Source organism: Arenibacter latericius DSM 15913 (assembly GCF_000424985.1).
In the GTDB taxonomy this organism is placed as follows: Bacteria; Bacteroidota; Bacteroidia; order Flavobacteriales; family Flavobacteriaceae; genus Arenibacter; species Arenibacter latericius.
Map to the genome: position 1 here is coordinate 1 of NZ_AUKX01000013.1, position 57,671 is coordinate 57,671.

At 36.8% G+C, this 57,671-nt stretch carries 52 protein-coding genes, 1 tRNA gene and 1 pseudogene (1 of these 54 running past the window's edge); 19 read left to right on the plus strand and 35 right to left on the minus strand.

The genetic code is table 11. The annotated features are described in order from the left end of the window. The 9 genes and pseudogenes from H344_RS0107765 to H344_RS0107800 form a co-directional block, all read right to left on the minus strand. Positions 1-232 (minus strand): annotated as a pseudogene (locus tag H344_RS0107765) (IS982 family transposase); the annotation flags it as partial. A 97-nt stretch (positions 233-329) separates the two neighbouring features. Further along, entirely contained in the window at positions 330-1,049 is a 720-nt protein-coding gene (locus H344_RS0107770) for a TIGR04283 family arsenosugar biosynthesis glycosyltransferase (protein ID WP_026809808.1), read from the minus strand. Continuing rightward, positions 1,036-1,485, minus strand: coding sequence for a DUF547 domain-containing protein (locus tag H344_RS22080; protein WP_240484958.1), 450 nt, complete (start codon positions 1,483-1,485; stop codon positions 1,036-1,038). The genes H344_RS0107770 and H344_RS22080 overlap by 14 nt, the downstream gene beginning before the upstream one ends. An 86-nt stretch (positions 1,486-1,571) precedes the next feature. Then, positions 1,572-1,790, minus strand: a complete 219-nt coding sequence (locus H344_RS22085; RefSeq protein WP_240484959.1) for a hypothetical protein — start codon at positions 1,788-1,790, stop codon at positions 1,572-1,574. A 60-nt stretch (positions 1,791-1,850) separates the two neighbouring features. Continuing rightward, complete coding sequence (arsM, locus tag H344_RS0107780) at positions 1,851-2,816, minus strand: arsenosugar biosynthesis arsenite methyltransferase ArsM (protein WP_026809809.1); 966 nt, start codon at positions 2,814-2,816, stop codon at positions 1,851-1,853. Between the two features lie 164 nt (positions 2,817-2,980). After that, on the minus strand, positions 2,981-3,796 hold the full coding sequence (locus tag H344_RS0107785; protein WP_026809810.1) for a purine-nucleoside phosphorylase: 816 nt from the start codon (positions 3,794-3,796) through the stop codon (positions 2,981-2,983). An 8-nt stretch (positions 3,797-3,804) separates the two neighbouring features. Then, complete coding sequence (locus H344_RS0107790; RefSeq protein ID WP_034256325.1) at positions 3,805-4,416, minus strand: TIGR04282 family arsenosugar biosynthesis glycosyltransferase; 612 nt, start codon at positions 4,414-4,416, stop codon at positions 3,805-3,807. A gap of 63 nt (positions 4,417-4,479) precedes the next feature. Further along, positions 4,480-4,986, minus strand: coding sequence for a rhodanese-like domain-containing protein (locus H344_RS0107795; RefSeq protein WP_026809812.1), 507 nt, complete (start codon positions 4,984-4,986; stop codon positions 4,480-4,482). Between the two features lie 536 nt (positions 4,987-5,522). Continuing rightward, a tRNA-Phe gene (locus H344_RS0107800) sits at positions 5,523-5,595 on the minus strand. A gap of 102 nt (positions 5,596-5,697) precedes the next feature. Between H344_RS0107800 and H344_RS0107805 the strand changes: the two genes are divergently transcribed. From H344_RS0107805 to H344_RS0107835, 7 genes are all read left to right on the plus strand, one after another. Further along, positions 5,698-6,426, plus strand: coding sequence for a type III pantothenate kinase (locus tag H344_RS0107805; protein ID WP_026809813.1), 729 nt, complete (start codon positions 5,698-5,700; stop codon positions 6,424-6,426). Next, positions 6,427-7,701, plus strand: a complete 1,275-nt coding sequence (locus H344_RS0107810; RefSeq protein ID WP_026809814.1) for a hypothetical protein — start codon at positions 6,427-6,429, stop codon at positions 7,699-7,701. It abuts the gene before it with no gap. A 46-nt stretch (positions 7,702-7,747) separates the two neighbouring features. Further along, on the plus strand, positions 7,748-9,118 hold the full coding sequence (locus tag H344_RS0107815) for a tetratricopeptide repeat protein (protein WP_026809815.1): 1,371 nt from the start codon (positions 7,748-7,750) through the stop codon (positions 9,116-9,118). 52 nt (positions 9,119-9,170) lie between these two features. Further along, on the plus strand, positions 9,171-9,728 hold the full coding sequence (lptC, locus tag H344_RS0107820; protein ID WP_240484960.1) for an LPS export ABC transporter periplasmic protein LptC: 558 nt from the start codon (positions 9,171-9,173) through the stop codon (positions 9,726-9,728). Next, positions 9,721-9,924, plus strand: a complete 204-nt coding sequence (locus H344_RS0107825) for a hypothetical protein (RefSeq protein WP_026809817.1) — start codon at positions 9,721-9,723, stop codon at positions 9,922-9,924. The genes lptC and H344_RS0107825 overlap by 8 nt, the downstream gene beginning before the upstream one ends. A gap of 62 nt (positions 9,925-9,986) precedes the next feature. Continuing rightward, a complete protein-coding gene (locus H344_RS0107830) occupies positions 9,987-11,216 on the plus strand; it encodes a hemolysin family protein (RefSeq protein WP_051254201.1) in 1,230 nt (409 codons plus the stop codon). A 104-nt stretch (positions 11,217-11,320) separates the two neighbouring features. After that, positions 11,321-13,438: a peptidylprolyl isomerase gene (locus H344_RS0107835; RefSeq protein WP_026809819.1), complete on the plus strand. Its 2,118-nt coding sequence runs from the start codon at positions 11,321-11,323 to the stop codon at positions 13,436-13,438. Between the two features lie 130 nt (positions 13,439-13,568). Here H344_RS0107835 and H344_RS0107840 read toward each other — a convergent pair whose 3' ends face one another. Together H344_RS0107840 and H344_RS0107845 are read right to left on the minus strand one after the other, a co-directional pair. Next, positions 13,569-14,516, minus strand: coding sequence for a GYDIA family GHMP kinase (locus H344_RS0107840; protein ID WP_026809820.1), 948 nt, complete (start codon positions 14,514-14,516; stop codon positions 13,569-13,571). Further along, positions 14,513-15,835: a hydroxymethylglutaryl-CoA reductase, degradative gene (locus H344_RS0107845; protein WP_026809821.1), complete on the minus strand. Its 1,323-nt coding sequence runs from the start codon at positions 15,833-15,835 to the stop codon at positions 14,513-14,515. The genes H344_RS0107840 and H344_RS0107845 overlap by 4 nt, the downstream gene beginning before the upstream one ends. Positions 15,836-16,037: 202 nt before the next feature. On the opposite strand from H344_RS0107845, the gene H344_RS0107850 reads away from it, so the two are divergent. The 3 genes from H344_RS0107850 to H344_RS0107860 are packed head-to-tail and all read left to right on the plus strand — an operon-like array spanning position 16,038 to position 21,896. Then, positions 16,038-18,224 carry a S9 family peptidase gene (locus H344_RS0107850; protein WP_026809822.1) on the plus strand — a complete coding sequence of 729 codons (2,187 nt, stop codon included), beginning with the start codon at positions 16,038-16,040 and terminating at the stop codon, positions 18,222-18,224. Between the two features lie 15 nt (positions 18,225-18,239). Continuing rightward, entirely contained in the window at positions 18,240-20,075 is a 1,836-nt protein-coding gene (locus H344_RS0107855) for a peptide MFS transporter (RefSeq protein WP_026809823.1), read from the plus strand. Between the two features lie 36 nt (positions 20,076-20,111). Continuing rightward, positions 20,112-21,896 (plus strand): peptide MFS transporter, encoded by a 1,785-nt coding sequence (locus H344_RS0107860; protein WP_026809824.1) that lies wholly within the window; start codon positions 20,112-20,114, stop codon positions 21,894-21,896. Between the two features lie 3 nt (positions 21,897-21,899). On the opposite strand, the gene H344_RS0107865 is transcribed toward H344_RS0107860, so the two are convergent. From H344_RS0107865 to surE, 5 genes are all read right to left on the minus strand, one after another. Beyond that, a complete protein-coding gene (locus tag H344_RS0107865; protein WP_026809825.1) occupies positions 21,900-23,921 on the minus strand; it encodes a ComEC/Rec2 family competence protein in 2,022 nt (673 codons plus the stop codon). After that, complete coding sequence (locus H344_RS0107870) at positions 23,921-24,481, minus strand: C40 family peptidase (RefSeq protein WP_026809826.1); 561 nt, start codon at positions 24,479-24,481, stop codon at positions 23,921-23,923. Before H344_RS0107870 ends, H344_RS0107865 begins: the two co-directional genes overlap by 1 nt. A 65-nt stretch (positions 24,482-24,546) precedes the next feature. After that, on the minus strand, positions 24,547-25,674 hold the full coding sequence (gene lpxB / locus H344_RS0107875; protein WP_026809827.1) for a lipid-A-disaccharide synthase: 1,128 nt from the start codon (positions 25,672-25,674) through the stop codon (positions 24,547-24,549). 61 nt (positions 25,675-25,735) lie between these two features. After that, a complete protein-coding gene (locus H344_RS0107880) occupies positions 25,736-26,017 on the minus strand; it encodes a hypothetical protein (RefSeq protein WP_026809828.1) in 282 nt (93 codons plus the stop codon). Beyond that, on the minus strand, positions 26,010-26,789 hold the full coding sequence (gene surE / locus H344_RS0107885) for a 5'/3'-nucleotidase SurE (protein ID WP_026809829.1): 780 nt from the start codon (positions 26,787-26,789) through the stop codon (positions 26,010-26,012). Before surE ends, H344_RS0107880 begins: the two co-directional genes overlap by 8 nt. A gap of 339 nt (positions 26,790-27,128) precedes the next feature. Between surE and H344_RS0107895 the strand changes: the two genes are divergently transcribed. Further along, a complete protein-coding gene (locus H344_RS0107895) occupies positions 27,129-29,330 on the plus strand; it encodes a carboxy terminal-processing peptidase (protein WP_026809830.1) in 2,202 nt (733 codons plus the stop codon). A 64-nt stretch (positions 29,331-29,394) separates the two neighbouring features. On the opposite strand, the gene H344_RS0107900 is transcribed toward H344_RS0107895, so the two are convergent. The 5 genes from H344_RS0107900 to msrB form a co-directional block, all read right to left on the minus strand. Beyond that, positions 29,395-30,966, minus strand: coding sequence for a protein adenylyltransferase SelO (locus H344_RS0107900; protein WP_026809831.1), 1,572 nt, complete (start codon positions 30,964-30,966; stop codon positions 29,395-29,397). Positions 30,967-31,001: 35 nt separating this feature from the next. Beyond that, positions 31,002-31,271, minus strand: coding sequence for a GNAT family N-acetyltransferase (locus tag H344_RS0107905; protein ID WP_026809832.1), 270 nt, complete (start codon positions 31,269-31,271; stop codon positions 31,002-31,004). 33 nt (positions 31,272-31,304) lie between these two features. Then, a complete protein-coding gene (locus H344_RS19860; RefSeq protein ID WP_051254190.1) occupies positions 31,305-31,760 on the minus strand; it encodes a peroxiredoxin family protein in 456 nt (151 codons plus the stop codon). Positions 31,761-31,931: 171 nt separating this feature from the next. After that, positions 31,932-32,483, minus strand: a complete 552-nt coding sequence (gene msrA, locus H344_RS0107915; protein ID WP_026809833.1) for a peptide-methionine (S)-S-oxide reductase MsrA — start codon at positions 32,481-32,483, stop codon at positions 31,932-31,934. Next, the gene (gene msrB, locus H344_RS0107920) at positions 32,476-32,937 is read right to left on the minus strand and encodes a peptide-methionine (R)-S-oxide reductase MsrB (protein ID WP_026809834.1); all 462 of its coding nucleotides are present in this window, start codon (positions 32,935-32,937) and stop codon (positions 32,476-32,478) included. Before msrB ends, msrA begins: the two co-directional genes overlap by 8 nt. Before the next feature lie 176 nt (positions 32,938-33,113). Between msrB and H344_RS0107925 the strand changes: the two genes are divergently transcribed. Further along, positions 33,114-33,926 (plus strand): DNA/RNA non-specific endonuclease, encoded by an 813-nt coding sequence (locus H344_RS0107925; protein ID WP_026809835.1) that lies wholly within the window; start codon positions 33,114-33,116, stop codon positions 33,924-33,926. On the opposite strand, the gene rodA is transcribed toward H344_RS0107925, so the two are convergent. The 7 genes from rodA to H344_RS0107960 all read right to left on the minus strand — a co-directional run bounded on the left by rodA (position 33,923) and on the right by H344_RS0107960 (position 41,660). Then, positions 33,923-35,206, minus strand: coding sequence for a rod shape-determining protein RodA (gene rodA / locus H344_RS0107930; RefSeq protein ID WP_026809836.1), 1,284 nt, complete (start codon positions 35,204-35,206; stop codon positions 33,923-33,925). The genes H344_RS0107925 and rodA overlap by 4 nt on opposite strands. Continuing rightward, positions 35,196-37,064: a peptidoglycan D,D-transpeptidase FtsI family protein gene (locus H344_RS0107935; protein ID WP_026809837.1), complete on the minus strand. Its 1,869-nt coding sequence runs from the start codon at positions 37,062-37,064 to the stop codon at positions 35,196-35,198. The genes rodA and H344_RS0107935 overlap by 11 nt, the downstream gene beginning before the upstream one ends. Beyond that, the gene (locus tag H344_RS0107940; RefSeq protein ID WP_316929558.1) at positions 37,061-37,465 is read right to left on the minus strand and encodes a rod shape-determining protein MreD; all 405 of its coding nucleotides are present in this window, start codon (positions 37,463-37,465) and stop codon (positions 37,061-37,063) included. The genes H344_RS0107935 and H344_RS0107940 overlap by 4 nt, the downstream gene beginning before the upstream one ends. Before the next feature lie 97 nt (positions 37,466-37,562). After that, entirely contained in the window at positions 37,563-38,384 is an 822-nt protein-coding gene (gene mreC / locus H344_RS0107945) for a rod shape-determining protein MreC (protein WP_026809839.1), read from the minus strand. Positions 38,385-38,498: 114 nt separating this feature from the next. Then, positions 38,499-39,527 carry a rod shape-determining protein gene (locus H344_RS0107950; protein WP_026809840.1) on the minus strand — a complete coding sequence of 343 codons (1,029 nt, stop codon included), beginning with the start codon at positions 39,525-39,527 and terminating at the stop codon, positions 38,499-38,501. 56 nt (positions 39,528-39,583) lie between these two features. Then, positions 39,584-41,116 (minus strand): bifunctional phosphoribosylaminoimidazolecarboxamide formyltransferase/IMP cyclohydrolase, encoded by a 1,533-nt coding sequence (gene purH, locus H344_RS0107955; RefSeq protein ID WP_026809841.1) that lies wholly within the window; start codon positions 41,114-41,116, stop codon positions 39,584-39,586. 91 nt (positions 41,117-41,207) lie between these two features. Then, positions 41,208-41,660, minus strand: a complete 453-nt coding sequence (locus H344_RS0107960; protein ID WP_026809842.1) for a GAF domain-containing protein — start codon at positions 41,658-41,660, stop codon at positions 41,208-41,210. A gap of 183 nt (positions 41,661-41,843) precedes the next feature. Here H344_RS0107960 and H344_RS0107970 point away from each other — a divergent pair, with 183 nt between their 5' ends. The 3 genes from H344_RS0107970 to H344_RS0107980 all read left to right on the plus strand — a co-directional run bounded on the left by H344_RS0107970 (position 41,844) and on the right by H344_RS0107980 (position 44,991). Continuing rightward, on the plus strand, positions 41,844-42,263 hold the full coding sequence (locus H344_RS0107970) for an HYC_CC_PP family protein (protein ID WP_026809843.1): 420 nt from the start codon (positions 41,844-41,846) through the stop codon (positions 42,261-42,263). 95 nt (positions 42,264-42,358) lie between these two features. Continuing rightward, entirely contained in the window at positions 42,359-44,593 is a 2,235-nt protein-coding gene (locus H344_RS0107975) for a TonB-dependent receptor (protein ID WP_026809844.1), read from the plus strand. Positions 44,594-44,628: 35 nt separating this feature from the next. After that, on the plus strand, positions 44,629-44,991 hold the full coding sequence (locus H344_RS0107980; RefSeq protein ID WP_026809845.1) for a heavy-metal-associated domain-containing protein: 363 nt from the start codon (positions 44,629-44,631) through the stop codon (positions 44,989-44,991). Between the two features lie 118 nt (positions 44,992-45,109). Here the strand turns inward: H344_RS0107980 and groL are convergent, their stop codons facing one another. The 7 genes from groL to miaB form a co-directional block, all read right to left on the minus strand. Next, positions 45,110-46,741 carry a chaperonin GroEL gene (groL, locus tag H344_RS0107985; RefSeq protein ID WP_026809846.1) on the minus strand — a complete coding sequence of 544 codons (1,632 nt, stop codon included), beginning with the start codon at positions 46,739-46,741 and terminating at the stop codon, positions 45,110-45,112. Between the two features lie 109 nt (positions 46,742-46,850). Next, complete coding sequence (locus H344_RS0107990) at positions 46,851-47,129, minus strand: co-chaperone GroES (RefSeq protein WP_026809847.1); 279 nt, start codon at positions 47,127-47,129, stop codon at positions 46,851-46,853. 146 nt (positions 47,130-47,275) lie between these two features. After that, entirely contained in the window at positions 47,276-47,641 is a 366-nt protein-coding gene (gene secG, locus H344_RS0107995) for a preprotein translocase subunit SecG (protein WP_034256329.1), read from the minus strand. Positions 47,642-47,645: 4 nt separating this feature from the next. Then, positions 47,646-48,566, minus strand: a complete 921-nt coding sequence (locus H344_RS0108000) for a hypothetical protein (RefSeq protein ID WP_026809849.1) — start codon at positions 48,564-48,566, stop codon at positions 47,646-47,648. Positions 48,567-48,569: 3 nt separating this feature from the next. Continuing rightward, a complete protein-coding gene (locus tag H344_RS0108005) occupies positions 48,570-49,088 on the minus strand; it encodes an LptE family protein (RefSeq protein ID WP_026809850.1) in 519 nt (172 codons plus the stop codon). A 26-nt stretch (positions 49,089-49,114) separates the two neighbouring features. Then, a complete protein-coding gene (locus H344_RS0108010; protein WP_026809851.1) occupies positions 49,115-50,389 on the minus strand; it encodes a sigma-54 interaction domain-containing protein in 1,275 nt (424 codons plus the stop codon). Positions 50,390-50,394: 5 nt separating this feature from the next. Continuing rightward, positions 50,395-51,840, minus strand: a complete 1,446-nt coding sequence (gene miaB, locus H344_RS0108015; protein ID WP_026809852.1) for a tRNA (N6-isopentenyl adenosine(37)-C2)-methylthiotransferase MiaB — start codon at positions 51,838-51,840, stop codon at positions 50,395-50,397. A 358-nt stretch (positions 51,841-52,198) separates the two neighbouring features. On the opposite strand from miaB, the gene H344_RS20990 reads away from it, so the two are divergent. The 4 genes from H344_RS20990 to porK all read left to right on the plus strand — a co-directional run. Beyond that, entirely contained in the window at positions 52,199-52,609 is a 411-nt protein-coding gene (locus tag H344_RS20990; RefSeq protein WP_157378184.1) for a hypothetical protein, read from the plus strand. A gap of 127 nt (positions 52,610-52,736) precedes the next feature. Further along, complete coding sequence (gene topA, locus H344_RS0108025) at positions 52,737-55,238, plus strand: type I DNA topoisomerase (RefSeq protein WP_026809853.1); 2,502 nt, start codon at positions 52,737-52,739, stop codon at positions 55,236-55,238. Between the two features lies 1 nt (position 55,239). Beyond that, complete coding sequence (locus H344_RS0108030) at positions 55,240-56,397, plus strand: formimidoylglutamase (RefSeq protein WP_026809854.1); 1,158 nt, start codon at positions 55,240-55,242, stop codon at positions 56,395-56,397. Positions 56,398-56,512: 115 nt separating this feature from the next. Then, positions 56,513-57,671: the 5' portion of a T9SS ring complex lipoprotein PorK/GldK gene (gene porK, locus H344_RS0108035; protein ID WP_026809855.1), read on the plus strand. 230 nt of this gene lie beyond the right edge of the window; the window shows 1,159 of its 1,389 coding nt (coding positions 1-1,159); its start codon is at positions 56,513-56,515; its stop codon lies off the right edge, out of view.

Here is a 57,671-nt window from a genome sequence, read left to right on the forward strand (position 1 = left end):
TATCTTCCATGTGTTTCTGTACATAAAAAATATAAAAATGCTTAAAGTTTTTAAAGCCGCTCACGTGATAGATAACTGAAATGGTCATCACCTCGCTACTGGACATCCTACCGGGTCTATTTCTAGTCTTTTTGCCCTGTGTTAGAAGGTTTTGTCTTAGAGCAGGCTCAAAAACCTTAGAAAACTCATCAATATTGAAGAAAATTTCAGTAATTTTATCATTGGAAATCATGGCGGATAATTTAGTTAAATATTTGATTTTTAGACACTTAAATATACTAAATTTCCGCTTTTTCTATGGTGTAAAAACCCAATAATATTCGAAATTCTTACGTCGAACTCAGGTTTACAATATGTTTTTTGTAGTAGTTGTTTAGCTTTTTGGGGCCGAAACCGAGAAGGTTCTGTAGGTGAATCATTCCAAAGTGGTATAGTAGTCTTACCATTCCGAATTGCTCATATTTTCTTGCCGAAGTGATTACATATTGTGGTAATACCGTAAATGTTGTGTTTTGATATAAGCGACCAATAAATTCGGTATCTTCATAAATAATATATTCTTCACTGTATCCCTGTATTTTTTGAAAGAGTTTTTTTTGAACAAATAAAGATTGATCCCCACCGCGACATAATTTGTGGTTTATTCTACTAAACCAAGCGAAAAACTGGAGGAACTTTTTTGAGGTGTCAAATTTCATCCTAAAACAGCCCGCGTTAAAACCTTTGTTGATTGCGATTAAAATAAATTTATCATATCCCTTTGGGGGAAAGGTATCGGCGTGCAGAAAGTAAAGAATATCCCCTGAAGCATGTAGTGCCCCTAGGTTCATTTGTTTGGCGCGGCCTTTATCTGATTTTAATACTGTGGCACCCTCGTTTTGCGCGATAGTTACTGTTTGGTCGGTGCTGCCACCATCTACTACAATAATTTCTTTAACCGTTTGGGTGACGCTATTTTCATGAAGATATTTTAGAAGCCTAATAATGTTTGAGGCCTCATTATATACTGGGATAATGATACTAATGCTGTAGGGGTTATTTAGCTTCATTTAGTGCCCAGTTGTAGTTTAAATATTTTATTCTAGTATTGGAATCTAGCTTTATCCTCGCGTATTTATTAATATAGTCAACCAAGGAACTCTCTTGAGTAAAATCTTTTTTAAACCATTTAAAAATTGCAGAAAGGGAAGCTTCATCGTTACCTAGTACATTTCGTTTCTTATCATTTATAAAGTCTACTGCAGTTTGCTCTAGTAGTGCCTCCAAGTTAGACGATGTAAAGGCTTGGTTAACTAGTTTTGGACACGAATAGGACGCGCAATTAATGGCAAAATGAATACGGGGTTCGTTCATTTTTCGCAGTATTTTATGTTCTAAGTCTCCTAGCGAAAATATTTGATCTCCTATAGCTACAAGTTTCTGCCCCCAAGGATTTCTGATGTCTTTTATGCTCTTTAGAGGATAATTATCTAAAATAAGACTCACGGTGGCCGCATTGTAAAGATTAATGTAATAGGCTAAATGTACTTGGCGGTTAGCATCTTCGGTAGGTTTATTATTTTTTAAATACCCTAGAACTGTATAAGACTAGCATGGTCTTTTTTGAAGCTCTTATAATTTACGTTACCACTTTTATCTACATGCTTTTGTAGTAAGTTATCCCAAAGTGAATGATTTAATTGCATCTTTGGTTTTGAACTGATATTTCCTAAAACCGACCCATTGGTCGCATTTTTGAAGAGTCCATTCAACAAAAATAGCAATAAGACAAAAGTGGATTTACGTAACATAATTTAAGATTAACCCTAATTAGCGGTCGATAGGGCTATTACCTGTCTATTTATAAAACGTTAGCAACATCCACCTCCATTATAATGAAAAGTGCTTTCGCTAATATGTATTTCTGCATTGCTCTTTTGTAAGGCAGCGGCTGTTTTGTCACAAACTGCTAGGGGCTGATTTTGCATTAATACATGGCCATCTTTATCATCAAAATATTCCTCGTCACCATAGTAGATAGCGGTCTTTCCTGTAAAAATACAAGGTCCGTCCTTTGGCATCGGATCTTTTATGGCGGCAATTTCAATGGACTCAATAAAGATAAGCTCCTCTGTAGGATAATGATTTGGAGATAGCACTCGGTACGATTTTCTAGCTCTAATTTCTATGGTTCCAAAACCGGCATCGGTAAGTACTTTTACATAATCTTTCAGTGGAATGCTCCCACTTAAGCAAAGTGCACGTAGGCGATCATCATTTCTAAGAGCGTCGTTCATAGGCTGCTCACATATAGGGTCGCTCATTACTAACCGACCGTGTGGTTTTAAAACACGATACATTTCGGAAACAGCTTTCTTTAAGTCTTCGGCCTTAAATATATTGAAGAGGCAGTTTTGTGCCGCTACATCTATACTTGCATCAGAAATAGGTAGGTTAAGTGCATCTCCTTTAATCAGGTTTACAAACTCGCTCTTAAACCACGGATTTTCTTTTTCTGCTACTTCAAAATTTTTGCGAGATGCTTCAAGCATTTCATCAACAATATCTACGCCAATTATACCTCCTTCTTGTCTGGAGAAGTAAGCGAACTGAAGTAATTCCATGCCTCCACCAACACCCACATAAAGAACTTTTGGGTTATTAATGAGGTCTTGTGCAGAAATAGTACTCCCACATCCATAATTCATTTCTTGCATTATTTTTGGGATGGAAAGTCCAGGAAATTGCCAAATGGGGTTGGTAGTGCAGCAAAGACCAACATCTGGGGTTAATGCGGCGTCCTTATATAGTTCGTTAGTTGCATTTAAATAGCTCATGGAAATTGTATTAGGGTTCAGCGGTTAAATTGTTTTTATATTCCGCTATTTTTGTTAATCAATTTATTCGTCGTTATTATTTTTAATAGCTTTCTTGATCAGGACATATTATTTTCATTAGTGTTAACCTAAATCGGGGAATGCATATTAATCTGAATGCTTTTTTAAATTTCCTTAATTAGTTCACGGAATAACTTTATCATTTTAGGTTCTGTGTTAGCAGCAATCTCAATAATTTCTTCAATGTTTACCGGTTGTAAGTTTTCAGGATTACACTCGTCTGTCAAAACGGAGACAGCAACTACTGGCAATTTTAAATGGTTGGCTACAATAACTTCGGGAACGGTACTCATGCCTACAGCATCGGCCCCCATCATTTTTAGCATTCGGTATTCTGCTTTGGTTTCTAACTGAGGACCCAGAACGGAAACATAAACACCTTGGCGAAGAGTTATTTTTTCTTGCTCTGCTATTGTTATAAGTTTTTGGCGCATTTCAGGATCATAAGGCTCACTCATATCTGTAAATCGATTGCCAAATTCTCCAACGTTTTTAAAGGCTAAAGGGGATCCTCCCTGCAAATTAATATGATCTTCAAGGAGCATGATATCGCCCTTTTTGTAATCTAAATTAATAGCACCGGCTGCGTTGGAGATAAAAAGTTTCTTTATGCCTAAGCGCTGCATTACTCTAATTGGATAGGTCACATCTACTGAATCGTACCCCTCATATAAATGGAATCTGCCCTGCATTACTACTACTTTTCTCCCCTCTAAAATTCCAAAAATCAATTTTCCGGCATGGAATTCCACAGTGGCCAATGGGAAATAGGGAATGTGGTTATAAAAGGCTTCAATAGGATTTTCAATATCCTCGACCAATTTCCTTAAACCTGTGCCTAGAACTACACCAATTTCTGGTTTGTCGAATCCTTTTTCAATAAGGTACTCTACGGATTCGTTCAATTGTTTGCTTGTCATATACAATATTATTTTTTTAAAAAAGGTTTAAAAACTGCTATGTCTTTTATGTCCTCATAGTAGTCAATATCATTCTTAGGAGACAACAGAAAATACTTTTCATCTCTTAGATGGTCTAAAGTTTTTTTTAGTACGGTATCTGTCCCCCATGCCTTACCCTTAAATAATTTTGGGTTAAATTTTTTCATTCCCATTAGGTAGTAGCCGCCGTCCAAAGCAGGTCCTACTACATAATCATTGGTATCTAGAAAATTAAAAGCATCGGCAATTTCGTTTTCTTTTAGGTCGTACATATCGCTGCCAATTATTATAATCTTCTCGTAACCAGTATCAAAACCATCCTTAAAAGCGTTGGCCATTCGTTCGCCTAAATCTATTCCTCGCTGCTGTATTTTTCTATAGTGAGAAGAGTCCCAATAATCATCTTTACCAATGTAGTCGGAGTAGCATACCCATTTATCTACTTTTAAGTCTTTGGTTATATTTTGTGTATGTAAAAGTAAGAATTTGTAGATATCCAATGCGTTTTTATCACCAATACTAGCGGCCAGCCTTGTTTTGCATTTGCCAAGGATAGGGTTGCGGGTAAATATTAAAAGTAGGTTTTTGCTATTTGTCATAGAGTAGCATATTTTTTTTGATTGTGTTAATGAATTTGATGTATAAAAAAGTGTTTTTAGGGTTTAGAATTCATCTTTATTATACGCTTTCTTTCCATTAGTAAGTAGGTTGCCCCAGTGTTTATTGTAAACATGTACGCTGTCGGTTGCGTGACCTTTGGAATTGTATACTAGGTTGCCTTTATTTTTCCAATCGAAGATGCCGCCGTATAAATTCAGTACTTGTGAATATCCTAATTTTATGAGTTTTTCACCTATTTTTTCGGATCGTACTCCAATGGAACAATAAACTACAATTGGGGTGTTTTTATTTGGGATTAGGTCTTGGATTTTTGATGCGTTAAAATCTTTATATCCTATCCATACTGCTCCTGGAAGTCTGCTTACGGCATACTCCTGATTTCCTCTAGCGTCTAATAGGATGAAGTGAGGTTGGAGGTTAAGTTCATCGTTGGTAATGTAGGGGACGCTGTGCTTGTTTAATTTTTGCAGGGTGTTTTCTATGTCTTGCTGACCATGGCTATTAAAATAGCAAATAAAGAATGCAGCAAGTGGTAATAAAATTTTCATTGTAAGGTCTATGTCAATTAACAAATATACTAAACCTACTTGCCATTACATATTTCAATTTTATTGTGATTTAATGGAATTGCTTTATTGTAAAGTTACTAGGTAAGAGATATGTTATAAAAGAGGGAAATAATTGCCTCGGCGGAATCCTTCAACGCAAAAATTAAAGCGTTCAGGGCACAGTTCAGAGGGGTAAAAAATGTAGAATTCTTCCTTTACAGATTAACCACAATTTTTGCATAAACACAATAATTGGTCATGATCCTTAAACACAACAATTAGTCATGATCCGTTTTTTAAATCTGGTGTTTCTCCAGTATAGAACCGGTCCGTTGTTTTACTATGAATTATGTAAAGGAAGTGTTCAACGTGCTCCATATAGGAATATATGAAAAATGTCAAACTAATTTAGGAGGTCTTTCATTTTGATCTATAATAAATCTCAAATACTCGGAATGATATTCATTGGATCTATTAAATTAGTGAAGAAACAAAGTAAAAATAAAAAAGCCCTTGAAAATCAAGGGCTTTTGAGGTGGTGCCTCCAGGAATCGAACCAGGGACACATGGATTTTCAGTCCATTGCTCTACCAACTGAGCTAAGGCACCAATTGCTGTTAGCGGGTGCAAATATATATTCAATTTTAATATATACAAACAAAAATGTAAAAAAAGGTAGATCTTTTTTTACATTTTTTTAATCTTTGTGATATGAACTTAATTATCGATGCGGGTAATACCCTAGTAAAAATGGCGGTTTTCAGAGGTGAGGACATAGTGTTTGAGCAGAAAATTCCTTTGAAAGATTTTGCCAAAAATGTAAGAACTATTTTCTCCGAGTACAGAAGTATTCAAGATGCTATACTTTCAACTGTAGGAGCTTTATCGCAGGCAGAGATAGACATGGTGTCTGTTTTTTGTCGTGTGCATGTATTGAGTCAAGATACTAAAATTCCTTTTAAAAACTCCTACGCTACCCCTCATACTCTTGGAGTGGATCGTATTGCTTTGGCAACAGCAGCATTTTATCATAATCCTAATGGGAATACTTTGGTGATAGATGCAGGTAGTTGTATTACTTATGATATTGTTAATGATTATGGAGAGTATTTGGGGGGTGCTATCTCACCAGGACTTGTCATGAGGTATAAGGCCTTACACGCCCAAACAGCAAAATTACCCCTCTTAAAACAAGAGGATGTCATTGATTTTATTGGGAATACTACCGAAACGAGTATTCATAGTGGGGTGGTTAATGGAATTTGTAATGAAATTGATGGTGTAATTTCACAATATCAAAGTAGATTTGCAGATTTAACAGTTATTTTAACAGGCGGGGATGCGCTATTTTTGTCAAAACGATTAAAAAATACCATATTTGCGCATTCTAATTTTCTCCTGTTGGGGTTAAATCATTTGCTAGAATTCAACAAACGCTAGATGGTCAAAAATTTTATAATTGCATTTTTATGCGTAACTTCGGTTAGCATTCAAGCCCAGAAAAATACGGTATCTCCATATTCTTATTTCGGTATAGGGGATTTAAGGGCGACCAATTCGGTGGAAAACAATATGATGGGAGGTTTAAGTGTATATGGAGATAGTATCCATATCAATTTAAATAACCCTGCTGCCTATAGTAAGTTGGGTTTAACGACTTATACTGCAGGGCTTTCAAGGAATGAATATAGTTTTAAGACGAATACCGCTAAGGAAAATGCTTCTGTATCTAATTTGGATTATTTGTCTCTTGGCTTTAGTTTAGGTAGGAAAGTGGGTCTTGGTTTTGGTATTATGCCTTATTCTTCGGTAGGATATAATTTTCAGTCGGAAAGAACGCCAGCTGGTCAGGGAACAATTAAAGAATCGTATACCGGGTCAGGAGGAGTTAACCGGGTATATCTTTCCTTGGGATTTGAAGTTTTTAAGAATGTGAGTTTAGGAGTGACTTCTAATTTTAATTTTGGAAATCAGGAAAGTAGTGGTATTCAGGCTATTGAAGGGGTTCAGCTAGGTTCTTTTAATAGGGTGAGTTCTAGAATAAATGGTTTCGATTTTAATTTTGCACTTAATTATACTCCTAAGATAGATGAGAAGCATACGCTATTTACTAGTGTAATCGTAAATACCCAAGCGAATCTAATTTCTAGAAATACACGTACTATAGGTTCCTTCTCTACTGCAAACGGTATGGATGTAGAAGTTGTAGAAGTTGATTTAGAAAGACAAGGGCTTGCAAGGACAGGTGTTCAAATACCTACTACAACCACTTTGGGACTTGGTTATGGACAGGATAAAAAGTGGTTTTTAGGAGCGGAATACAGTTTTCAGGAAATGAGTAAATTTGAAAATGAGTTGTCGCCTTCTAATAATTTAGTGTATCAAGATGCTAATACTATAAGGTTTGGAGGATATTATATTCCGGAATATACTTCGTTTACAAGCTATCTGAAACGAGTGGTATATAGGGCGGGAGCAAAGGTGTCAACTTCAGGAATTGTGGTAGATAATAAAGAAATAAATGATTTTGGCATAACTTTTGGTTTAGGTTTACCGCTGGGTCAAGGAAGTAATTTTTCCAACGTAAATATTGGTTTCGAACTTGGTAAAAGAGGAACCAAATATGGTGATTTGGTTGAGGAGAATTATTTCAAGGTCAATTTAGGACTATCATTGAACGATCTAGATTGGTTTAAAAAGCGTAGAATTAACTAAAAATAACTACATTAACCACTATTATATTATTAAAATATACAGACAGATGAAAAAGAAACTCTACATCACAGCTATAACCGTAATGGGGGTTATAGGTTTAGGGCATGCACAGGCGCAAAACCCGGAATGCATGACTAACTTATCTATATACACAGAGCATGTGAAGGTTAAGAATTATGATGCTGCGTATACACCTTGGAAAATGGTGTACGAAAATTGTCCTACTCTAAACTGGGCAAATATTCTATATGGAGAGAGAATACTAAAGGATAAGATAGCTAAATCTACAGGTGAGGCTAAAACCGCTAGTATTAATGAGCTTCTAGAACTATACGATAATCGTATAAAGTATTTCGCATCTAAAACTAGTCCTGCCGAAACTGCTATCGATAAGGTGTTGTTGAAGTTTGATGAAAAAATGATTACCAATGAAGAGATTTATTCAGAGTTGGATAGGGTTTTTAAAGAAGATAATACGCATTATAAAAATCCAAAAGCACTTTACTTGTACTTCTCTAGTTTGGTAGATCTTCATAACGAAGGTAAGAGAGAAGTGGAAGAAGTATTCGAAAGATATGATGCTATTACTGAGAAAATAGAAGGCGAAAATGACAAGCTTACTGGTGCAATTGCCAAGCTTTTGCCTAAAGAAGATGCAGGTACTTTAACAAAAAAAGAGGCTAGCCAGTTGAGATCTTATAATAGCTATTCTGAGAGCTATGGTAAAATTTCTGAGAGTATAGATAGTAAGCTTGGGGCTTTGGCGAATTGCGAAAACTTAATTCCACTTTACAATAAGAGCTTCGAAGAAAAGAAAGGTGATATCGCTTGGGTGAAGAGAGCCGTAGGTAGAATGTATAGTAAAGAGTGTACAGAAGACCCACTATTTAAAAAATTATTCGAAGCGCAATTAGCTATGGAGCCATCGGCAAGTGCTTATATGTATGGAGGGGCGCTAAAAAATAATGCCGGGGATACTAAAGGTGCAATTGCAGATTTTAACAAGGCATTAGAATTGGAGACCGATCCTAAGAAAAAGTCTAATATTGCATACAGGATAGCAACTAGCTATAGAAGATCTAGTAAGTCTACAGCTAGGAGCTATGCACAAAAAGCTATTGATGCAAACCCTGCAAATGGAAAAGCGTATTTGTTGATTGCTAGTTTATATGCCTCTAGTGCTAATGAGTGTGGTAGTACACCTTTTGAAAAGAGAGCAGTATACTGGAAAGCGGCAGAAATGGCTCGTCAGGCTGGTCGTGTAGATCCAGCAGTAAGGGGTAGCTCCGCGCAAGCTGCAAGAAGTTATGATGCTAAAGCTCCTTCCAAGACAGATATTTTTAACTCTGGAATGTCTGGTAAGACAGTAACTTTCTCATGTTGGGTTGGCGGTAGCGTAAAGGTGCCTAACTTATAAGATGATATTAAAAAGTACATATAATCTAACGAGCATTGCCATAGTCATTTCTATGGCAATGCTTTTTTGTTCTTGTGCCGATAATTATAAAAGAGTAGGGGATGAGGCTATAAAAAAAATATTCCCTAGTGGTATTGCAGAAGATTTCACCTTAACTTATACCGAAACCGATAGGGAGAATAATGAGGATGGAGAGTATCCTTCTCGGATTATATCCGTGCTAAAGAGTCCGATAAGTAACGATTTTGATCATTTGTCATTTCCGTATAGGACGTTTCCCGAGGGGTTGAAGGTTGAGTTCTTTGATGATAAAGGGATGAAAAGTACTGTTACGGCAGATTTTGGTATCATTTATTCTCAAACAAATTTGATAGATTTGCGGGGAAATGTGGTTATAAAAACCGATGACGGTAAAATGTTAGAATCACATCAAATTTATTGGGATAGGAAAAATGATTGGATTTTCACCCAAGAAAAATTTAAATATACTAATCCAGAGGAAGGAACTGTTATGGATGGGGAAGGGATGGATTTTAATAGGTCCTTTAGTTTTTTACATGCCAATAGAACCTACGGAATAATGAGTATTAAAGAGAAAAAAGATGATTAAAATTTTAAGGTATACAGAATATATTTACCTAGCAGTAGCAGTAATTTCTTTATTTGAAATTTATGCGCAATGGAATGTGGATAGACAACGAGCTTATTTATTTGTTTTCTTCGCTGTTGTATCCATTGGGATGTTTATATTTAAAAAAACCTATAGAAAACGGTTTGAGGACCGTCAAAAAAACAATAAAAATTAGTCTTGGAGCCAACAATAATTGTTATTGTTATTTCATTGCTTTTTTCCGCCTTTTTCTCTGGGATGGAGATTGCATTTGTTTCTGCAAACAAAATCCACATAGAAATTGAGAAAAAGCAAGATGGTTTTTTGCCTAAGGTGCTAGCGCGCCTAACTAAAAAACCTTCTAAGTTTATTGCCACTATGTTAATCGGCAATAATATTGCCCTTGTTGTGTATGGGCTATTTATGGGAGATTTGCTAATGGAGGTGTTTGCAGATCTCAAGTCTTCTCCTATTGGTTTTGTTCGACTACTACTTACAGATTTCAGTCTGCTTACCAATACCGTTATTTCGACTTTAATAATTCTTTTAACAGCAGAATTTCTACCTAAGGTGCTATTCCAGATTTATAGTAATACGCTATTAAAGGTATTGGCATTTCCTGCATATGTCTTTTATGTGCTTTTTACTTTTATATCCGATTTTGTTATTTGGATTTCTGATTTTATTCTAAAAGTTTTTTTTAAAACTGATGGGGATGATGTGCAATTAGCATTCAGTAAGGTAGAATTAGGAGATTATATTTCAGAGCAAATGGAAGCGGTAGAAAAGGAGGATGTGATTGACTCAGAAATACAAATATTCCAAAATGCATTGGAGTTTTCTGCTGTAAAAGCTAGGGAGGTAATGGTGCCTAGGACAGAAATTGCTGCTGTGGAACTACATGATAGCCCTAAGAACTTGAAGAAGCTCTTTGTTGAAACTGGATTCTCAAAAATTTTGGTGTTTAAAGATACCGTAGATAATGTTATAGGGTATGTGCATTCCTATGAGTTGTTTAAAAAGCCAAAGACCATAAAGAGTATTCTTATGCCAGTAGAATTTGTACCGGAAACCATGTTGATTAACGATATCTTGAATATTTTGACTAAAAAAAGAAAGAGTATCGCGGTGGTGTTGGATGAGTATGGTGGGACTTCTGGGGTGATGACGGTAGAGGATATTGTAGAGGAGCTGTTTGGAGAAATAGAAGATGAGCACGATACTACGGATCTTCATGAGGAGCAATTAGATGAGGATACCTATAAGTTTTCAGGTAGATTAGACGTAGATTATGTGAATGAACATTATAAGCTAAATCTTCCTGAAAGTGATGTGTATGAGACTTTGGGAGGCCTTATAATGAATGAAACAGGTGAGATCCCAGAGAAAAGCACGGAAATTAGAATTGATAATTTTCTTTTTACAGTATTAGAAGTGTCTAGTAATAAAATAGATCTTGTTTTATTGAAGGTGTTAGAAAAAGATTAAAAAAAAGTGCTTATTATTGGTGTTTTTTAGTTTTTATTATTTCAAAAGAAAGTAGTAGTTTTGCCACCCTATAGGTATAGGGTTAATTTTAAATAGATTACAGAATGGCAGTATTAGAGAATATAAGGAAACGGACAACCGTATTAATTTTGATCATAGGTCTGGCCTTGTTCGCATTTGTGATTTCAGGAGTGCTTAGTAATGATATGGGTGGCGGTGCCAAGGTTGGCTCTTCTGTTGGAGAGGTAAATGGGGATGAAATTTCCATTGATCAATTTAGACGTAACGTTGAAGCATATTCTAGAATGGCAGGACCATCTGCTTCTTCTATGCAAGTAGTAAATCAAGTGTGGGAAAGAGAATTGCGTACTACAATTTTAGATCAGCAGTTCGAGGAATTAGGAATTCAGGTAGGTCATGATCAAATCATAAACTACATTAAAACTATACCCACTTACGTTCAAAACCCAGAATTTCACAATGCTGACGGCGTTTTTGATGAAAATAGATTTAAAGCGGCAGTTGCAGATTGGAAAGCAAATAACCCTGCACGTTATAATTTATGGTTACAAGATGAGCAAGCCATTATTCAGAATGCAAAAGAGCAGGCTTACTTTAATTTAGTAAGAGCTGGTGTAGCATCTACTTTAAAAGAAGGTGAGTTAGAGTATAATTTGGCTAATAACAAAGTAGATATTAAATATGTAAGAGTTCCTTATTCTTCTATTCCAGATTCTACTATATCAGTTAGTAAAAAAGAAATTGAAGCTTACGTAAAAGCACATAAAGAAGATTTTAAACAAAATGCATCAAGAGATATTCAGTTTGTGTATTTTGAGGAGAAGCCATCTGTAGAGGATGACGCTCAGGTGAAACAAGAGATAACTAGTCTTTTAGAGGATCAGGTAGAATATAACACTCAAAAAGACGCTAATGATACTATCCTTGGTTTTAGAAATACTAAAGATATTGCTGCTTTCTTAGATAGATATTCTGATGAGAAATTTGACACTATCTATAAGGCTAAAAATCAATTGTCTCCAAAATTTGCAGATACCCTTATGGCATTATCAAAAGGTGCTGTATTTGGACCTTATAAGGACGGTGGTTTTTACAAGGTTACTAAGATGATTGACAAGAAATCAGACGGTTCAGTAAAAGCAAGCCATATCTTAATTGCTTATGAAGGTGCTCAGAATGCAAACCCAGAAGTTACTAGGACCAAAGAGGAAGCGGAGAAAAAAGCGAAGGAGTTATTGAGAGAGGCAAGAGGTAACGATGCAATCTTTACTCAATTGGCTAGGGATAATTCTGATGGACCATCTGCACCAAGAGGTGGAGATCTAGGGTACTTCCAAGAGGGAGTAATGGTAGAAGAGTTTAACGATTTTGCATTTAAAAATTCAGTAGGAAGCATAGGATTGGTAGAAACCGATTTTGGATTCCACGTTGTGAAAGTAGATGACAAACAAGATATAGTGCAAATAGCTACCTTGGCTAGAGAATTAGAGCCTTCAGAGGAAACAGTTAATGCCTTGTTCACAGAAGCTACTAAGTTTGAAATGGACGCTATTGATAGTAAGGATTTTGCCGCTACAGCTAAAGCAGGAAATTTTGTTGTAAGACCTGTGAATAAGATTAATGCTATGGATGAAGTTCTTCCAGGATTATCTGCACAGCGTGCAATAGTACAATGGGCTTTCAATGAAGGGACTAAGCTAGGTGAGGTGAAGAGGTTTGATATTAACAATGGTTATGCCGTAGTACAACTGACTGCGAAATATAAAGAGGGACTAATGGCAGCTGAGGATGCATCGGTACTAGTATTACCTAAGATTAGAAAAGAGAAGAAAGCAGCTCAGATTATAAAAGCCAATAATGGTAAATCTATAGATGCTTTCGCCAAGGATAATAATATTACGGAATCTACAGCTTCAGCATTAACAATGAAATCCCCTACCATTCCTGGAGCAGGAGCAGAGCCTTATGTGGTAGGTTCAGCATTTGCAATGGAGCAAGGTGCTACTTCCGGACTATTGGAAGGTGAAACAGGGGTTTATATGATTACAGTTACTAAAAAGGAGGAAGCTCCAAAATTAGATAATTATAGTACTTATGCTAATAACTTGCAGGCAGCCGCGGCAGGTAGAGTAAATATATCTGTTTACAATGCACTTAAAGATGCATCTGAGATTGAAGATAAAAGGGCTACTTTTTACTAGTCATATAAAAGCATATATATAATAAAAGAGGCGCTCCATTTGGAGCGCCTCTTTTTGCTTGTGGTAAAAGGCAATTTTTGTCTTTGATCGCTAATAAAATAGTATAACTAAAGCTATTTACACTTCCTTATTATCGTACCATTTTAGAATAAGGAATTATAGTGTTGTACCCCTTATCTCTAAAATAAGATGCGGTATTCTTGTTGCCTGCTGCCAAAATAAAATCGCCTCCCCATGCTCCTAAACTTTTAATAGCCCCTTTAAAATCGGGAAACAGCTGTTCCTTTACCGTAGGGATGTCTAAGATTTCACTTAAGATGGCTTCGTGTTTGTCAATTAATTTTTCAAATTGCTTACGCTTGGTGCTTGTAATAATTCTTTGGGTGATGCTGTTTATCTTAGGGAGTTCCTTAAAAAGGTCTATATTTTTGGAACGATATGTTGCAATGCCATCCCTACTGTTTTGCTTTTTATTTAAATGTATAAAGTACAGGTCGTTTTTAAAAGACGGGTTAAAAGCGACTTCCTTTACAATTGGGTTTTTATCTTTTAGTTGATAGGTGATTGGACTATTATGTTGTGCGCAGGCAATATCATAACCACTACCAGAAAAAGCGTTCCACAATAGGGTATATGCATCTACATTGGCCCATTGGGCAATATTGTTGATGAGAGTTGAAGATGATCCTAATCCCCAATCTCTAGGGAAATTTAATGCGCTAGTAACTTCATAACCTTCTTCGCCTTGCAAGAATAAAGGGTTTATCTTCTTTGCTTCATTTAAAATAGATCGTAAGGTGCTGGAAACCTTTTCTGTATCTTCAGGGAGATTAGTGTTTTCTGCTGTAGTGGTGGCTTTTATTATGGTACTTTCTGAGGTGTTAAGGTCATAGATTTCCTGAAACCAGACTTTTCCTTTTTCATCTAGGCTTTTCCAAATTAATTGTCGCCCTGGAACTGTTTTTATGGATAATGATTGCCCATATACTGTTGGGACAGCCAAGCTTAAAGCGCCATCCAATACTAAATACTCTCCTGAGATTAATAATTTTCCGTTACTGTAGAAAGAAGTTGTCATTTTTGAGATCTTAATTTTTCAAAGGCTGCTACTACTGCGCTATGGGTAGCTGTATGTTTTTTGAAATAAGTAGTTAGCGTCTTTTTTTCGGATGATGTTGCCCCTAGTTGATTAAGGATATTTAATAGGTGCATTTTCATGTGGCCTTGTTGGATCCCTGTTGTAACTAATGATCTAAGTGCGGCAAAATTCTGTGCTAGTCCGGCTGCGGCCACAATTTGCATAAGCTCTTTTGCATTGGGTCTTTGTAGGATATCTAAAGCCATTTTTACCATGGGATGAAGACTTGTTAGTCCGCCTACAGTACCCAATGCCAATGGAATTTCTATCCAAAATCTAAAGGTGTCATTTTCAATACTGGCATTAGTAAGGCTAGTGTATTCCCCTTCTTTGGAGGCGTAAGCATGTGCTCCGGCTTCTATAGCTCTAAAATCATTGCCTGTAGCTAAAATAACTGCATCTACCCCATTCATAATACCTTTATTATGGGTAACTGCCCTGTAAGGTTCTACTTTTGCTATGGCAACTGCCCTTACCATCTTTTGAGCAAATTCTAGAGCAGAAATATCCTCGTGTTCTTTTAAATCGCTAATGGGACAACTAACTTCAGCTCTTACCAAGCAATTAGGGGTGTTGTTCGATAGGATGCTCATCACAATTTCTAACTTACGTTCGCTAGCCGTAAAATTAGAGTAGTTTAATGCCTCTGCTTTTAAGGTATCAGCAAAGCTTTCTAGACAGGAGTTTATAAAGTTGGCTCCCATAGCGTCTAGCGTCTCAAAGGTACAGTGTAATTGGAAGTAATTATCTAGCTTATCACTCTTATCCCTTAATTCGATACTGTTTATGCCTCCCCCGCGTTTCTCCATGTTTTTAACAATAGAGCTAACATTAGCGAGTAATTTGGGTTTTATTTCGTTAAAGAAACTCCTTAGTTTGGAGAGGTCTCCCTGATACATAAAGTGAACCTGACCTACTTTTTCGGTTCCAATAATACTAGTCTTAAAACCGCCTCTATTTTGCCAGAATTTTGCAGCTTTACTTGCTGCTGCAACGACAGAGCTTTCCTCTATGGCCATCGGTATGGCGTAAAGCTTATTATTGATTAAAAAATTGGGAGCTATACCGAGCGGGAGATAAAAGTTTGTTATAGTATTCTCTATAAACTCATCGTGTAATTGCTGTAGTTTTTGATCATTACTCCAGTACTTTTTCAGTATTTCTATGGTCTCCTCACTATTGTGGGTGTACGTATTTGCTACCCACTTAATTTTTTCCTCCTTAGACAATTTGGAAAAACCTTCAATTGGTTTAATCATAGTTGCATCAATTTCATCGGGTAAAGATAGTAATTACAAAAACAAGGAATAATGTAAATGAAAAGTGTATTTTTACGGCATTTGTAAATTATAATATTAGTTTAAAACGCTTATTTTTGTGATATTTTAAGTATTCTTGACACTTTTAATCAAATAGAGCAAATAAGCGGGTCCAAAGTTACTTTTGCATTTTTAATTTTTTATGAAATATTTGAGTCTTGTGAAAAAAGCGCATCTTTTATTATTGATTTTTGTAATTACCTCTTGTACTGCGCTTGTTGCCCAAAATAAAAAAGTTACCCTAGAGGAAATCTATAGCGGTACATTCGGAACCAAAGGTATGGATAGGTTGCGCTCCCTTAAAAATGGAGATCAATACACTATACTGAATGTGGACAGAAGAAATGGGGTGTCTTCTATAGATAAATACGATTATAAAACCTTAGAAAAAGCCGAGACTATTCTTAGTTCTTCAAAAAGCAATAGCATTCCGTTCTTTACTTCCTATGAGTTTAGTAGTGATGAGTCTAAACTGCTTTTGGCAACGGAGATTACGCCAATTTTTAGACGCTCCACCTTAGGTGTTTATTACTTATACGATATTAACTCGAAAAAAATCACCAAAATTTCTGAGGATAAAATTCAGGAGCCTTCTATTTCGCCTGATGGTAGTAAAGTAGCCTACGTAAGGGATAATAATATTTATATATATAATCTGGTTTCTAATACTACTACTCAGGTTACTACTGATGGAGAAAAGAATAAGATTATAAACGGGGTTACAGATTGGGTTTATGAGGAGGAATTTGCTTTTGTACGTGCGTTTGAATGGAATTCTAATGGCACCAAATTGGCATTTATTCGATTTGATGAAACCAACGTGCCAGAATTCTCAATGGACGTGTATGGCAGTGAGCTTTATCAGACCCAAACGGTATTTAAATACCCTAAGGCAGGAGAAGATAATGCGCAAGTATCTCTTCATATGTTAGATGTAAATTCGGGGAAAGTAACTGCTATAGATCTTAATAATCCTTATTATATCCCAAGGATAAAATGGATGAATAATCCTGAATTTTTAAGTGTGCAGACCCTGAATAGACATCAGAATAATTTAAAATTGGTGCAGGTAAATGCTAAGAACGGTAGTACCCAAACCTTGTTGGAAGAAACAGATGATGCCTATTTAGATGTAACGGATAATCTTACTTTCCTTAAAGATGATAGTTTTATCTGGACGAGTGAGCAGGATGGGTATAATCATATTTACTTGTACGATTCTACAGGGAAATTAAAAAACCAAGTGACTAAGGGAGCATGGGAAGTAACCAATTATTACGGGTATGATTCTAAATCTGGCCGCATTTATTACCAATCTACCGAAAATGGTTCCATCAATAGAGATGTCTACAGTATTCGTAATAATGGTAAAACTAAAAAACGGTTATCACAGAAGTTAGGAAGAAATTCTGCTGATTTTAGTGCAGACTTTACCTATTTCATCAATACCTATTCTAGTGCTACTACTCCTCCAGAGTTTACCTTACACCGTGCTTCTAATGGAAATAAAATAAAAGATATTTTAGATAATAGAAATCTATTGGTGAAACTTCAGGATTATAATTTAAGTCCCAAAGAATTTTCTACAATAGAAGTTAATGGTAATGAGTTGAATATGTGGATGATAAAACCCACCAATTTCGATGCCAATAAGAAGTATCCCATGTTTATGACTCAATATAGCGGCCCTGGGTCTCAATCCGTTTCCAATTCTTGGATGGGAAGCAATGATTATTGGTATCAAATGCTAGCAGACGAAGGGTATATAGTGGTCTGTGTAGATGGTAGAGGTACGGGCTTTAAAGGCGCAGAGTTTAAAAAGGTGACCTATAAAGAATTGGGTAAATATGAAGTGGAAGACCAAATAGATGCCGCAAAAAAATTAAGTGAATTGCCCTATATAGATGAAAATAGAACTGGAATATGGGGATGGAGTTATGGCGGATTTATGTCGACCAATTGCTTGTTAAAAGGTAATGATACTTTTGAGATGGCTATTGCAGTGGCTCCCGTTACCTCATGGAGGTTTTACGATACTATTTACACCGAACGTTTTATGAGAACCCCACAGGAGAATCCAAGTGGGTATGATGAAAATTCGCCCATAAATTATCCTGAATTATTAAAAGGAAAGTATTTATTAGTTCATGGTAGTAGTGATGATAATGTACACGTGCAGAATGCCATGCGAATGGTAGAAGCGTTAGTGCAAGCTAATAAGCAGTTTGAATGGGATATTTACCCAGACAAGAATCATGGGATTTATGGAGGGAATACCCGTCTACATCTCTACACCAGAATGACTAATTTTATTAAACAAAATCTTTAATTAACAAATCTACCTATGCAAACTTCAGTGTCTCAAATGTCTCGGAAAGAACTTTTTGGCCATCCTGTTGGTCTTTTTATATTGTTTTTCACGGAAATGTGGGAGCGTTTCTCTTACTATGGAATGCGGGGAATATTGGTGCTCTATGTCGCCACCTCTGCTACTGCTATTGATCCGGGATTAGGATGGTCTAATAAAGATGCTTTGTGGTTGTATGGATGGTATACCATGTTAGTTTATGTAGCTTCAATCCCTGGCGGATGGGTTGCCGATAAATTCTTAGGTCAGAAAAAAACGGTAATGCTAGGTGGATTACTGCTTTGTTTAGGACATATTACACTAGCAATACCCCAAGATTGGGCCTTTTTCACTGGTTTAATCCTAATTATTTTAGGAGTAGGTGGTCTTAAGCCTAATATCTCAACTATGGTAGGTGGTCTATACCAAGAAGGAGACTTAAGAAGGGATAGCGGATTTACTATTTTCTATATTGGAATTAATATAGGTGCCTTCTTATCCAGTATTTCCGTAGGATTAGTTGCCTACTATTACGGATGGCATTATGGTTTTGGACTTGCAGGAATTGGGATGCTAATAGGTCAGGCTGTTTTTGTTTGGGGACAGAAATACTTAAAGGGTGTTGGAGAATTTAGTGGAGGAAAAAATGTTTCTGAAGAGGAGCGTCTAGCAGCAAAACGTCCACTTAATAAAGTTGAAAAGGATAGGGTGCTGGTATTGTTAATTTCCTTCCTGATCGTAATTGTTTTCTGGGGTGCCTTTGAGCAAGCAGGAGGTTTAATGAACTTATACACGGATGCAAAAGTAGATAGATATATTGGATTAAGTGGATTGCAAGAGATTCCTGCAGCAGTGTTCCAATCCTTAAATGCTGGATATATCATCATCTTTGGAACTATAGTAGGAAGTTTTTGGATATGGTGGAAGAAGAGTGGAAAGGAATCTTCCTCTCTTTTCAAAATGGCTATAGGGACAATTATCATGGGGCTTGGTTATGTTTTTATGATGTTCGCGTCTAAGGAAGCTAGTGCAGAGGTTTTTGGTAAAGCCGCTATGATATGGATTTTCCTAGCCTACCTTTTCCATACGTTGGGAGAACTTTGTACTTCTCCAGTATCGCTTTCCTTTATTACCAAACTTGCACCTGTAAAATACGCTTCTATTATGATGGGGGTTTATTTCGCAGCAACTGGATTTGGAAATATGTTGGCAGGAACTATTGGAGAATCTTCCCAATTGCACCCATACCAAGGGGAAATGATTGTTAATAAAGAGGATGTTCTTCCATTTATTTCCAAGGATACCATGGAAATAAAAAATCTCGATAAAAAGATTGTTAAGATATATGACTATCCTATTAATGAGGATAAAAACTTCAGTATTAAAAGTCAGGTTTATCTAGATAATGATGCTGTGCTGTTTAAAGAAATCAATTCAGGCGAATCACTTAATTATCTATTTAAACTATCCAACTCGGAGGATGCAGACCTTACTAAATTAAAAGAAACCTTAAGCGAGAATAATGCTATTGCTAGGAATCCTTATCACGCTAAGCTTGTTTTTGAAAAAGACAAGGATGCAGCTCAAAACCTAGAAAATAAAGGGGATGGTAATAACTATAACGTTTCTTTTGTTTTAGAAGAGGAGCAAAGCGAACAGGAGTTTAGTACTTTCATGTGGTTAACTATTTTTACCGTTAGTTTTGGACTTCTTCTGATTTTATTCTTGAAAAAGCTGAAAAAACTTACACATGGAGCAGAGGATCACGAGCATATCATTAAGGATAATGAGCCTTATGAACTAGGTGATCCCGATATCAATAAATCTAATTAAACTCTAGTTAAAGAAGCTTTTAACAAATACGCAATTATGAATACCGATATTGAAAATTTATTTAAGGATAATGTTATAGGTCACCCGGCCGGACTTTTTGTATTGTTTTTCACGGAGATGTGGGAGCGCTTTTCCTTTTATGGAATGCGAATCTTATTGGTGCTATTTTTAACCGCACCTATAGTTAGTGATAACCCAGGTTGGGAATGGCCGCGGGAACATGCGTTATCTTTAATAGGAACCTATGCTTCCCTACTTTACCTTACACCAATTATTGGAGGTTATATAGCGGATAGATTTACAGGTTATAAATGGGCGGTAATTATAGGTTGTTTTATCATGACTTTGGGGCATGCTTCCATGGCGATAGAAACCCCTTTTGCTCTGTATTTAGGATTGGCATTTTTAGTGATTGGAACCGGATTTTTTAAACCGAATATTACCTCTATGATCTCCGAAATGTATAAAGGCAAGGAGTCTAAGAAAGATGGTGCCTATACCATTTTCTACATGGGAGTGAATGCAGGTGCCTTTTTCGGAATGATGCTATGTGGATATTTAGCTGAAAATATAGGTTGGAGCTATGGCTTTGGTCTAGCCGGTATCTTTATGTTTCTAGGGATGTTACAATTCTGGTTAGCTAAGGATTTATTTGGTAAAATTGGAGAGAAACCTAGTGTTGTTAAGGAAGCCAAAATACAGCAAGACCTTATAGATGACGCCCAAAGGGGAGGTGCAAAGAAAGAGGAAGAAGAGAAGCCAAATCCATTTTCAACATTAGATATGGTTTTGATAGTGTTATCCTCAATAGGTGGATTATTGTATCTGTTTAATGATCCTATGTCTAAAGTTGGAAATATCAATATTTTAGATTTTAAAGTAGGTGGCTTAGACGGTTCTAACTTTACGGTTCTGTTAGCACTTGCAATGTTCCTGTATCTAATCATAAGTAGGATTTCTAGATATTCTAGAATAGTACGTGATAGGATTATTGCCGTGTCTATTTTTGGGATATTCACCGTATTCTTCTTTGCAGCTTTTGAGCAATCCTTGGGCTCTATGACTATTTTTGCGAGAGATTATACCGCTAGGGAGTTAGCAGGGAATTCGGCCCTAGTATTTAAAATCATAGATTTAATCCTTACCGTTGGTCCGCTTGCTGTTATTACTTGGGTATTGTATTTGTTATTCAAAAAGACCTATTCTAAGATACCGTATTCCAATATTATATTGGCGTTAGCATTTATCTTTCTTTGGGGTATCGTAATCTGGAAAATAGACAGGGAATTTAGTCAAGATACTACTGAAGTGGGGGCATCATGGTTTGGAATTTTAAACTCTTTCTTTATTATCAGTTTGGCGCCATTCTTTTCTAAATGGTGGGAAAGTAAATACAATCCTAGTGCAGCTATGAAATATGGTTTAGGATTGATTCTTTTGGGATTAGGCTTCGGAATTTTAGCTTTTGGTACTGTGGGTATTCCTTCAGGAGCGCAAACGGCTTCTGTAAGTATGATTTTCTTAATCTTGGCATACTTACTCCACACCATGGGAGAACTTTGCTTGTCGCCTGTTGGATTGTCTTATTTAAGTAAGTTAGTGCCAGGAAGAATGATTGGCTTTATGTTCGGAATATGGTATTTGGCCATTGCTATTGGTCAGAAAGCAGCAGGTACAATGGGAGGGATGATTGATAAAATATCAGCTGAATATTCATTAGGAACTTTCTTCTTAATTTTTGCCTTAGTTCCTGCTGGTGTAGGTCTTATTTCAATTGTTTTAAATCCGATATTAAAAAAGTTAATGCACGGAGTAAGATAATATTTAAGGAATTTTAAAATGGTAAGCTCCCTTTTCACCTGTATAGTGAAAAGGGAGCTTTCTTTTTAAACAGCTAGCTTTCCATCGTTCTATATAACTATTATAATTGCTGCCATCGGCAAGAACTAGTTTAGGCTGTACAGAATCTAATAATCGATCTAAGTTTATTTTTGGAGATTGAGTCAATACTATAGTATTTAAATTAGTATCGCCAGAGAAGTAAGTAAAGGAACTGTCTATTATTAATAGCCGTTCTGTAGCTACTGTAAAACTGTTCTTTAGCGGTTGGTGTGTTAGTTCTGAAGTGAGGTTAGCAACAGAATAGTCCGTGGCCATTCTTTTGGAGCCCGACCAATTATTAGTGTACACCATCACCTTCTGTCCGGAATGATGTAATATAGTGGTGTTTCTACCAGTATGGCCTAATAAGAGGTGCTCTTTATTATGGATGTGGTATTTAATTCCAAGTCCCCATAGTTGGAAGCATATTATTGAGGTGAGAAAGATAGCTGTTCTTTTATAGGATGCCTTTTGTAATATAGATATGAAGGTGATAAGAATACCATATGCCAAGAATAGTTGAATGATATCAAAATAAATATTTCTAAAAATAAAACTTTCCTGTTGTGCTACCCACCCAATGATGGTATTCATCCATCGGATAATTCCATCGTATAGTGCAACCAAAAAAGAGGGTAAAGCATTGCTGACGGCTAGGGTAATGACCAAAATTCCCATGCCTAGGATAATTGCTAAAAATGGAAGAATTAATAAGCTAGAGACCAAGAAAAGTCCAGGGAATTGATGGAAATAATAAAGACTTAATGGGAGCACGCCCAATTGAGCTGCTATACTGACCGAAATGAGCTCCCATCCTCTTTTTAGGATCCAATTTTTAGGTGTCCAGAATTTTTGAAGTAGCGGGTAAATCCATAGGATGGCAAAAACTGCAGTATAGCTTAATTGGAATCCTACCTGGAATAGTAGTAACGGATTAAAAAGTAGAAGAATACATAAAAGCGATAGGGCAAGAATGTTAAAATGGCTAGTAGGTCTATTTAGATAAAGGGCATAAGCAACAAAGCTAAACATGGTAACGGCTCTTAAAATTGAGGAAGACATTCCTGCCAAAAATGCAAACCCCCATAATAAGAGTACAATAACTAGTAATTTTATAACTCTTCCTTTAGGAAGGAGTTCTAAAGGGGATAATACAAAGTGTAATAGGCCTAATAAAATACCTATATGTAATCCGGAGAGTGCCAAAATATGAAATGCTCCAGCATCCTTATAATCCGTGTTGGTGATTTCGGTAATCTCGTTTCGTTGGCCTAATAGGAGAGCTTGGATTATAGCCAACTCCTCTTTTCCAAAATTTTCTTGCTTTAATTTATCTATTATTTGAATCCTAACCTTAGCTGCGAGTCCAAATATGGTGCTATGACTACTTTCTCTTTCAACAAGTTGATCATTAGATAATCTCAATTGTTGGTGTATTCCCAAACCTTTTAGGTATTTCCTATAATCAAACTGATGAGGGTTTAAAGGGGGGGCAACCTTATTGAGAGTGGTGTAGCTAATAATTTCATCATCTACTTTAAAAGGAGTACTCTGCTGTTCCCTGTTTATATAAAGTATAATTTTTCCAGTTACCCTTAGGCTGTCCATTTGTTGGACTGTGGCGATATAACGATCCGAAAAATTATTGGCTTTTAATACCTCGTCAATTTTCAAGGTAAAGGTCCAAGGTCGGTCTAGATTAAGATGAGAATAATGAATTTGGTTATTTTTGGCATCTTTTAAGCTTATGCTTAAAACCCCAATCATTATGGTTAAAAAGGCACAGAGTACTCCAAAGTGCAAGCTGTGTCTCTTAACAAGAAAATGTTCTATGCCTAATAATAGTAGCAGCAGGATACAGAGAACGGCTGCAGTAATAAGGGAGGGGTTAAAGTAACTACCTATTAATATCCCAATTATCAGGCAAATGCTGAGTTTAATTGCTGTAAATTGTAGCAGCCGCATTAAAGGATTCTGGTTGCCTTAATAAAGGCAGAATTCCAATATCCTTCCCGCAATGAGGAAACTATTACACCCCTAGAGGTTGTAGAATGAATAAATTTTATATCATTTCCGTCTACCGAGACCACTAGGCCTACGTGGTTTATACTTTTTTTTCTGTTAGAAGTACCAAAGAAAAGAAGGTCGCCTTCAGAAACTTCCTTTAAATCGATATTCTGCCCTTCCTTTGCTATTTGATATGAAGCTCTAGGAATATCTATATCGTGTTCTCCAAAAGAGACATAAAGTAAGCCAGAGCAATCCATCCCTTTGGTGGTAGTGCCTCCAAATTTATAGCGTGTACCCGAAAAGGTAAGCGCTGTATTAATTATTTGTTTGGATTTACGGTTAGCGGTTACGGGTTTAGCTTCAACTATTTCAGAATCCTCTTTTGATGGTGCTACCGAAATTATTGTTGGACTAACGCTAATTTTTCTATCGGTTTCTGCAATGGATTTCTTTTTGGAGGCTCCGCAGCTAACCACTAAAAAAATTATTACCAAAGAAAGGATTTTTCTTATCATTAAATTAAAAGTTAGTGAACCCAGAGAATCAAATTTATAAAAAATAAATTAACAATGATAGATTTTTAATTAGAGACTTTTTGGGCATTGCCCACGATTAGCGCTGCTGCCTTTGCACTGGCACCTTTGCCTCCTAGCTTTTTCTCCAAGTTTATATAGGCTTCTATTTGACTCGCTCTGTAAGGTCCCTCTAGTATCTTTGAGAGCTCCTTTTTTATATTAGTTGTATTAAGATCTTCTTGGATAAGTTCCTTTACTACCTCTTTATCCATTATTAGATTTACTAGTGAGATAAATTTTAAGGTGATGATTCGTTTTGCTATTTGGTAAGAAATCCAATTGGCTCTATAACAAACTACCTGAGGAACTTTAAACAATGCGGTCTCTAGAGTAGCCGTTCCGCTAGTTACTAAAGCAGCGTGGGAAATGCTCAATAGATCGTAAGTTTTATTGAAAACAATACCGACTTGTGCCGACTTTAAAAATGGCTGATAAAAATCGTGCTCCAAACTAGGGGCCCCTGCAATAACAAACTGGTAATTAGGAAATGACTCAATTGCCGAAAGCATTAAGGTCAGCATTTTTTGTACTTCTTGTTTTCTACTCCCGGGCAACAAAGCAATTATCGGTTTTTCACTGTCTAATTGATTCTGCTCTCTAAAGGAATCTTCGGCGGTTCTAGGAAGTTCGTCAATAGCATCTATTAGAGGGTGGCCCACAAAATTTACAGGAAAATTATGTTTCTTTTCGTAAAAATCTTTTTCAAAAGGTAGGATAACGTGCATGGCATCTATATCACGTTTTATTTTATTTATCCTTCCTTCTCTAGAGGCCCAAATTTGCGGAGATATATAATAGTTGGTATGGAATCCTTGTTTTTTCGCCCATGAAGCAATGCGTAGGTTAAAACCAGAATAATCTATAAATACGATGATGTCTGGGTTGAATTGGGAAATATCCTCTTTGCAGAAAGCAATATTTTTGAAGATTTGATTGATGTTGGTAATAACTTCAAAAAAGCCCATAAAGGCCATTTCCTTATAGTGCTTTACTAAGGTGCCTCCTGCTTGTTGCATTAAATCGCCGCCCCAACAACGGATGTTGGCTTCAAGATCTTTTGTCTTAATAGCTTTGATGAGGTTGGACCCATGCAGGTCCCCTGATGCCTCTCCAGCAATGATATAGTATTTCATCAGTTTAATTTATTGGGGTTGCCGTAGTAGTTGTTTTGGTTATAGTGAGCCATAAATAAAATTAAAAAAGCTTATAATATAAGATGAGTAAGGCGGTCATAACTGTAGCAATCATAACTCCGCGAGCCCTATAATCTCTTTTTATTTTTAGGAAACCAAAAAATGCTAGTAAGTTTAGAACGGCTCCTAGCGCTAATAAACTCCCCACATGTCCTTGTTCTACTGCTGCATTATAAGTTTCTGCAATTCCAAAGTCAGAAAAAATAACAATGTAAAGCAAAGTGCCAAAGGTATTGGCAATAATCCCTACGATAAATCCTATGAGAATCTCTTTTTTAACCATTTAAATCCCAGTTGTTAAGACGTTGTATGGCGTGGTAAGCCGTAAGATCAAATTGGGTAGGAACCACAGAGATATACCCATTAGATAGTGCAAACTCGTCGGTATCCTCACCATTATCTAATAATTCGAACTCTCCAGTTAGCCAATAATACTCTTTACCATTAGGGCTTATGCGCTTATCAAACTCTTCCTTCCAATTGGCTCTGGCTTGTCTACATATTTTTATGCCTAAGGTTGTATCTGAATCGGTTTTAGGGATGTTTACGTTTAGTACAACACCCTTAGGAATCCCACGCTCCAACGCTTGTCTTACAATTTGTTGAATGGCTTCTTTGGCAGGTTCAAAATTTGCATTCCAATTGAAATCGCAAAGTGAAAAGCCAATAGCAGGAATCCCTTCGATTCCAGCTTCTATAGCAGCACTCATAGTGCCAGAATAAATAACATTAATGGAGGAGTTAGAACCATGATTGATTCCGCTGACACATAAGTCTGGTTTTCTTTCCAAGAGTTCCCTTAGCCCTAATTTCACACAATCAGCAGGAGTTCCGCTACAGCTGTATTCGGCTATTGCTCCGTCATTCGTGCTTATTGTCTCTTTTTCTATGTATAAGGTGTTGTCAATGGTTATCGCATGCCCCATTCCAGATTGTGGGCTATTTGGTGCTACAACAATAACATCGCCTATCTCTTTCATAAATCGGATTAACGCTCGTAAACCAGGAGCGGTAATTCCATCATCATTGGTTACTAAAATTAAAGGTTTTGTCATAGGGTATAATTAAAGGTACAAAAATACGTTTTTAAAATGTTATTGCTTAACGCTGCCTTTAGTGGCTGTTGATAAAAAGCTTCTGAAATAAGATCTTTCTTTGATTATATTTTAGCGATAGTGAAAAAAGACATGTTTGTTATATTAACAAAAGATTAATGGCAGGGATGCATAAAGTGGCATGATTTTTTCCTTATTTTATGCAAAATGGTATTTGATGGAGGTTTTGGCTAGCAAAACTTGGTTAGCAGAGGCCGTTTGATTAATTTTATTAGATTATAACCTTACCTGCCATGTGTATTCATTACTCATGGTAAGGGGCAAAATAAAAATGAATAAATGAAAAAGAATTTAGCCTACGCATTATTAATAATGCTGATTGCGGTTACCTCATGTAGTTTTACAAGTAATATTAATAAGTCCTTTGAAACTGATGATAAGGATAAGTTATTATTAGATCTTATAACCTATGTATTGGAACGCGGTCATTATCAGCCTAAGGATATCAATGATGATTTTTCCGTACAGGTGTTCAATGGCTTCTTTGAAGTTCTTGATCCATCAAAACGTTATTTTTTAGCAAGCGATATTCAAGAATTTGAGAAATATAAGTTTCAGATAGATGACCAAATAAAGAATAAGGATATTACTTTCTTCGACATCGTTTATGAGCGACTATTGAAACGAATGGAAGAAGCGAAAGTAATTTATAAGGAGGTCCTTAGTGAACCTTTTGACTATTCTATAAAAGAAAGTATAGATGTTAATTATAAGGAGCTTGCTTTTTCATCTTCTAGAAAAGAACTAAAGGAACGTTGGAGAAAGCAACTAAAGTATGCCACCTTAGGCAACTATAATTCTAAGTTAACTCCGCATGAAGTTGCTAAGAAGCCAGAGGTTTCAGTTAGAGATAAGTCCCCTGAAGGAAATGAGGTTATGGTAGATGTTTTTGAAGAGAAAACAGATGATGCAACACCATTATCACCTGAAGAAGCCGAAGCAAAGTCGAGAGAAGATACCATGAATACCTTGGATGATTATTTCGATTTTATAGATGATTTAGAACGCAAAGATTGGTATGTTCAATACTTGAATACTATTGTAGAGGTATTTGATCCTCATACTTTTTACTTTGCTCCAGATGATAAGGAGAAGTTTGATACCAGTATGTCTGGTAAATTTGAAGGTATCGGAGCTAGATTGCAGAAGAAAAGAGATCAGACCAAAATAGTGGAGGTTATTTCAGGCGGACCAGTTTGGAGAGACCAGCGTTTAGAGGTGGGTGATGAAATACTTAAAGTAGGACAGAATGGCGAAACTCCTGTAGATATTGTGGGGATGCGATTAGATGATGCTATTAAGTTTATTAAGGGGCCTAAGGGTACTGTAGTAGATCTTACCGTTAAGAAAGTTGATGGTACTATTGTAGTAATATCTATTACTCGTGACGTGGTAGAATTGGAAGAATCTTACGCTAAGTCAGCTAAAATTTTAAAGGATGACCATAAATTTGGATTGATTAATTTACCTAAGTTTTATGTGGACTTTGAGGATTATAGTGAAAGAAATGCGGCTACTGATGTTGCAAAAGAGGTAGAGCGTTTAAAGGAAGCCGGTGCTGAAGGGCTAATCTTAGATCTTCGTGATAATGGAGGTGGGTCATTAAAAACGGTAATTGAAATGGCCGGACTCTTTATAGAGAAAGGTCCAATCGTACAGGTTAGATCTACAAGTCAGAAACCCGAAGTATATAATGATAAGGACGGACGTATCCAATGGGATGGTCCTTTGGTTATTTTGGTTAACGAATTGTCTGCCTCTGCATCAGAAATTTTGGCAGCCGCTATGCAAGATTATAAGAGAGGGATAGTTATTGGTAGTAAACAAACCTTTGGTAAGGGGACTGTACAGAATGTAATCCCATTAGAAAATATAGTTCGTGGGAACGAGCATGGGGATTTAGGTGCATTAAAACTTACCACCCAAAAATTCTATAGAATTAATGGAGGATCTACTCAGTTAGAAGGAGTAAAAAGTGATGTGGTAGTTCCAGATAAATACAGCTATATAGATTTAGGAGAAAAAGATCAGGTAAACCCGCTGGGGTGGGATAAGATACCTCCTGCTTCCTATACTCCTTGGGGAGGACATATTGACTATGAAACTACTGTGGCCAATAGTATGAAGAGGATGGCGCAAAGTGAGCAAATTAAATTAATTGAAGAAAATGCTAAATGGATAAAGAAAAGTCAAGATGAGACTACTGTTTCTTTAAACCATGAGGATTTTAAGAAAGAGTTAGAGGAAAATAGAGAAAGAGTAAAGTACTTTAAAAAGATTTCAGATTACGATTCAAAACTAACCTTTAAGTCTTTACCATACGAGCAAGAATTATTTGCCCAAGATTCTATTCTAAAAGAAAAGCGTGTTCGTTGGCATAAAGATCTAGTGAAAGATGTATACGTTGAAGAAGCTGTAAATGTTTTAGAAGACTTAAAAAAGAATTCAGAAAAAGCTAAGTTGGCTAGCATAAAAGGATAAGCCAATTAGTCTTTAAGTATATTAGAAACGCCCTTTATCTATGGTTAATAAAGGGCGTTTTTATTTAAGAACTACAAGAAAGCATGGAGCATCCAATTTTATTGCGTGCCCAATCTGGTCGTTTTGCAAACCATTTTTCTGCTTCTTTTTGCTCTTCATAGGGCTTCAATAGCAATTGGTACATTTCCTCCACTAGGGAATAGTCTCCTTTCTCTGCTGCTTCTATTGCTAGCTGTGCCATATAATTTCTAAGAACATATTTTGGGTTTACGAGATTCATCCTCTTTCTTCTTTCTGTATTAGAAAGGTCTTCGCGCTGTAGACGTGATAAATACATATTAAACCAAGTATTCCATTCTTCTTTTATATGGTCAGTAAGCTCCTCGGGAGAGTAGAAAGCATCCTCTACCGTTGCTAAAAAGGTAGACTTAGTAGATGTCTCCTTATCTATATTGCTTAAATTCCTGAAAAAGATGGTCATATCCGTTTCTGTTAAGTGTAAGTTTTCTTCTAAAGTATTTATGAGAATAATGTCTTCATCTTTATTTTCCTCAGAATAGACCCCTATCTTAGATTTCATCATTTTTAGGTATTCGTGCTCATAGGAATCGCGATACCCTTCTAGGATAGCTTCAAGTGGTGATGCCTCTTCAATTAAAGGCATTAGTGAGCTTGCCAACCTATATAGGTTCCATAACCCAATATTTATCTGGTTGCCATACCTATAACGCTTCTCTCTACTATCCGTGGTGTTGGGGGTCCAGCCTTCATCATAGCCTTCTAGCCAACCGTAAGGTCCGTAATCAATAGTTAACCCTAGGATGGACATATTATCTGTATTCATTACCCCATGTACAAAGCCAACACGTTGCCAGTGAATTAGCATTTCTAAGGTGCGGTCTGTAACTTCCTGAAAGAACTGAATATACCCTTCTTTACTGCCACTTTTAATGTGTGGGAAGAAATGATTAATGGTATAGTCAGTTAACTTTTTTAAGGTGTCCTTATCATCTCTAGCCATTAAAATTTCAAAATTTCCGAAACGGATAAAAGATGGTGCTACCCGGCAAACCACAGCTCCTTTCTCATATTCTGGGTGTCCAGAATAAAGGATGTCTCGTAATACCTGATCTCCTGTCTCACTTATAGAAAGTGCTCTAGTAGTGGGTATATTCAAATGAAACATAGCTTCTGAGCATAGGTATTCTCTAATAGAAGAACGTAATACAGCTAGGCCATCAGCATTTCTAGAATAGGGGGTTTCACCTGCTCCCTTTAGCTGCAGTGCCCAATGTTTGTTCTGGTGTTCCATTTCAAATAAATTGATGGCTCTACCATCACCCAATTGACCCGCCCAATTTCCAAATTGATGTCCTCCGTAACACATGGCATAAGGAGTGGTGTTAGGGACAAGTTCGTTACCAGAGAAAATTTGGAGAAACTTGTTGGATTGTACGTCTTTTTCGGAAATACCTAGTTCCTTGGCTAAGGCTGGTGAGGCGTGGACCAATTTAGGGTTAGAGGTTTTTTTTGGGTTAACATAAGAATAGCAAGCGTGTACAGGTCTTCTATAGTTTTCTAAGATAGGATCAGCAGGTAATTCTTTGGTAAAGGTATCTTTAATGTTAAATTTCATTGTTGTATTTTCATGTGCCGCTCTATAGGTGCGGTCTATTCAATTATAGTATTCCATTTTTCGCTTCTTCTCGCTACAGCCCTAGTATAGGAGCATACTGCTTTGGCGTTATATCCTTCTTTGGTCAATTGCTCAAAAGTCTTTTCTACAAGGATTTTGCCATAGCCTTGGCCTCTTAAGTGATGGGGTATTTCAGAGTAGGTTAAATACATTTTGTTGTCCTTTAACTGATAATCAACTCTGGCTATATCACCATTAATATTCATGGTGAATCTATTTTTATCTTTTTCGTGTGTAACTGTCATAATCTTTGTTTTATAGTATCCTTTGATTAGCATTTAGATGAAATCTGAAAAAACCACTCTATTTTCTTCATTTATTAAGATAAACCAAGGGGTGCCCATAGTGCGATAATTGATCATTATTTTTGAGATATTATTTGTGCTAGTATCACCAGTATCGTGGCCAAAAGGGATTTTTAAATCATATTCTTTTTGCGTTACTAGCAATTTATCATAGGTATTTTCTTTATGTCCTTCAAAAACAGTCTGAACGGCCAAAAATAAGATGTCTTTCCTGTGCTGATTTTCATTGATCATTCTAACAAGAGAAGGAAAACCTCTTGTATGGCATCCTTTGCACCAGTACTGGAAACAATATATTACCTTAAACTTATCTTTATAATCTGATAGTAATATAGGATTTGTTGCTCGTCCTTTAGCATCAATCCATTGGGTAACTTCCAATTCCGTTGCGGTAAAAAGTCCAGATTTTTCCCATGGTTTTTGCTCCATAGCAATTCGCTTTTCCTATTATGGGATAATTATTTCCATTTTATTCTATAAGTTATGCAATGCAAAATCATTTATGTTTTTCTCTTCCTGCCTATCCCTCTTCCTAATGAAAGAACGTTGATTATACCGTAGAGAACTAGCGAATAATAAATAGATTAAACACTAGCTGTCCTAGGCATTTTCTTTTTTCAATTTATTGGCATGTAACTGGCGTAATTTTGCCAATTTGGGAGAAATCACTGCCCTGCAATATCCTTGAGTTTTATTATTACGATAGTAGTCTTGATGGTCTTCTTCAGCCTCATAGAAAATAGACTTTGGACTTATTTCGGTTACTATCGGTTCCGAATAGTAATCAGACATTTTTTGTTTAACCCCCTGCGCAATTTTCTTTTGTTCTTCGTTGTGGTAATAGATTACGGAACGGTATTGGGTTCCCACATCTGCCCCTTGTCGGTTTAAAGTAGTAGGGTCATGGGTTGTCATAAATATGATGAGGATATCTTCATATGAAATAATTTGAGGGTTGAAGGTTAATTGTACCACCTCGGCATGTCCGGTAAGACCAGAACAAACCTCTCTATAGGTTGGTTTTCCTGGGGCCTGTCCACCTGTATATCCCGAAATTACTTTCTCTACTCCTTCCACTTCCTGAAAAACTGCCTCTACGCACCAAAAGCAGCCTCCACCAAAGGTGGCTAATTCTATGTTGCTATTACTCATTGGTTACTCCTTCCTTTATTAATTTCATAGATTCTGAATTAATACAATACCGTAATCCACTTGGTTCCGGTCCATCCGGAAACACATGGCCTAGATGGGCGTCACAGGTATTGCACATGGCTTCTACCCTTATCATACCATAGGAGGTATCTTTATGATATTTAACCGCATTCTCCTTTATAGGTTGGGTAAAGCTAGGCCATCCTGTGCCCGAGTTAAATTTTATGGTAGAATCAAACAACGGAGTACCACAACAAATGCAACCGTATTCGCCTTCATCGTAAGTGGTGCAAAGTGCGCCGCTATGTGGAGGTTCAGTGCCCTTATGTCTAGTAATCCTAAATTGTTCCGGAGTGAGTAGGTTTTTCCATTCTCCATCCCTTTTCTCTACTCGTTTATCTGGGGTAGGATTTCCATTTACACTAAAACTAATTATATCTTTCCAAGTTAACATAGTATATCGTCTTTTGTTGGTTTTTAATTTATGAAACTGTACTGCTACTAGATTGTAGGTCTTTATTAATTAGATAGTCAATACCATATTCCAAGTGTGTTAATAGTCGTTTTTATAGCTAAAGGCTTACATTTTGTAGTATGCCTTATCTAGCGTTTTAATTTTATATTTGGCATATGAATAAAAATAGGAAAAATAAGATCATTTATACCGTATTAATGATTCTTAGTATGGTAGTTTTCTGGTGGTTTGATAATTATTATACGCCAACTGCCGATTCTTCTCCTCCATATACTGAGACCAAAACAACAATACCTAAAGATTTTTGGCCTAGCTCTACCACGGCTGCGGTTGTGCAGCACGATCATTATATGTTCTCTTACAGCGAAGATCACGAACAGGCCGAATGGGTTGCCTATTTAATAGATAGGTCTCATTTAACATATGATGATAGAAAGAGACCTTATTTTATTCAGGATCCTAAAGTGAAAACAGCATCTGCAGATTGGAGAAACTATAAGGGGTCTGGATATGAGCGGGGACACCTATGTCCGGCTGGAGACAGAAGATTTTCAGAAGAAGTTTATAACGAAACTTTTTACACTAGTAATATTAGTCCACAAATACGGGATTTTAATGGCGGAATTTGGAATAGATTAGAACAGCAAATAAGAAGTTGGGCAAAAAGAGACGGGCCGCTGATAGTTGTTACTGCAGGTGTTTTATCAGAAGATTTGCCTACAATAGGAAAAGAGGAAGTTGCGGTACCACAGTATTTTTATAAGATTGTAGCAAAAGGGGAGGAGGAGAATTTGCAAGTAATAGCTTTTTTAATTCCACATAAAAAGTTAGATGTAGATATAAAAGATTTTGTGGTTAGTGTAGACCAAATAGAGGAGTTAACAGGCATTGATTTTTTTCAGGGCTTACCAAATGAGCTACAGGATAAACTAGAGTCTACTGTAAGTACAAAAGGATGGAGGTTTTAGCCTAATTCATTCATCCTATTAGCATCTAATTTAAGGAAGATAAATAGTAATGCGCTAAAAAATACAAGTCCAGATCCACCATAGCTGAAAAAAGGCAGTGGGATTCCTATTGTTGGTAAAATTCCTATTACCATTCCTATGTTTATAAAATAATGAATAAACAGAATACAGATTACGCCATAACCATACATTCGACTAAAGGGGTTCTTTTGGCGTTCTGCTAAAAAGGCTAATCGAAGTAGGAGTAAGGTGAAAATTATAACCACGCTGGCTGTCCCTAAAAAACCCCATTCCTCACCTACGGTACTAAAGATATAATCTGTGTGTTGTTCTGGCACAAAGTTTCCTTTTGTTCGTGTACCTTGCATAAAACCTTTACCAAAAAATCCTCCGGACTCAATAGCTTTTTCAGACTGGTGGGTATTATACCCGATTGTTCTCTGAATTTCAGCCATTTTTTTCGGATCTTTTTCCAACCTTAACCATAAGCTAAATCTATCTCGGTGATGCTGTTGTAACACAGTATCGTAAACAAAATCAACAGAAAGAGAAAAAGCGATGATGGCGATATACCTTAATGAGATTGGTAATATGGAAATCCTAAAAGAGGGCTTTTTAAGGAGCATAAATAATCCTAAGGCAAGGCCTAATCCTATTGCCAACCATACTGTTCCAAACATGAGGGTTGTAATAAAAATAACGATTACCGTTACCCCAATGCTTAAATAATATAAAGGCAAACCTTCCCTAAATATTACGAAAATTAGGAAGAAGAAGGTTAAAGCACTCCCTGGGTCTGGTTGAAAAAGAATTAATATTGAGGGAACTAATATAATACCTAAAGCGTAAAGCTGATCTTTAAAGCGCTTAATATCGGTTTGTATGTCATTGAGGTATTTGGCTAGTGCTAATGCAGTGGTCATTTTGGCGAGCTCTGCAGGTTGTAAATTAAAGAAACCCAAATCATACCAGGCGGTTGCGCCGTTAATTGTTTTTCCAAAGGCATATAACCCTATAAGGAGCACTAATGAAATGAGGTAAAATAGGGTGGCAAAGCGTTCATAGAAGTTTGCTTCTAAGCCAAGTATAATCACAATAGTTAATATACTGGCACCAACAAAGAACAATTGTTTACCATAAAGTGCGGCAAAATTAAAAATGGAAGGGTTGCTCTCATCAAAGGCGGTAGAGTAGATATTTACCCAGCCCATGAGTACTAGGCAAATGTAAAAGAATACGCAAATCCAATCTAATCGCTTTAGAGTACTTTTACCAGGCACGTTCGTTTATTTTAAAAGGTTGTCCACTATAAGGTTTGGCATATTCATGTTCCAATGTTTTTTCTAGCATTCTTTTCTCTAAATCTTTTCTGCTTATATCACCTTTTAAATATTTTTCTATCATTAAGGTGGCAATATGTCCAGCGTAACGACTGCCGAAATACCCATTTTCTACATATACTGCTATGGCAATTTTTGGATTGTTCACAGGAGCAAAGGCTACAAAAACAGAGTTGTCGGTTAACTGGGTGCGAACCCCGTTTATTCTAGTAAAGTTTTCTACCGTACCAGTTTTTCCTGCTATGTCTAGATCTTTTACTTGTAGCCATCTCGCGGTTCCCATATTATATACTTCAGCCATGGCTTGTACTACTGGCTCAAAATGGCGTTTGTCTATAGTAGTATGTTTAGCTTCCGTATATTTTGGAATAGATATATCTTCATCGCCAATCTTTTTTATGACATGAGGGGTAAAATAATGTCCTCTATTGGCAATTGCTGCGGTCATATTTGCCAATTGTATTGGGGTGGTCTCTACCTCTCCCTGTCCAATTGAATTAGATATGATATAAGTAGGTCCCCATCTATTGGCGCCATATACACGGTCATAATATTCTCTACTTGGAATTCTACCAGGTCTTCCAATAGGTAAGTCGTAGCCCAAGAAGGTGCCTAAGCCAAAACTTTTCATGTGTTTTTCCCAAGCTTCTTGAGCTTCACCAGTAGAATCGAACTGGTCGTAAAACCTTCGGAAAACACCCGCAGAAAATGCGTTGCAAGATCGGTATAGACCTGAATGTAAATCTCTAAGACCACCTCCGCAATGGCATCCTCTTTTTCTTCTTCCTACATAAAATCCGTTAAAACATTGTATCGTTGTTTCGGTATTTATAGCTCCTTCTTGTAGTCCTACAAGGGCATTTAAGGTTTTAAATGGGGATCCAGGGGATTGTGATGCCAATAAAGAGCGATCAAAAGTGGGTTTTCTAATACTGTCGTAATGTAATTTGCTGTAGTTTCTAGACCTTTCACGTCCCACTAATATAGACGGGTCATAGCTAGGACCAGATACCAAGGCTAATATTTCACCAGAGCTGGGCTCCAAAGCTACAATTCCTCCATGCTTCCCTACCATTAATTTTTCTCCGTACTCTTGTAGGTATTTATCTATGGTCACTGTTATTTCTTGTCCTTGTACTGGAAGGGTGTCTAAAGCGCCATCTTTATAGGGGCCAATATCTCTATTGAAACGATCTTTCTGAATGTATTTTACTCCCTTTTGTCCCCTTAGGATTTCTTCGTATTGCTTCTCTATACCGGTAGTACCCTTTAATTCCCCTGCGGAGTAAGAAGGATTTTTTGCTACGTCCCATGGGTTAACCTCGCTTATGTAGCCAAGGACATTTGCGCCGCTTTTGGTGTCGTAATAACGTAAGGAGCGTTTTTGAATGTAAAAGCCCTCAAACCGCCTCATTTTCTCTTGAAGACGACCATAGTCTTCCTTAGAGAGTTGAGGAACTAACACCGATGGTAGTCTTGGAGAATAAATCCGAGCTTTTTTCAGCTGTTCTACAAAGTGTTCTTTATCAATTCCTAAAAGGCCACAAAACTCTAAAGTATCTAAAGGTTTAACTTCACCTGGGATGACCATTACATCGTAAGCAGGTTGGTTAGCGACCAATAACTCTCCGTTCCTATCATAAATATATCCTCTTTCCGGGTAGTCATAAACTGCTTTTATGGCCGGATCTTCCAATATCTGGTTAGGGGAGAAACTAAATATTTGCAGATAGGATAATCTGGCTAAAAAAGTTAATCCCGCCAATAAGATTATTGAGGATAACAGTATTTTTCTCATTGTTTTTTAACGCTAAAAAGTGTCTTTAATAGTATGCTCAGTAATATGGTAGCCATACTAGTGAAAAGTACTTTTTTCAAAATTAGCAGAGTATTTCCAAAACTGAAAATTTCTAGGGTAAAGAATACCAGATGATGTAGGATAATCAATATCGTAAGAAATGCTATTTGCTGTGCTTGAGTAGCATTGGTTATTCGGAAATTTTGGAATTCTAGGTTAGCGCCAAAGCAGAAACGCATTACTGCTGGGCGTAAATAGGCAATGGTTACTGTTGCTGCTGCATGTATGGCCATGGTGTCTGAAAACCAATCGACCATTAGTCCTAGTAAAAAGCTTAATAATATAAAGAAAAAACGTTGATCTTTAATAGGGTACCAATACAGGAATAGAATATAGACCATCGGGTTTATATATCCGAAAAAATTAAGATTATTGAATACCAAGACCTGTACTAAAATTAATAGTATAAATCTAATAACAATAATAAAGGTGCTATTGCTAGTCATTACGGATCTTGGATTCTAGTTCTATAATTTCTTTACGATTCGTGTTTTTTATGATATACACATTCTTTACAGTGGTCATGTCATTAAAAAGTCGAACATCAATATGATACGAACTTTGGGATGTGGTAATTTCAAAATTCTCGATGACTCCAATAGGTATGTTTTCTGGAAAAATACTAGAACTTGCACCGGTTACGATGGTGTCACCAATATTTAAGGGTACCAGTCGCTCTATGTCTTTCAATTGTGCTGTTCGGTAATCTTTGGTGTCCCATGTTAAGGAACCGTAATGGTTAGTGTTTTTTATCTTAGCATTAATTCTAGACCTTACATTTAGGATGCTTTGCACCAACGAGAAATTTTTTGAGGTATGTTCTATTATACCTAGAATTCCATCAGCAGTAATAACCCCCATATCTATCTCCAGTCCATCAGAACTTCCTTTGTTTAGAGTGATATAGTTCCTTGGTAAAGAATAGCTATTTTTAATTATTTGGCCAGAAAACACCTCATAATCAATTTGGGTAGAATCCAATTGTTCAACTTCAACTACTTCTTTTTTCTGATTGAATAATTGGTAACGTAATCTCTTATTTTCTTCAACTAACTTTTTGTTCTCTATCCCAAGGCTAAAGAAGGTAGAAACGTTGTTGGTAGATTCGTATAAATTACCGGTAAGCCAATTTGCCGAATTAAAAAACTTAGAATTATGGTAAGACTGTGCCCTTATTGTAAATGTTAGTGCAATGATCATTAACAATACATAGAGCAAGAAGTTTTTATATTTTAATATAAAATTAATAATCTGCTGCATGTACTTGTGTTAAATTATTGAACCTTCATTTTTAATAGGTCAATTCTAGAATTAAGGTCCGGTTGCTTTTATTAGTTTTAATAGGATGATTCCCATCAAAGCTTTTTATTAAATTTATTTAATTAAGATGCTTTTATAGCGGTCCAAATTTTTTAAAGCAATTCCCGTACCCCTAACAACAGCTCTTAATGGATCCTCTGCAATATATACTGGTAAGTCTGTTTTTTGAGATAAACGTCTATCTAGACCTCTTAGCATAGACCCGCCTCCAGCTAGGTAAATTCCTGTGTTATAGATATCTGCCGCCAATTCTGGTGGCGTTTGAGATAAGGTTTCCATAACTGCATCTTCTACCCTTAAAATGGATTTATCCAAAGCTTTTGCTATTTCCCTATAAGAAACAGAAACTTGTTTTGGTTTACCGGTTAGAAGATCCCTACCTTGAACGGACATTTCATCTGGTGGCGACTGTAAGTCTTCCGTGGCAGAACCAATAGTAATCTTAATATTCTCTGCGGTGCTTTCTCCAACATATAAGTTATGCTGGGTACGCATATAATAGATAATATCATTTGTGAATACATCACCGGCAATCTTAACGGACTTATCGCATACGATTCCTCCTAGAGCAATTACCGCAATTTCAGTAGTTCCCCCACCTATATCTACGATCATATTTCCTTTAGGTTGCATAATATCTAATCCGATCCCTATAGCAGCTGCCATTGGTTCGTGAATTAGATATACTTCCTTGCCATTTACTCGCTCTGCCGATTCTTTTACCGCCCTCATTTCTACCTCCGTAATTCCGGAAGGGATGCATATTACCATCCGCAATGCGGGCGGGAACCACTTTTTCTTAAGTGCGGGTATGTTTTTAATAAACATACTGATCATCTTTTCAGATGCATCAAAATCCGCAATAACTCCATCCTTTAACGGCCTAATGGTCTTGATGTTTTCATGGGTTTTCCCCTGCATCATACTGGCTTCTTTTCCAACCGCGATGATTTTGCCAGTAATTCTATCTCTAGCAACAATAGAGGGATTGTCCACAGCAACCTTGTCATTGTGAATAATTAGGGTGTTAGCGGTTCCTAAATCTATCGCTATCTCCTCGGTTAAGAAATCAAAAAATCCCATTTTTTAGCTGTTTGTTTTCGGATTAAAAGTCAGTTTTATCTTCAAAAGTAAGGAAATTAATGTTTAAAATGGCGGGTGCCCGTCATTACCATAGATATCCCATTTTCATTGCAATAGTCAATACTTAGCTGGTCTTTAATAGATCCTCCTGGTTGTATAACGCTTGTTATACCACTTTTATGCGCAATTTCTACACAATCTGGAAAAGGAAAAAACGCATCACTAGCCATAACCGCTCCATTTAAGTCAAAATTAAAGGATTTGGCCTTATGAATTGCTTGGTTTAAAGCGTCTACTCTAGAGGTCTGTCCTGTGCCACTAGCACATAATTGCTTATTCTTGGCTAAAACAATAGTGTTACTTTTTGTGTGTTTACACAGTTTAGATGCAAATATTAAATCCTCTAGCTCCTGGTCAGTAGCCTTTTTATCGGTAACATTAGTTAGGTCTTCTAAGGTGTCGGTTTTGTAATCTTTATCTTGTAGAAGCACTCCGTTTAAACAGGTTCTTACTGTAGTAGTTGGTAATGCAACTTCTTTTTGGATTAATATGATGCGGTTTTTCTTGCCTTTCAAAATCTCTAACGCCTCGTCAGAGTAACTAGGGGCAATGATTACCTCACAGAATAGATTGTGAATTTCTGTTGCGGTAGCTGCATCAATTTCTTTATTACTAATCAAAACTCCTCCAAAGGCGGAAACGGGGTCTCCTGCCAAAGCGTCTACATAAGCTTCTTTTATTGTAGAGCGAGTGGCTAAGCCACAAGCGTTGTTATGCTTTAAAATAGCAAACGTAGGCTCGTCATTTTTAAATTCCTCAATAAGATTTACTGCGGCATCAACATCTAATAAGTTATTGTAAGAAAGTTCTTTACCGTGTAACTTCTGAAACATGGCATCAAAATCTCCAAAGAAAAATCCTTTTTGGTGTGGATTTTCGCCATACCTAAGTACTTGTCCATTAGTTTCACTTAATTTTAAGGAGGGCTCCTTTAAATCTTGATTAAAGTAATTGAAGATGGCCGAATCGTAATGAGAAGATATATTAAAAGATTTTGTAGCAAATCGCTTACGTTCTTCCAAGGTAGTACTTCCGTTACCTTTGGTCATTATTTCTAATACCTCCTGGTAATCATCCATAGAAGAAACACATAGTGTATCCTTGTAGTTTTTAGCAGCTGCGCGTATTAATGAAATACCGCCTATATCTATCTTTTCAATAATATCTTGTTCAGAAGCTCCGCTGGCTACAGTTTTTTCAAAAGGATATAAATCTACGATTACAATGTCTAATTGAGGGATTCCAAACTCCTTCAATTGCTCTTGGTCCCCTTCATTGTCTTGGCGATTAAGGATTCCGCCAAAAACTTTTGGGTGTAAGGTTTTAACCCTACCTCCTAAAATGGAAGGGTAACTTGTAATGTCCTCTACAGGAACTACATCAATGCCTAATTCTTTAATAAATTTCTCTGTGCCACCAGTAGAATAAATGGTGATTCCCAATTCATTAAGCTTTTCTACTAAGGGTGCAAGACCATCTTTATGGAATACTGAAATAAGGGCCGAAGTAGCTTTTTTGGAGGTGCTCATTTTTTTGTACTTATTATTATGGATTAACAGGGTGCAAAAGTAGTTTTTTTGTACTTAAAAACAGTAGATTTAACAACAATCACTCTAAAGTTTAGTAAATATTAGATATTTCATGATTGATGTATTCTAAAAAGCGCTCGTCTTCCTCAGAAAATGGATTTATGGTATTAGAATCTATATCTATTTGTCCAATATTTTCCCCGTTTACAAATAAGGGTACTACTATTTCTGATTTAACAGTTATGCTACAGGCAATATAATTATCCTGAGCTTTTACATCAGGAACCACAAAGTTTTGGTTAGATACGGCTACCTGACCGCATATGCCTTTTCCAAAAGGAATAGTGGTATGGTCTGTGGGTGCGCCAGCATAAGGGCCTAGGATAAGCTCTTCTTTGTTGCCGTTTCTAAAATAAAAACCTACCCAATCATAATAAGGGACATTGTCTTTTAGTAAATTACAAATAGCCTGTAATTTTTGATTGGTCTCTTGATGAGGTGTTTTTAGTATATCAGTAACTTGTAATTTTAGTTTTTCGAACATAAATAAGTTTTCGTCAAAATTAACCATATTTCTATTTTCTGACGTGAAGTTTAACGTTATTGATTTAATTCCTTTTCATCTGTTTTTTCTAAAAAAAATAAAGGCAATAATAATGGTGATAAGAAGTTTAGGTTGTGAATGGAATTTGGAAAAGGTATATAAGATTTCATTATTTTTGCATCGATGAAACAAGTCATTCGTAAAATAACTTCCCTTTGGTTGGCGTTGCTGATTTTGTTTGCTACCGTTTCTTGGACGGTGGAAAAACATTATTGCTTAGGTCACTTAGTAGATATTGCTTTTTTTCAAGAAGCGGAAAGTTGTGGCATGATAGCTGCTGATGACGCAGAAATTACAAATCTTAATTTAGAGCAACCTTCTTGTTGTATTGATGAGGTTCTCTCAATTAAGGGATTAGAGGATCTTGCTTTTTCTGTGAAGGACTTAAAGTTGGTTTTGCCTTTTACTTATGCCGTGCTTAAGGAGGAAGCTGATTTTCATTTTTTAGAAGAAATTGATGGACTTCCCAATTTAGGAACTAATAATCCACCTCCTCTTTTAGGGAGGGATATATACCTGGTGTATCAGGTTTTTCTACTTTGATTTTAATATTAGTAAAAAAATTGCCTACCCGCTCTTTTGAGTATGGGTGGTGAATTTTGGTATGTTTTTGTTTTACTAATATTAAAAATAATTTAATGAATAAATTTTTATTTTTTGTTTTAACCTCCCTGCCATTTCTAGTATGTGGTCAGAATGTTGAGGGGGTAATCTTAGAATCTAATTCTGAGGATAGTGATAAGGTATTGCCTGGTGCAAATGTGTACTGGTTAAATTCCCAAACGGGGACTATTACCGGGGAAGATGGTAAGTTTACAATTCCTTTTGTTCTAGAATATAATAAGTTAGTAATAAGTTATGTTGGGTTTCATACCGATACGCTTACGGTAAATGAGCCTCGAGAATTACGTCATCGTCTACGGCCTTCTAATGAGTTGGATGAGGTAGTTCTTCAGAAGAAGCGAGACGCCTTGCAAAAGTCTTATTTCAGTCCTCAGAATGTGGTTACTATCAATAGCGCAGAATTACTAAAGGCTGCATGTTGCAATCTTTCCGAAAGTTTTGAAACCAATCCGTCTATAGATGTTAATTTTTCTGATGCTCTTACAGGAACTAAACAGGTTCAGATGTTAGGGCTTACCAGTCCATATCTATTAATTGCTCAAGAAAATATCCCGATGGTGCGTGGTGCATCACAGGTGTATGGGTTGAGCTTTATACCTGGGACCTGGGTAGAAAGTATCCAGATTACCAAAGGAGGTGGAAGTGTGGTAAATGGGTATGAGAGCATCTCTGGTCAGATAAATGCAGAATTGGTGAAGCCTTTTACGGATAAGCGACTCTTTGTGAACGGTTATGCTAATATGAACGGTAGACTAGAATTAAATACCCACCTCAACCATGCTCTAAGTGATAAATGGAGTACGGGACTTTATTTGCATGGAAATTATAGGAATGCTAAAGAAGATGAAAATAAAGATGGATTCTTAGACGCTCCCTTGGGGAATCAGATCAATATCTTAAATAGATGGCAGTACCAGGATGCAGAGAAGGGATGGGTGAGTTTTATTAATGTGCGGTTTTTAAATGATGAGAAACAGACAGGGCAGACCCAATTTAACCCTAGTACAGATAAATTTACCACCAACGCATGGGGTAGTGAAATAGATACAAGGAGGTTTGATTCTTCTTGGAAGTTAGGATATGTTTTTCCCGAACTGCCGTTTCAAAGCATAGGTTTTCAAACTGCTTATAGTTTGCATAAGCAGGACTCGTACTTTGGCTTTAATCGATATAATATTGATCATGAGAGTAGTTATACCAATTTGCAGTTAAATTCTATTATTGGAGATACACGAAGTAAATTTAAAACAGGTGTCACCTTTGCGTATGATGGTTATACCGAAATGGTAAATGCAATAGACTATTCTAGGGTTGATAAATCTATTGGTGCGTTTTTTGAATATAGTTATGATGACTTGAAGAAATTGAGCTTAACCGCAGGAATTAGGGCAGATAGTCATAACAATCTAGGAAATTTTATTACCCCTAGGCTTCATGTTCGTTATCTACCTTGGGAAAGGGGAAGTATAAAAGCTTCAATTGGACGTGGAAGAAAAGCGGCTAATATATTTGCGGAAAATCAGCAAATGTTTGGCTCGGTACGAAAAATAAAAATAGATCAACAAGGAGGTAATGTTTATGGATTAGATGCTGAAGATGCCTGGAATTATGGTGTAGGATTTATACAGGGCTTTATCCTCTTCAATAGAGTTGGAAATATTTCTTTAGATTATTACGTTACAGATTTTAATAATCAGGTAGTAGTAGATTGGGAAGATCCTCAAGCAGTTTCCTTTTATAATCTAGAAGGTAAAAGTGTTGCGCGAAGCTTTCAGTTTGAAGTAAATCACAAGCTATTAGAGAACGTAGAGGTGAGAACTGCCTATAAATTTTATGATGTAGAGACGGACTATGTTTCTGGTAAGCTGCAAAAGCCTTTGCAGGCCCAACATCGATTCTTTGCTAATGTGGGCTATATTACCAAGGCGAAGGAAAATGGATCGCAGTGGCGGGCAGATTACACTTTACATGCATTAGGGAAACAGCGATTGCCAAATACAACTAATAACCCTATGGAGTATCAGCTGGGAGAATATTCGCGTTCTTTTAGCTTGATGAATGCACAGTTAACTAGAGTATTCTCGGATAAGTTTGAAATCTATATTGGTGGTGAAAACTTAACGGATTACGTTCAAGATAGGCCAGTGTTAAGTGCAGGGGATCCTTTTGGACCAAATTTTGATACTACTATAATTTACGGTCCTACTATGGGTAGGATGTTTTATACAGGTTTTAGATATAAATTATAACTTTAAAGATTGATAATCGATTTAATACAAAATTCATGAAAATTAAAAATGCAATATTAGGATTTGCTTTTACTGTCTTATCGATAGTGGCTTATGGGCAAGAGAAAAACAAGAAGGTGACTTTTGAAGTGAATGGAAAATGTTCCATGTGTAAAGAGCGAATAGAAAAGGCTGCTTTAGGAGTAAAGGGAGTTAAGTTTGCTGCCTGGGATATTCCAACCCATCAATTATCCCTTATCATGGATGAGCGGAAGACAAATACTATGAAGGTGAAATCTGCGATTGTTGGAGTGGGGCATGATACCAAAGAGTTAAAAGCTACTGAAAAAGCTTATGAGGGAATTCACCCTTGTTGTAAGTATCGTGAAGATAATTCCGATGACGGAGCGCATCATTAAGGCCTGGGATTTATAAGGTCTTAATATCTATAAGATAGTATAGTTGCCTAAAGTAAAAAGCCGTCCTTGAAATTTCAAGGACGGCTTTTTTAAATACTGCATTTTTGACAAGTTGCCATTACATCATTCCTGGCATTCCACCGCCACCCATTGCTGGGGCTGCAGGAGCATCTTCTTTAATGTCGATTAAAGCACATTCTGTAGTCAAGATCATTCCAGAAACTGAAGCTGCATTCTCCAATGCAATTCTAGTTACTTTCTTAGGATCTATAATACCTGCTTTAATCATATCTACATAGGTTTCAGATTTGGCATCGTAACCAAAATCTCCTTTACCATCTAATACTTTAGCAACTACAACTGAACCTTCACCACCTGCATTTTCAACGATAATTCTCAATGGAGCTTCAATAGCTCTAGCAACGATTTGGATTCCAGTTTCTTCGTCAGGAGTTTCTGCTTTAATATTAGAAAGTAATGCTTTTGCTCTAATTAAGGCTACACCTCCACCAGCAACGATACCTTCTTCTACAGCTGCTCTAGTAGCGTGTAGTGCATCGTCTACTCTATCTTTCTTCTCTTTCATCTCTACTTCAGATGCTGCACCTACATATAGTACGGCAACCCCTCCAGCTAATTTAGCTAAACGCTCCTGAAGTTTTTCTTTATCGTAGTCAGAAGTAGTAGATTCTATTTGAGATTTTATTTGATTTACTCTTGTCTTAATGGTTTTAGCATCTCCAGAACCATTAACAATAGTAGTGTTGTCTTTGTCGATAGAAACTTTCTCACAAGTACCTAACATATCTAAGGTAGTGTTTTCCATAGTAAACCCTCTTTCCTCAGAAATTACAGTACCACCAGTTAAGATTGCGATGTCTTCTAACATTGCTTTTCTTCTGTCACCAAAACCAGGTGCTTTAACGGCTGCGATTTTTAAAGATCCTCTTAATTTGTTTACAACCAAAGTAGCCAATGCTTCACCATCTACATCTTCAGCAATAATCAATAAAGGCTTACCAGACTGTGCTACAGGCTCTAGTACAGGTAAAAGATCCTTCATGGAAGAAATCTTCTTGTCGTATAGTAGAATGTAAGGGTTGTCTAAGTCTGCGGTCATCTTTTCAGAATCCGTTACAAAGTAAGGAGAAAGGTAACCTCTGTCAAACTGCATTCCTTCAACAACATCTACATAGGTTTCCATACCTTTAGCTTCTTCTACGGTAATAACACCCTCTTTACCAACCTTTACAAATGCTTGTGCAATTAGGTCGCCGATAGTCTCATCGTTATTAGCAGAAATAGAAGCAACTTGCTTTATTTTATCTGTAGAATCACCTACTTTTTTAGCTTGTTTAGTTAAGTCTTCAATGATAGTAGCTACGGCATTGTCTATACCTCTTTTTAAATCCATTGGATTTGCACCAGCTGCTACGTTTTTAAGACCTTCTTTAACGATTGCCTGTGCCAATACAGTTGCAGTAGTGGTTCCGTCACCTGCTAAATCATTGGTTTTAGAAGCAACTTCTTTTACCATTTGAGCTCCCATGTTTTCTAGAGCATCTTCCAATTCTATTTCCTTGGCTACAGAAACACCATCTTTAGTAATGGTAGGTGCGCCAAATGATTTACTGATGATTACGTTTCTACCTTTTGGTCCTAAGGTTACTTTTACTGCATTTGCCAATGCATCGATTCCGCGTTTTAAGCCGTCTCTAGCATCAATGTCAAATTTTATATCTTTTGCCATAATTTATTTTTTGTTGTTCTGTCTCGACTTGGCGAGAACTTGTTTAATAAATAATTGTAATAAAGCTTTAAGCTGTTCTTACATATGCAAGAACTAAAGGAATCGTCAATTAGACGATTGCCAAGATGTCGCTCTCGCGCATCATTAAGTATTCATTACCTTCCAATTTTAATTCTGTGCCGGCATATTTCCCATATAGAACGGTGTCACCAACTTTAAGGGTTACTTCATTTTCCTTAGTTCCAGGACCAACAGCAACTACCTTGCCTTGTTGTGGTTTTTCCTTTGCGGTGTCTGGGATGTAAAGACCTGATGCGGTCTTAGTTTCGGCAGCCATAGGCTCAATAAGAACTCTATCCGCTAATGGTTTAATACTAACTTTAGCCATATTATAAAAATTTTAATTGTTTTTAAGTTTCCTTCTTATAGGCAGAAATTATGCCATTGTTGAAAGACTGCCACTTTGTTAAAATAAAAATGCCAGCTTGTCATTAAAGCTGGCATTTTAAAATAATTTATGTCTTTTAGTCCTTCTTATAGGCTGTCTGCAGGATTTGTGGCAGGTGCTTCTGCTGGTGTTGTAGGAGCTCCTGGTAAAACGCCTGGAGTAGTGTTTTCTATAGGTTCGCCATTTAGTAATTTAGAGTCCGAATCACTAAAGCTACCTTTTACAGCAATATTAGAAAGTAGAATTAATACCACTAGAATTGTTGCTAAGGTCCATGTGCTTTTGTCTAGAAAATCCCCTGTTTTCTTTACACCGCCAACAACCTGACTTCCGCCACCTCCAAAAGAGGAAGATAACCCACCGCCTTTAGGGTTTTGAACCATAATTACTAGCATTAGTAAAAGGGCTACCAAGATAATTAGGACCAAGAATATTGTAAATGTAGTATTCATTAAATTATGTTTTTTCTTGTTGTATTTTTTCCACCGCTTTTATTCGGTCTGCAAAGAAACTACTTTTTTCTGGATATTTCAAACTTAAAATTCGATAGGCTTGTATGGCCTGCTTGTATTTTTTCTGTTCCACGTATACCTTGGCCAAGGTTGCGGTCATTAATTCGTTCTGGTCAAAGGTCAGTGATTCCTTAATAGATACCTTTTTGGTATTCTCCTGTGGTACTATTTTAGGGTTGTTTTGTATGAACTTATCTATAAGTTCAAATTTCTTCTTTTGATGTTCTGTATTCTTATGAGTAGGTTGGGATTGTTTGTCTTCGGATTCGGGTTCCGGGGTAGTCTCTTCCTTTTTAGGATTTTGATTGGTGAGCTGTAACCATTGGGCAAAGGAGTATTTTTCGTCCTTTGAAAAGCTAAGGGGTTTTCCTATCTCTAGTACTTCTTCGGCTTTTTTTTTATCCTCCGTAAGAGCTTCGTCTATTTTAGGGTCCTTAGAGGTGAAAATTGAGGGGTCTAAAATTTGGTTCGCATCTTTTGCGGTACGAGGCCATGGTTCATCTTCCGATACTTCTATCAACGATTTCTCTTCTTTAAATTCGGATGTAATTTCTTCGGAAATGGTTAAGGTGTCACTTAAAGAAGTGGCTTTTCCTGAAATAGAATCTGCTATAGTATTCTGAAGAAAGTCTTTAGAGGTAATAAAATCGAATAAAATATCCCTGTCGGCGGTATAGGCAGCAGTGACTTTAAGGGCGTTATTATATTTAAAACTGTTTAAGTTTTTTAATCCTTTTAAATGCATTGCTCTGGCAGCTTGGAAATAAGGGTATTCTTCCAAAATATCTTCCAGTTGATGCGTCTGCAAGGGGGAGACCAATTTATCGGGGTTTTGTAATAGATATGTAAAATCTTGTACGTTCATATTCTACCAATCTGCCAATGATTTATTAAAAATATCTTGGGTAATACGTTCAAAAATTACTTGATGGGCTTCATCTTTCACAGAAGAAAATTGAGAGTTAGCCGGATAATCATAAAAGAATGAGAACGGCTGTTCAAAATCTGCATCCGCTTTGGTGTTGTTAAAGAACCTTACATTTACCCTTATAGTTAATCTGTTTTGTGCTGCAGTCTGTTGAGCGGTAGCAGACATAGGTGAGATACGATATTCTACTATCTCTCCTTCATATACCAAGTCTCCGTTAGAGGTAACTAAATCTAGGCTGGTTTGGTTTAGAATTAAATCTTGAAGGGCTAAGGTAAAATCCCTGTCCATTCCTGGTTCAAATGTAGAGCCTGGATTTTGGGAGGCATAGTTTTGGAAATAGGGTACCTGAAATGTTTTTGCTGTCCCAACATCACCACCCGTGAAATTATAAATTCCACAACTAGAAATGCCTGCTACCAAAACAAGCATTATAATAAGGTATTTGTTATTAATCATTAAATTCTTTTTTACTTTGGCTTTTTCTAAAGGTCGTACTGTTTTATTTTTCGGTAAAGGGTGCGTTCCGAGATTCCAAGCTCAGCGGAGGCAGCCTTTCTTTTTCCTTTGTTTCTCTCTAGTGCCTTTTTTATAAGTTCTATTTCCTTTTCCTGTAAAGATAAGGTTTCTTCTTCTTCAATTTCTTCTGCAAAGTGATACTTGTCTTCTATTGCAGGGGTGGGAGTTGGTTTTTCTACGTAGGGCTCTGGGAGCTCCAGAATATTAGTTGCAACTTCTTCTTCTTCCTCATCTGTATAGACTTCTTCTTCCTTTCCGTAAATTTTTCGGATCAGGTTCTCATTCTCCCCTTGTACTTTTTCGCTATCATTGTTTTTAAGAAGCTCTAAGGTGAGTTTTTTTAGGTCGTTTAAATCCCCCTTCATGTCGAATAAAACCTTGTAAAGAATTTCCCTTTCGTTGCTAAAATCGCTTTTCTTCTTTTCTTCCTTAACTATTGCGGGAAGGTTGGTGTTACTCGCATTAGGTAAATAGCTATTAAGGGAAGCTAAAGAGATGTTTCTGCTCTCTTCTAATACAGAGATTTGTTCTGCAATATTTCGCAATTGTCGGATGTTTCCAGGCCAGCGATATTTAACAAGTAGTTGTACTGCATCATCTTCCAATCTAATGGTGGGCATCTTATATTTTTGCCCAAAATCTGAAGCAAATTTCCTAAATAGCAGGTGGATGTCATCTTTCCGCTCCCTTAGTGGGGGGATGTTAATCTCTACTGTGCTTAAACGATAGTAAAGGTCTTCTCTAAACTTTTCATTTTTTATTGCTTCGTACATATTAACGTTGGTCGCAGCAACAATCCTGACGTCCGTTTTTTGTACTTGAGAAGAGCCTACTTTTAAGAACTCGCCATTTTCTAACACCCTTAATAGGCGTACTTGTGTGGTAAGAGGGAGTTCTCCCACTTCATCTAAAAAAATGGTTCCTCCGTCGGCCACTTCAAAATAACCACTTCTTGTGGAAGTGGCTCCTGTAAAAGCACCTTTTTCGTGTCCAAAAAGTTCACTGTCTATAGTCCCTTCAGGAATGGCTCCACAGTTCACTGCGATATATTTAGCATGTTTTCTATGGGAAAGAGAGTGAATTATTTTTGGGATGGCCTCTTTACCTACCCCGCTCTCCCCGGTGACTAGTACAGAAATATCTGTAGGGGCAACCTGAATGGCCTTTTCAATGGCACGATTTAGTTTTACATCGTTACCAACAATTTCATATCGTTGTTTAATTGCTTGGATCGACTCCATAATAATTAATTGTTATGAGAATATCCTACAGGTACACCTAATAGTGTTCCTGATGTACAATCTGTGATTTTTACATTTACAAAATCCCCAACCTTATAGTTTTCTTTAGGAAAGACTACAACCGAGCTTTGTGAATTTCTTCCCATCCAGTCTAATTCCGATTTTTTGGAAGTTCCTTCAATAAGTACCTCTACCGTTTTTCCTAATTGCTGTTTGCTTCTATAGTGGCTGTGTTCTCTTTGTAATGCTATGATTTCTGCTAATCTTCGCTTTTTAGTTTCTTCTGGAACATCGTCCTCCAAATTTTTGGCTGCTGCTGTACCAGGTCTCTCAGAGTAAGCATACATATAACCAAATTCATACTTCACCTCCCGCATTAAAGACAGGGTGTCTAGATGGTCCTCTTCTGTTTCTGTGGGGAAGCCAGCAATCATATCCTGAGATATGGCACAATCGGGAATGATTTCCATAATGTTTTTTACCAATTCTAAATACTCTTCGCGAGTATGCTGCCTGTTCATTTCCTTAAGGATGCGATTGCTACCGCTTTGTACAGGAAGGTGAATGTAGTTACAAACATTTTCGTATTTAGCTACCACTCTTACCACATCTAAAGTCATGTCTTGTGGGTTGGAGGTAGAAAAGCGGATCCGTAATTTTGGATGTGCTTGCGCTACCATTTCTAATAGATTTGCGAAATTTACCGAAGTGGCTTTCTGTATTTCGGATGCTTTTTTAAAGTCCTTCTTTAAGCCGCCTCCGTACCATAAATAACTGTCTACATTCTGACCTAGAAGGGTCACCTCTTTATATCCCTTGTTTACCAAGTTAGTTACCTCCTCTAAAATGGATTGTGGATCTCTACTTCTTTCTCGCCCTCTAGTAAAAGGTACTACGCAAAAAGTACACATATTATCACATCCGCGTGTAATGGAGACAAATGCTGTTACCCCATTAGAGTTTAATCGGACCGGAGAAATATCACCGTATGTTTCTTCTTTAGATAGAATTACGTTTACAGCATCACGACCGCTATCTACTTCTTTTATTAAGTTAGGGAGGTCTTTATAAGCATCTGGTCCTACAACCATGTCTACAATTTTCTCCTCCTCTAATAATTTTGATTTTAACCTTTCGGCCATACAACCTAGCACTCCAACCTTCATGTGTGGTCTATGACGTTTAACTGCGTTGAATTTCTCCAGGCGCTTGCGAATGGTAAGTTCTGCTTTCTCCCTAATAGAACAAGTGTTTACCAATACTAGGTCGGCCTCTTCAAGTTCTTGAGTGGTGTTAAAACCTTCTTCTGAGAGTATAGAAGCTACAATCTCACTATCAGAAAAGTTCATTGCGCAACCATAGCTCTCTATATATAGTTTTCGCGAACTGTTTTCCTTTTCTTTTAAGGTTAATGCAGTTCCCTGTACGGATTCATCTATTGTCTTCTCCATGTTCTGGTACATTAGCTTTTGTGGTTTGCAAAGATAGCATTATCTAGAAACATGTGACATAATGACAGTTAAAAATTAAATAAATTGTATTGTGCCACCTATGAGGAGTAAAGGAGGTTGATTTGTGTTTATGGTGTGTTAGTATATTGTTAGGGATAATGGGAAGTTTTTGTTTTTCCAAATGGGGCTTTTTTTACATAATTTATATGTAAATAGATCGCGAATCTCTTTTGTGGTTTAACAATGTATTCTTTTATTTGTTGTAGTAGCTTTTTCTTGCCTAGGGTGCTGTGTAGAGTTGTCAGTGTACCAATCTAGCAGAAGATATAAGGTTGTTGAATACTTAAATTGATTTAATATGATGAGCATTCTTAATTTAAAGTATATGCTATTTTCTACAGTTTTCTTTTTCCTGGCAAAATCTTGCTCAGAGGGGGAGGTAGGAGTGTCGGATAAAACGGAGTTGGATACTATGCATAAGGAAATACAGAAATTGGCAAAAAGCGAAGATTGCGATGATAGCAAGCAATGGCGTTTTACAGCTTTAGGGGCTAAGCCTTGCGGAGGGCCTACCTCCTATATTGCTTATTCTGCCAAAATAGATACTGTTCTTTTTCTTTCTATGGTAAAGGAATATAATAAAGGTATGGTAGAATACAATATAGAGAATGGTTTGGTTTCGGACTGTGCTATGGTGGCCATGCCAAGTGGTGTAATTTGTAAAGAGAATATGCCTGTATTTATATATTCTAATAGTAAGGCTGAATAATAATTTTTTTGACGGTATTTGATGGTTGAAATCAGCTGTTTCTAGCAGGTGAATTTCTCGTCATATAATAAAGGTATGGCATCAAATTAAAAAAATCAGTTACTTTTGTTTTTCCAAAAACATGTTAATGGCAAAGAATTTAGTAATTGTGGAGTCTCCTGCTAAGGCAAAGACTATTGAGAAATTTTTAGGAAAGGACTATAAGGTAGCCTCTAGTTTTGGGCATATTGCCGATTTGCCTTCCAAAGAATTGGGTGTGGATGTAGAAAATGGTTTTGTTCCTAAATACATTGTAGATAAGGAAAAGAAAGCGGTGGTCAAAAAATTAAAGGATTTGGCCAATAAAGCAGAAACTATATGGTTGGCTAGTGATGAGGACCGAGAGGGGGAGGCCATTTCCTGGCATTTGGCAGAGGAATTAAAGTTAGATAAAAATAAAACGAAACGGATTGTTTTTAACTCCATTACCAAATCGGCTATTCAAAAAGCGATTGAAAATCCTAGGGAGATTAATTACAATTTGGTGAATGCCCAACAAGCAAGAAGGGTCTTAGACCGGTTAGTAGGGTACGAGCTATCTCCAGTATTGTGGAAAAAGATTAAACCAGGATTATCTGCTGGTAGGGTGCAATCTGTTGCCGTAAGGTTAATAGTGGAAAGGGAAAGAGCAATTGAAGCTTTTGTTCCCGAAGCAGCATTTAGGATATCAGCAGAGTTTATAACTGATGAGGGTAGTGTAGTAACTGCTAAGTTAAATAAGACTTATCCTAGCCAGGAAGCGGCAGAGAAGTTTTTACAGCAAAATGTAGGAGCTGCTTTTTCAGTAGCTAGTCTTGAAAAGAAGCCAGCAAAAAAGTCTCCGGCAGCACCGTTTACCACTTCAACGCTACAACAAGAGGCTTCTCGTAAACTCTATTTTTCGGTTTCTAAAACCATGCAGGTAGCACAGCGTTTATATGAGGCGGGGTTAATAACATATATGAGAACCGATAGCGTTAACCTTTCTAAAGAAGCTATAGATGCTGCTAAGGATGCTATTATAAAGAATTACGGTAAGGATTACAGTAAGGTTAGGAATTTTACGGGCAAGTCTAAGGGTGCACAAGAAGCGCATGAGGCTATTAGACCTACGGATATGACTAATCAGTCTCCTTCCCTAGAAAGAGATCAGGCTAAATTATATGAATTAATATGGAAGCGTACCTTAGCATCTCAAATGAGCGATGCGCAATTGGAGCGAACAAATGTTAAGATAAAAGCCAACACTCATAAAGAAGAATTCACAGCCAACGGGGAGGTGATTAAATTTGACGGGTTTCTTAAAGTATACCTAGAAGGGACTGATGAAGAGGATATTTCTGAAGAGCAAGAAGGAATGCTTCCTGCTATGAAGGAAGGGGAGCAGTTAGAAAATAAGTATATAACTGCTACAGAGCGATTCACAAGAGCCCCGTATAGATTTACCGAAGCTTCTTTAGTGAAGAAATTGGAAGAATTGGGAATTGGACGTCCTTCTACTTATGCACCTACTATTTCTACAATACAAAATAGAGGGTATATAGAAAAAGGTAATGTAGAGGGTACAGAACGTAAATATGTGCAACTGCGATTTAAATCCGATAAAATTACTTCTAAAGAACTGATCGAAAATGTAGGTTCGGATAAAGGGAAGATGGTGCCAACCGATATTGGAATGATTGTTACCGATTTCCTTGTAAGTCATTTTGAATCTATTTTAGATTATAATTTTACTGCCAAGGTAGAGGAGGAGTTTGATGAGATTGCTACAGGGAATGAAGATTGGCAAAAGGTAATGAAGAATTTCTATAGCGATTTTCATCCGAAGGTGATTGATGTAGAAGAAAATGCAGATAGGGCAAGTGGTGAGCGTATTTTGGGAACAGATCCAGAAACTGGGCGACAAGTATCCGTTAGGTTGGGTAGATTTGGGCCAATGGTTCAAATAGGAACTGTAGATGATGAAGACAAACCCTTGTTTGCTAGTTTGCTGCCAGATCAGTCGTTAAATTCCATTACTTATGAGCAAGCTATGGACCTATTTAAGCTGCCTAGGAATCTGGGAGTTTATGAAGGGGAGGAAGTAGTGGCCAACGTGGGTAGGTTTGGGCCTTATGTAAAATTCGGAAAAACATATATCTCTATGGCTAAAGGTGAAAGTGCCATGGATATTACAATGGATAGAGCAATAGAGCTTATTGTGGAAAAACAAAAAGCAGATGCCCCTATCGCTATGTATGAAGATAAAGAAGTAACCAAAGGAGTTGGTAGGTTTGGTCCCTTTATAAAATGGGATGGAATGTTTATTAATGTAAGCAAGAAGTATGATTATGATAATCTTACCGAGGCTGATATTAAGGAGCTTATAGAGGTTAAAAAACAAAAGGAGATTGATAAGCTGATACAAGAATGGCCAGAAGAGGGTATCCGTATCGAAAAGGCTAGATGGGGTAGGCATTCTATAATAAAAGGTAAGGTGAAGGTAGAGGTTTCAAAAGATGTAGATCCTACTAAAATTACTTTGGAGGAAGCCAAGCAGCTTATAGACAAGAAATCACCTAAGAAAAAAACTAAGGCCAAATCTAAAGCCAAACCTAAGACTAAGAAATAATATGGTTTTCAGTTTTTTAGTACCTATTAAAGAAGAGGTATTAGACCAATGTGAGTTATTGCCTTCACAGTCCTTAGGGAGGCAGATTTTTAAACACACCTCAAAAGAGGGGCTTCCAGAATTGGCCAAAGCCAATGTGGCATTTTTAGGAGTAAACGAAACAAGGAATGCTTTTGGGGAACCAAAGGAGGTCTTGGATTTATCGGGGATTAGAAATCAACTCTATGGCTTAATGATGGGGAATTGGAATACCAATATTGTAGATTTAGGGGATGTAAACCCTGGAGATACGGTAGAGGACACCTATTTTGTAGTGAAGGGAGTAGTGGCAGAGTTGATTGCTAAAGATATCATCCCAATCGTAATAGGAGCTTCACAAGATATTACTTATCCTACCTATAGAGCATTTGATGGACTCAAAAATATGGTTAATTTAGTATCCATAGATAGTAGGTTCGATTTTGGATTGGACGAGGATCAGATTTCTACACACTCCTATATGAGTAAGATTATAACCGATAAACCCAATAATCTTTTTAATTTTTCGAATATTGGGTATCAGAGTTATTTTAATACTCAGGAGGAAATAGATCTTATGGAGCGTTTATTCTTTGATTATTACCGGTTGGGTCAATTGATTAGTGATATTACATTGGCAGAGCCTGTGCTGAGAAATGCCCATATGGTAAGTTTGGATGCTCGTGCCGTACGAGCGTCGGAAATGGGGTCTTCTAGTAATTTTTCTCCAAATGGATTTACGGGAAGAGAAATATGTACCATTGCTAGATATGCGGGGATAAGCGATAATGTGTCGTTGTTTGGAGTGTATGAATGTGAGAACAACAGTCAATCATTTCAGCTCATCTCTCAATTGATTTGGTATTTTATAGAGGGGCTTAATTTTAGAATTAAAGAAACACCGGATAGTAATAGTGATAATTTCACTAAGTATACTGTTCCTACAGATAATGAGTCACTAATCTTTTATAAAAGTCAACTTACCGAAAGATGGTGGGTAGAGGTTCCTTCAATCATAACAGCGCATACTAAAACAAATTCAGTTGCGTTATTACCTTGCACGGAACTAGATTATTTAGAAGCATGTGATCAAAATATCCCCGAAAGGTGGTTTAAAGCATATAAAAAAGGCTTTAATTAAGATAAATTTTTTATCGTATAAAGACGGTTTTGTACAATAAATTATTTAAAATGTAGTTTTAGAGAATAATACTAGTGTTTGTATTTATAATGATAATCGAAATTTAACCAAACGTATGAAGAAGCTATTGTTGTCATCTATAGCATTTGTTTTTTTACTCTCAAGTTGTGGGTCTGGAACAAAAGGAGAACTTGTAGGAGTTAAAGGAAAAAAATGGTATCCAGAAAAGCCTCACGGAATGGTATTGATTCCTCGTGGATCTTTTACTATGGGAAAAACTGAGGAAGATCAAGCAAAGATTCTCAATGCGCCAGCAAAAACTGTTACGGTAAGGTCGTTCTATATGGACGATACCGAAATAACGAATAGTGAATACCGCCAATTTGTAGAGTGGGTGAAAGATTCTATTGTTCGAACTAAGCTTGCAATATTGGCAGACGAATTGGGGAAAGGTCCTGAAGATGGAGGGATAGGAGAATATGCATTTATGGATGCAGATACTTCTAGACTTTCTGTATATGATAAATATATGATGAACAGATATTCTGGACCTCAGGTAGATGACGTTGGAGAAAACGCATCTATGCAATCTTGGTATGAGGGAAGGGCGTTAAACAAGAAGCCAAAACTAATTTGGGACACTTCTAAATACCCTGATGAGTATTATGCCGAAATCATGATAGACTCCATGTATGTTTCAGAGGAGGAATCTTATAACGGTCAACGTCATATAGATGTTACCAAGTTAAAGTACAAGTACACTTGGATGGATATTGAGGCGGCAGCCAGAGCGAAAACGGGAAGTAGAAGAGACTTTATAAAGCAAGAGGAGTTAGAGATTTATCCGGATACAACCGTGTGGATCAGAGATTTCTCTTACTCTTATAATGAGCCCATGCACAATGATTACTTTTGGCATGATGCGTATAGTGAGTACCCAGTAGTAGGGGTTACTTGGAAGCAGGCACAGGCCTTTTGTAACTGGAGGACCAAATTTAAGAATGACGATCAAAAAAGCAGGGGCAAGCAGTTTGTTAACCGCTTTAGATTACCTACCGAAGCAGAATGGGAATATGCAGCAAGAGGTGGAATTGAAGGAGGAACATACCCATGGGGTGGTCCTTATGTAATTAGTGATACAGGGTGCTTTATGGCTAACTTTAAACCACAACGTGGAGACTATGCAGCGGACCAGGCTTTATATACTGTAGAGGCTAAATCTTTTGAGCCTAACGATTACAACTTGTATAATATGGCTGGTAACGTGTCTGAAT

Bases quoted from the DNA above. Each gene is read 5' to 3' on its own strand.
- H344_RS0107845 (WP_026809821.1), bottom strand. From the start codon at position 15,835: ATGATTAAACCAATTGAAGGTTTTTCCAAATTGTCTAAGGAGGAAAAA.
- H344_RS0107840 (WP_026809820.1), bottom strand. From the start codon at position 14,516: ATGACAACTTCTTTCTACAGTAACGGAAAATTATTAATCTCAGGAGAG.
- H344_RS0107870 (WP_026809826.1), bottom strand. From the start codon at position 24,481: ATGATAAGAAAAATCCTTTCTTTGGTAATAATTTTTTTAGTGGTTAGC.
- H344_RS0107970 (WP_026809843.1), top strand. From the start codon at position 41,844: ATGAAACAAGTCATTCGTAAAATAACTTCCCTTTGGTTGGCGTTGCTG.
- H344_RS0107880 (WP_026809828.1), bottom strand. From the start codon at position 26,017: ATGGTTAAAAAAGAGATTCTCATAGGATTTATCGTAGGGATTATTGCC.
- purH (WP_026809841.1), bottom strand. From the start codon at position 41,116: ATGAGCACCTCCAAAAAAGCTACTTCGGCCCTTATTTCAGTATTCCAT.
- msrA (WP_026809833.1), bottom strand. From the start codon at position 32,483: ATGAGTAATAGCAACATAGAATTAGCCACCTTTGGTGGAGGCTGCTTT.
- H344_RS0107850 (WP_026809822.1), top strand. From the start codon at position 16,038: ATGAAATATTTGAGTCTTGTGAAAAAAGCGCATCTTTTATTATTGATT.
- H344_RS0107865 (WP_026809825.1), bottom strand. From the start codon at position 23,921: ATGCGGCTGCTACAATTTACAGCAATTAAACTCAGCATTTGCCTGATA.
- H344_RS0107980 (WP_026809845.1), top strand. From the start codon at position 44,629: ATGAAAATTAAAAATGCAATATTAGGATTTGCTTTTACTGTCTTATCG.
- H344_RS22085 (WP_240484959.1), bottom strand. From the start codon at position 1,790: ATGTTACGTAAATCCACTTTTGTCTTATTGCTATTTTTGTTGAATGGA.
- H344_RS0107900 (WP_026809831.1), bottom strand. From the start codon at position 30,966: ATGAAATTTAACATTAAAGATACCTTTACCAAAGAATTACCTGCTGAT.
- H344_RS0107860 (WP_026809824.1), top strand. From the start codon at position 20,112: ATGAATACCGATATTGAAAATTTATTTAAGGATAATGTTATAGGTCAC.
- H344_RS0107960 (WP_026809842.1), bottom strand. From the start codon at position 41,660: ATGTTCGAAAAACTAAAATTACAAGTTACTGATATACTAAAAACACCT.
- H344_RS0107785 (WP_026809810.1), bottom strand. From the start codon at position 3,796: ATGACAAGCAAACAATTGAACGAATCCGTAGAGTACCTTATTGAAAAA.
- H344_RS0107855 (WP_026809823.1), top strand. From the start codon at position 18,240: ATGCAAACTTCAGTGTCTCAAATGTCTCGGAAAGAACTTTTTGGCCAT.
- H344_RS0108010 (WP_026809851.1), bottom strand. From the start codon at position 50,389: ATGGAGTCGATCCAAGCAATTAAACAACGATATGAAATTGTTGGTAAC.
- H344_RS0107950 (WP_026809840.1), bottom strand. From the start codon at position 39,527: ATGGGATTTTTTGATTTCTTAACCGAGGAGATAGCGATAGATTTAGGA.
- H344_RS0107935 (WP_026809837.1), bottom strand. From the start codon at position 37,064: ATGAGAAAAATACTGTTATCCTCAATAATCTTATTGGCGGGATTAACT.
- surE (WP_026809829.1), bottom strand. From the start codon at position 26,789: ATGACAAAACCTTTAATTTTAGTAACCAATGATGATGGAATTACCGCT.
- H344_RS0107830 (WP_051254201.1), top strand. From the start codon at position 9,987: ATGGAGATTGCATTTGTTTCTGCAAACAAAATCCACATAGAAATTGAG.
- lptC (WP_240484960.1), top strand. From the start codon at position 9,171: ATGGCAATGCTTTTTTGTTCTTGTGCCGATAATTATAAAAGAGTAGGG.
- H344_RS0107990 (WP_026809847.1), bottom strand. From the start codon at position 47,129: ATGGCTAAAGTTAGTATTAAACCATTAGCGGATAGAGTTCTTATTGAG.
- H344_RS0107795 (WP_026809812.1), bottom strand. From the start codon at position 4,986: ATGAAAATTTTATTACCACTTGCTGCATTCTTTATTTGCTATTTTAAT.
- H344_RS0108030 (WP_026809854.1), top strand. From the start codon at position 55,240: ATGGTTTTCAGTTTTTTAGTACCTATTAAAGAAGAGGTATTAGACCAA.
- msrB (WP_026809834.1), bottom strand. From the start codon at position 32,937: ATGTTAACTTGGAAAGATATAATTAGTTTTAGTGTAAATGGAAATCCT.
- H344_RS0107815 (WP_026809815.1), top strand. From the start codon at position 7,748: ATGAAAAAGAAACTCTACATCACAGCTATAACCGTAATGGGGGTTATA.
- lpxB (WP_026809827.1), bottom strand. From the start codon at position 25,674: ATGAAATACTATATCATTGCTGGAGAGGCATCAGGGGACCTGCATGGG.
- H344_RS0107790 (WP_034256325.1), bottom strand. From the start codon at position 4,416: ATGACAAATAGCAAAAACCTACTTTTAATATTTACCCGCAACCCTATC.
- H344_RS0107810 (WP_026809814.1), top strand. From the start codon at position 6,427: ATGGTCAAAAATTTTATAATTGCATTTTTATGCGTAACTTCGGTTAGC.
- H344_RS0108000 (WP_026809849.1), bottom strand. From the start codon at position 48,566: ATGAACGTACAAGATTTTACATATCTATTACAAAACCCCGATAAATTG.
- arsM (WP_026809809.1), bottom strand. From the start codon at position 2,816: ATGAGCTATTTAAATGCAACTAACGAACTATATAAGGACGCCGCATTA.
- mreC (WP_026809839.1), bottom strand. From the start codon at position 38,384: ATGCAGCAGATTATTAATTTTATATTAAAATATAAAAACTTCTTGCTC.
- H344_RS0107770 (WP_026809808.1), bottom strand. From the start codon at position 1,049: ATGAAGCTAAATAACCCCTACAGCATTAGTATCATTATCCCAGTATAT.
- H344_RS0107895 (WP_026809830.1), top strand. From the start codon at position 27,129: ATGAAAAAGAATTTAGCCTACGCATTATTAATAATGCTGATTGCGGTT.
- H344_RS0107940 (WP_316929558.1), bottom strand. From the start codon at position 37,465: ATGGTCTATATTCTATTCCTGTATTGGTACCCTATTAAAGATCAACGT.
- topA (WP_026809853.1), top strand. From the start codon at position 52,737: ATGGCAAAGAATTTAGTAATTGTGGAGTCTCCTGCTAAGGCAAAGACT.
- secG (WP_034256329.1), bottom strand. From the start codon at position 47,641: ATGAATACTACATTTACAATATTCTTGGTCCTAATTATCTTGGTAGCC.
- H344_RS0107835 (WP_026809819.1), top strand. From the start codon at position 11,321: ATGGCAGTATTAGAGAATATAAGGAAACGGACAACCGTATTAATTTTG.
- H344_RS0107975 (WP_026809844.1), top strand. From the start codon at position 42,359: ATGAATAAATTTTTATTTTTTGTTTTAACCTCCCTGCCATTTCTAGTA.
- H344_RS20990 (WP_157378184.1), top strand. From the start codon at position 52,199: ATGATGAGCATTCTTAATTTAAAGTATATGCTATTTTCTACAGTTTTC.
- H344_RS0107805 (WP_026809813.1), top strand. From the start codon at position 5,698: ATGAACTTAATTATCGATGCGGGTAATACCCTAGTAAAAATGGCGGTT.
- miaB (WP_026809852.1), bottom strand. From the start codon at position 51,840: ATGGAGAAGACAATAGATGAATCCGTACAGGGAACTGCATTAACCTTA.
- H344_RS0107905 (WP_026809832.1), bottom strand. From the start codon at position 31,271: ATGACAGTTACACACGAAAAAGATAAAAATAGATTCACCATGAATATT.
- H344_RS19860 (WP_051254190.1), bottom strand. From the start codon at position 31,760: ATGGAGCAAAAACCATGGGAAAAATCTGGACTTTTTACCGCAACGGAA.
- H344_RS0107925 (WP_026809835.1), top strand. From the start codon at position 33,114: ATGAATAAAAATAGGAAAAATAAGATCATTTATACCGTATTAATGATT.
- H344_RS0108005 (WP_026809850.1), bottom strand. From the start codon at position 49,088: ATGATTAATAACAAATACCTTATTATAATGCTTGTTTTGGTAGCAGGC.
- H344_RS0107825 (WP_026809817.1), top strand. From the start codon at position 9,721: ATGATTAAAATTTTAAGGTATACAGAATATATTTACCTAGCAGTAGCA.
- groL (WP_026809846.1), bottom strand. From the start codon at position 46,741: ATGGCAAAAGATATAAAATTTGACATTGATGCTAGAGACGGCTTAAAA.